Here is a 57671-nt window from a genome sequence, read left to right as displayed (position 1 = left end):
GCAGTTGCAACCCAGCTTTGACAAGGTCAAGGAACGTACTGAGGTAGTAGGCGCCGGCTCTATCACTGGCGCCGGCTACAACGGCTACATGATCGACAAGAAAACCGCCGACGCTTACCACATCACCAGCCTGGAACAGCTGAAAGACCCGAAGATCGCCGGGCTGTTCGGCAAGAACGGCAAGGCTGACCTGATCAGCTGCGACCCGGGTTGGGGCTGTGGCGATGTGGTCGACTATCAGCTCGACAAATTTGGCCTGAAGGCCACCATCAACCCGGTGCGCGGCAAATATGAGGCGTTGATGTTCGAGAACGTCGCCCGTCTCAAGCGCGGCGAACCGGTGTTTTTCTATGCCTGGGCGCCGTCGTGGATGACCAACACCATGGTGCCGGGCAAGGACGTGGTGTGGCTGCCGACACCGTTTGACGCCCTGCCTGGCAATGTACCGAGCACCACTTCGGCGTTGACTCCCGGGGTGGCGGGTTGTGCCGGTGGCGCCGATCCATGCCGCATGGCCATGGCCGCGTGGAACTGGTACGCCATCGGCAACAAGCAATTCATCGCCGCCAACCCGGCCATCAAGTCCCTGGTGGAGCAGATGACGTTCCCCCAGTCGACCTGGAGCTACTGGGAAAAAACCATCAGCCAGGATGGTTCAAGCGAACGCAATATTCGCAAGTTGGCTGACGACTGGATGAGTGAAAACAAGGCGACGATGGATGGGTGGGTGGCCACGGCCAAAAACGCTCAGTAGCGCCAACTACCTTGTGTTGAGCGGGGACGCCCGCTCAACACAAAAATCTCTGTTTGACAGCCTGTAATCAGAAAAAACGACTGTTGCCCCCCAACCAAACCGCGAATTCCCCCACCGCCCTGCCCTAGCATTAGTTCTACTCAGACGATTGGGAGTAACACCATGACCAACAATTACCCGTTGCTGTTCAAGGCCCTGTGCTATGTGGACGGCCATTGGGTGCACAGCGACAGCGGCCACAGCATCGCCGTGCACAACCCCGCCGATCAGACGTTGATCGGTCATGTACCGCTGCTCGATCAGCCGCAGATCGTCGCCGCCGTCGATGCCGCGCACCGTGCTTTCGCCGAGTGGCGCGAGCAAAGCCTGGAGGCACGCGAGAAGATTTTGCGGCGCTGGGCGGCCTTGATTCTTGAGCATCAGGAAGACCTGGCGCGGATTCTAAGCCTGGAGCAAGGCAAGTCCCTGGCCGAGTCCCGTGGCGAAATCGCCTATGCCGCCAGTTTCATTCCCTGGTTCGCCGAAGAGGCCCGGCGCCTGTACGGGCAAAACATTCCCAGCCACATCCCCGGCGCGCACCTGGGCACAGTCAAGGAGCCGGTCGGCGTCTGCGCGTTGCTGACTCCGTGGAATTTCCCCTCGGCCATGATCACCCGCAAAGCGGCCGCCGCCCTGGCCGCCGGTTGTACTGTTGTGATCAAACCAGCCCATGAAACACCTTACTCGGCGTTCGCCTTGGCGCAACTCGCCGAGGAAGCGGGTTTCCCGGCCGGAGTGTTTAACGTGGTGCTGGGTGAACCGCAGATGACCATGCAGACCCTGGTGCAAGACAGCCGCGTGCGTTCGGTGAGTTTCACTGGTTCGACCCGCGTCGGTAAGTTGGTGCTGCAGGCGGCGGCTCAGGATGTGAAAAAGGTTTCGCTGGAACTGGGCGGCAACGCGCCGTTCATTGTCTGCGCCGACGCCGATCTTGAGCTGGCGGTGAAAATCGCGGTAGCGGCCAAGTTCCAGACCTCCGGCCAGGATTGCTGCGCGGCCAACCGCATCATGGTCGAGCGTTCGGTTTACCCGGAATTTCTCAAGTGCTTTGCCGCTGCCGTGCGTGAGTTAAAGGTCGGTCCGGCCATGATCGGCGACCGCGAACAACAGGTCGATGTCGGCCCGTTGATGCACCAGGCCGCCTTCGATGTCACCGCCGAACGTGTCGCCGATGCTTTGCAACAAGGCGCGCAACGGCTGGTCGGCGGCGAGGCCCATGCCCTTGGCGGCTTGTTCTACCAGCCAACGGTACTGGCCGACGTCACACCGCAAATGCGCATCTACCGCGAAGAAAATTTCGCGCCGATTGCCGGGGTAATGCCGTTCGACACCCTCGACCAGGCCGTCGAGATGGCCAACGACACCGAATACGGTCTGGCCGCCTACATTTGTTCCAATCGCCTGGACCTGATTTACCCGCTGATCCGCCGACTCGACCACGCCATGGTTGCTGTCAACGGCGTCAAGTTCACCGGCCATCCGATCCCGTTCGGTGGCATGAAAGCCTCGGGGCTCGGCCGTGAAGGCGGCACCGAGGGCTTCGAAGCCTTTGTCGAAACCAAATACTTTTGCCTGCACCATCAAGGCCAGTTCTAAGGCCAGTTCTCAGGAGACATACCATGAACCAAGAACTCGACTCGCTGTTCGAACAAGACCGTGCGCACTTCATGCACCCTTCGACTCACGCCCATGACCACGCCAGCGGCGCGCTCAAAGGACGCATCATCCAAGGCGGCTCGGGTATCCGCATCCGCGACCACGAAGGCCGTGAACTCATCGACGCCTTCGCCGGCCTGTACTGCGTGAACATCGGCTATGGTCGCACCGAAGTTGCCGACGCGATCTACAAGCAAGCCAAGGAGCTGGCCTATTACCACACCTACATGGGGCACTCGACCGAAGCGATCATCGAGCTTTCGAGCCGCATCATCGACTGGGCGCCTGAAGGCATGAAGAAGGTCTATTACGGCCTCTCCGGTTCCGACGCCAACGAAACCCAGATCAAACTGGTGCGCTACTACAACAACGTATTGGGTCGCCCGCAGAAGAAAAAAATCATCTCCCGCGACCGTGGTTATCACGGTTCGGGGATCATGACCGGCAGCCTGACTGGTCTGCCGAGCTTCCATCAGCATTTCGACCTGCCGGCCGAAGGCATCAAGCATACAGTGTGCCCACACTGGTATCGCAAGGCGCCGACCGGCATGGATCAAGCCGCGTTCGTGCGTTATTGCGCCGACGAACTGGAGAAAATGATCCTCGCCGAAGGCCCCGATACCGTCGCCGCATTCATTGGCGAACCGGTCATGGGCACCGGCGGCATCGTGGTCCCTCCTGCCGGTTACTGGGCAGCGATTCAAGCGGTGCTGAACAAGTACGACGTGTTGCTGATCGCCGACGAAGTGGTCTGCGCCTTCGGTCGCCTGGGTTCGAAGATGGGCAGCCAGCGTTATGGCATGCGTCCGGACCTGATTACCACGGCCAAGGGCCTGACCAGTGCTTATGCGCCGCTGTCAGCAGTGATTGTCGGCGAAAAAGTCTGGGATGTGATCGAAAAAGCTTCAGAATCCCAAGGCGCCATGGGCCATGGCTGGACTTATTCCGGGCATCCGATCTGCGCGGCGGCGGCCTTGGCCAACCTCGATATCCTGGAGCGGGAAAACCTCACGGCCAACGCCGAAAAGGTTGGCGGTTACCTCAACCGCCGGCTGCGCGAAACCCTCGAAGGCCATCCGTTGGTGGGTGAAGTGCGTGGCGACGGCATGCTCGCCGCCGTCGAGTTCATGGCCAATCGTGAACAGCGCACACCATTCGATACGGCCTTGAAGGTCGGTCCGAAAGTCTCGGCAGCCTGCCTGGAGCGCGGCATGATCGCCCGGGCGATGCCCCATGGCGACATCCTCGGCTTCGCCCCGCCACTGATCCTGACCGAGGCCGAGGCGGACTTGATTGTCGATATCACCAAGGGAGCGATTGACCAGGTGGCCGCAGAAGTATTGGGTTAACGCTATCGTTGTGGCGAGGGAGCTTGCTCTCTCGCCACAGGTTAAGTTGATGCCCTGATACTCCCCCGTCCGTAACAGAGTTCTTTGACGATGCACAAGCTCGACCGCTATGACCTGAAAATCCTGCATCTCCTTTCCGAGGATGGGCGTATCACCAAGTCGAACCTGGCCGAGGCGATCAACCTGTCCGTAACGCCCACGTGGGAGCGCGTGCGCAAATTGGAAAGCGCCGGCCTGGTGAAGGGCTATCGCGCGGTGATCGACTGGAACCTGGTGTTCAAGAGCCAGCAACTGCTGGTGGAAATCACTCTGTCCCAACACACGGCACACGGCATGCGCCGCTTCGAACAGCGCATGAACGATGCCGCCGAAGTGGAGTTCTGCTACGCAACCGGAGGCGGCGTGGATTACATCGCAATGATTCGCGCGCCAGACATCGATCAGTACCAGCGCTTTATCGACCAGTTGCTGCTCGAAGGCCTGGGCATCGAACGCTACTTCACCTACATCGTCACCAAGACCATCAAGACCGGCGGGGCGCTGCCGTCGCAGGCGCTGGCCCCTCTACCGACCTCTGACTAACGCCAAGTTTTTACCCATCAAACTCAAATCTGATCCGCGTCGTGATAGAGCTGCGCAAAGCTCACCAGACCGATTAGCTTCTCTATCTGAGCCAGAGACTTTTGCCTGGCTTTCCACACCGGCGTGACGACGAACTCCTTGGGGAGAGTTGATAGATCCTGTTCCAGGACGAAGGCAAAAACCTGAAGCTTGCCATCCTTCACGGCGCAAACAACCTTCCAGAAGCGAGACGGGATCTGAACTCGCTCGGTTCCAGAAAACACTTCATCGTTGTCGGACAAAACCGGCCCTGCAAAAATGCAGTAGCGCTCAGAGTCCGCTTGCGACCCAATAAAGTTCTCTAGCTGTCCCCAAATACCACTCTTGCCGGTCTGGTTGAAATTTCCACGCTGAGGGGAGCAGTTGGTTACGTGGTAGGTATCACCATTAGCCCGCTGAATTTGTTCAAAAGTTTTTCCCCAGCAGACATCTTCTCGACGAACAATGTGCCCCTTATCAAAGGCACCATTGTCCTTGGTGTAAAACCGATCCGGAATCTGAAAACGCTCGTCAACGCGCGGGTCAAGAACCCACTTTTCCATTTCTCCTTTTTTGAGCAGACCTGTAAGTCCGGCCCGTGTGTAGTCATGTCCCGGTTGCGGTTGTATAACTTGCGTGCGGCCATCAACATTCGAGGCCGTGAAGATGGCCAGCTTTCTTTTCCGGTGCAAAACGACACTGAAGTGCTCGTAAGGAATGATTGAATCGCCACTCTTGGTTGGGGCGATCAACGACGGGGCATTGACCTCAGGGAGGGGGGTATCGAGACCGAGAAAATTCAAATCGAAGCCAGTTCTGGTCGAGTAATCAATATCGATAATCGGCTCTTTGTAAGTCTCCGTCGCGACGCTCACATCTGTCATGACTGCAGCAACATTGCCGGCCAGATTTCGCTGCGTCCCCAGCCCCAATCTTGCTGCGAGATCGGCAAATGGCTCACCCAGTTCAAGCACCAATGTCCCCAGCTCCAAACGCCCTCCCCCGGTAACGGACGCATAAACAGGTGTTGAAGCCGGCGCAGGCGCAACTGAAGCAGGTTGCAGAGTAACCTCCTCGCTTCGACGAGAGGCGTGAAACGCGGTGGAAAGGATATCGCCCCCTTCCCGCGAGGCCACCAACTCTGCCAGATAGCCCTGGTTTTCTGGTGCCGCCTGATCAATGTGAGCGCAAATACTACTGACACGTATGCCTTCGTTGGCGGCCCACTCCACAAGCGAATCTTCAATACCATCAAGGCTGTCGACCGAAGAGCCGTCACGTAGCATCGGGCGGCCTGAGGCGTCTTTCTTCGGCACGCCTGAATGGTGCAACGCCACCACCTGAAAACTATCGTTCAGAACCGCCGCACCACTGGAGCCGGGGGCCGTATCACTTCGGTACAAAAGCACGTCCGCCAGACTGTCTTCCATACATTCATTTTCCCGAATGGCCCATTGCCGAGGCGCACCACCAGGATGCTGGACAATTGTGAGCCATTCGCCTTTCACCGCCTTACCGCTGGTTGGCATCAACCGGTGGTAGCCGAAACGCGATAATGGTGTAGCTCCATCGACTGACTTGGGTTCCACTGCAACCAAGGCAAAGTCCAACTCGACGTTGTTAAAAAAATACAGGTCTGGCCGCAAATGAAATCGGTAGGTTGGTTCAGGATCGCCGGCCACGTTCATTCGATAGTTAAACTCTGCCAATGAGGGCGCAGCCTCTTCAGCGCTGCGCAAAACATGCTCATTGGTGAGTAGCAGTCGGGGCGACACCATGAACCCTGTTCCTGAACCCAGAGATCGCCCATCTTGCCCACGAATCAGAATGCGACAAACCGGCATGCCCGCCAGCAGGGCCCGATCAAAAAAAAATTCGTCGACCAGATCGTTCGTCCCCATGATCCGCTCTTGCTCGACTGAGGTTGGCCGAGCACCTCCGGCAGATAGAAAGGCTCGCCTCACTAACAGCTTGAGCGGTAAATCGTGAGCCTCAACCGTTGGTGTAGTGCTCAGTGGTTGGTTGCCGCTGCTCGCCGCCATGGCGGCTCGTTGTGCGCTCAAATCCAGTTGGTGCTGACGAACGATGCCCATTCAATCTCTCCTTTATCTTCCCGGACGCGAGACTAGCGACGCGCTAGCAGTCAAAGGGTAGACGAGGAAGTGTCAGGCCATGAGCAGTTTGATGGGTACTTCGCGAAAGGAAGAACAGGGCAAAATCCAGGCTTGAGCCTCTTGCCCATACACAGATATGGCCAGCCGAAGATCCATCATTGAGGCTGATCAGCGGATTGATCATGCAAAGCCTTAAACCCGCGCTGCAAATCTTCGATCAACGCCGCGACATCTTCCAGGCCGATATGCAACCGCAACACAGGATTCATTGTGCGATCAGCCGCGCTGTTACGGTTTTGGGTATCGGCCAAGGTGATCAGACTTTCAAAACCACCCCAGGAAGCACCCAAACCGAATAGCTGCAGTGCATCAATAAAGCGCTCGACATACGCGTCGTCCGCCTCGCTCAATTCAAAGGACAGCAAGCCGTTGCTGCCGGTGAAATCTCGCTGCCACAAGACGTGGCCAGGATGATCGGTCAAGGCCGGATGGAACACCCGTTTCACCTGCGGTTGCGCTTGCAACCAAAGAGCGACTTCCAAGGCCTGGCGCTCATGCACCTCCAGGCGTGGCGCCAGCGTTCGGGCGCCTCGCAATACCAGATAAGCGTCGTCGGGGCTGACGGTCGCGCCAAAGGCATCGCTCATATTCATCATGGGCTGCCAGGCTGCTTCACAGGTGCAGACACTGCCCATGACCACGTCACTGTGGCCGCTCAGGTACTTGGTCAGCGCCATGATCGAGATGTCCGCACCAAGTGACAGCGGTCGGTACAGGTAGCCAGAGCCCCAGGTATTATCGACAGCCAGCAAAATCCCTCGCGGTTTGCACAGGGCGGCGATGGCCGGCAAGTCGCACAGTTCATACAACAAAGAGCCTGGCACTTCGGTGTAGACCATTTTGGTGTTGGCTTGCAATTGAGCCTGCAAGTCACGGCCGTCCGGGGCGAAATAATTGACCTGAATACCGAAGGGCTGAAGAAACTCTCGTGCCAGACGCCGCACAGGTGCGTATACCGCGTCGGTGATCAGCACATGATCGCCGGGTCGCAGGTAAGCGAGAAACGTCTGCGCGACCGCTGCCAACCCGGTACCGAACAAGCGAGTGCGATACCCCCCCTCCAGCTCGGTGACCAGATCTTCGAGGGCAAACGCCGTTGGATTTCCGCGTGCTCCATAACTCAGCACACGCTCGCTATCACGGCGAGCTCGGGCGTCACGCATTTGCGCCAGGTTGTCGAATAGCACGGTGCTTAAGCGAGTGACCGGCACATTGACTGCGCGGCCGCCGGCACCCTGAGCCCGCGCCGAATGCACCAGGCGCGTACGCACCTGCGAACCCGAACGAGCGGGAGGTTGTAATGGCTTGAAACTGGCGATTTCCTCGTCGCTCATCTGTGCCAGCAAACCGATTTCCCAAGCCAGATACTGACGCGCCGCGTCTTTGTTGCCGGAGTGGCGGTCATGGGTAAAAAACAGAAAATCGATGCATCGATCATTGGATGGCGTGTCCGGGTTTTCCTGCACGGCGAAACCCGCTGCACGCCAGGCCTCGAGCCCACCTTCAAGCAGCTGCACCTGCGCACGCTGGGCGTGAGGTAATTCCTGTGCGGCGAGCGCAGCCAGTTGCGGATCATCGGCCAGTAACACCAGCGGTCGCTGTTCGCCCGCGACGTGTGACGCCAGCAACGAGCGGATCGACCAGCTCGCGCCGACAATGTGCCCCTTGCGATAGGTCATGCTCGGACGAAGGTCGATCAGCGCGACGGCGTTATCTTTCAACGCATCAGACAGTGCCCGTGCAGTGATCGTTGACAACTTTTCATGAGCGAAGACTTCACCCGCGGGTAACGCCAGGCCACTGCTCACGCCACCTTCCAGCACATACGCCTCATGCCCCAATTGGCGCAGCCAACTCGCGACAATCGGCGCCCGCACGCCATCGCTGTCGATCAGCACCAGCCGCGCCTGACGCACGCCGATATACAGATCAGTCGATTGAACCAACTGACCGCCTGGCGTGTGTTGAGCACCAGGTAAACTGCCGGCGGCAAACTCTTCGGCGGTGCGCACGTCGCACAAAAACAGACTGCGCCCGGCGTCTGTGGCCCACTGCTCGACCTTTGCAGCCGTTACCGTTTTCACACCGGCCCGCTCCGCCAGTTGCGCGGCCGCCAGACGTTGCGCCGTTAGTGGTGCAACGGACACCGCATCGGCATAACGACGGCTGCTGCCATGCTCCAGTTGAAAGTCTTCCAGGTACCAGCCTTGGGTTCCGTTTTCCAACGCGTAGATCGGATTCTTCAAACCCAGGTTGATCAGCGTCTGCGCACCGATAATGCTACGGGTTCGACCAGCGCAATTGATCACGATTGGCGTGCTGTCGTCCGGCGCCAGGTCATGGATGCGATAGCCCAGCTCGCCGTTCGGGCAGCACACTGAACCGGGAATGGTCATCTTGCGGTATTCATCGAACGGCCGGCCGTCGAGTACGACCAGTGGCTCGTCACGAGATTGCCAATCGGCCAATTGTTGCGCGGTGACATGCGGTGTATGACTGGCCTCTTCCACCAATTCGCCAAAAGCCTTGGACGGGACATGCACGCCGGCGAACAGTTGATAACCGGCGGCCTGCCAACCATCCGCACCGCCCTCCAGAAGGTGCACGTTGCCATACCCCAACGCATGCAGGCGCCGGGCAGAACGCGAAGCGACATCACCGCCGTTCTGGTCATAGATCACCAGCCGCACCTGGGGATTCGGAGCAAGACGCAGCACCTCCAACTCCAGTCGGCTGTAAGGCAGATTGACCCCGAAAAACAGATGGGCCTCGCCATACTGACCATGCTCGCGCACATCAAACAGGGCAATTTCCTGCCCATCAAACAGCCACTGCTGCAATTGCCCTGGGGTTACGGTCTGGCTCATAGGAGTCCCGCTCGAAAGAAAATTATTGAAGCGCCAGAGAGCGCTCATTGGCCGCCAGTTCGCGGCCCTTCGCGTACGCACGCTGAATGGCTGGACGCGCCTTGAGGCGTTCGCGCCAGGCACTAAAGTTCGATCATGCGTAAGCCTTGATCGACGGCGCCATTTGCGAGGCGTTGTAATTGAGAATGCGTCCGTCGGTCTCAACGCCATAGCGACCGTTGAGGGACTCCAGCGGCAGACCGTAGAGATGGAAATGCAAGGTCGCCTGCTCACCCTCGACGCGAATGCCGTGCAAGTCTTCACCGAGGAACGAGATCGACGTGCCGGGTTGCACGATCACTTCCTTTTCCAGGTGCAAGGTGGTGAACCCGGATTCGCGACCTTCGTCGTCACGGCGGTAAACGTAGTTGATCTCCTGGCCCTCGACGGCGCTGATGATCGCCCAGGTTTCGTGGTTGTGCGGGATCGTACTTTTGCCCGGCAACAGCGAGTTCAGGTACAGCGTTGGCGTATCGCCGTCGTCATTCAAACGGTAGCGAAACGCGGTACTGCCCTGCCCCGGCACCGGCGCCGGGAATTCGTCGAAATTGAACAGATCACGGCGCTCGGCCAGGGCTTCGAGCAGGGCAACTATTTCCACCAGCGCGGCACGGTCGACGCCGCGTTGATTGATGACGCGGATTTTCTTCAGGAAATCCTCGATGACGACGGCACGGTTAACGGTACTCATGAACAGGCTCCTCGGTATTAGACGGACAGGCTGTAGCGACCCAGGTTGGTCAGCAGGTAAGGGTCGTTGGCGACGGCAGGACGCCGCCCCGGATCACCCAATGCATGGCGCAGGAACTCCCGGGTGCGCTCGCTGGTCGGGTGCTGAAAAATCTGAGCGGCGCTGCCGTGCTCAACGATCACGCCGTTTTCGGTGAAATAGACGATGTCGCTGATCTCTTCGGCGAAACGCATCTCGTGGGTGACCAGCACGCAAGTCATCCCCTCTTCGGTCAACTCGCGAATCACCGTCAGCACCTCGCCGACGGTTTCCGGGTCAAGGGCGGACGTCACTTCATCGAACAGAATCAGTTCCGGTCGCATCGCCAGCGCCCGGGCAATTGCCACGCGTTGTTGCTGGCCCCCGGACAGTTGTCCCGGATAGGCATCAGCCTTGTGCTCCATGCGCACTTTGGCCAGCAAGGCACGTGCCTCTTTTTCGGCATCGACCCGGTTGCGCCCCAACACCTTGCGCGGTGCTATCACCAGGTTCTCCAGCACCGACAAATGCGGGAACAGGTTGTACTGCTGGAATACAAAACCCACGCGCTTGCGCAATTCGATGCGCTGGGCTTCCAGGGTCAGGGTGTGAACCTCGGTGGCACCGACACGGATGCTGCCGCGCTGGGGCTGCAACAGCCCGGTGATGCAGCGCAGGATGGTCGACTTGCCAGAGCCCGACGGGCCGATGATCGACACCGCCTGCCCCCGATGCACGTCGAGGTCGATGCCGTTGAGCACCGGGTTACTGGCGAACGACAGGTGCAGATCGCGCAGGCTCACCAGCGGCTCGACGACGGTTTCAATAGAAGGCATAACGTCGCTCCAGGCGTTGGGTGAGACGGGAAATCGGGTAGCAGTAAGCGAAGAAGAGCACCAGCAAGCTCAGGTAAATCACCACGGTGAAACCGGTCATGTTCACGGTGTTGCTGGCGATCTGGGCGGTATCGATTACGTCGTGCACACCGACCAGCGAGGCCAGTGCGGTGCCCATGGTGATTACCGCATACAGGTTCATCCATGGCGGCAACATGCGCTTGAAGCACTGCGGCAGGATGATCGAGCTAAAGATCTGACCCCGAGTAAAAGCCAGCGAGCGTGCCGCCTCCCACTGCGTACTCGGGATCGAAGCGATGGCGCCACGAAAGATCTCCGCAACGTTGGCACTCGCCGGCAAGGCCAGGCCGATCGTCACCTTGACCCAGTCCGGAAACGACACGTGAGCGCTGCCGATTTGGATCTCGAAGGGGAATACATAGGTAGTGAAATAGATCAGTACCAGCCATGGTGCATTGCGGAAGATTTGCACCCAAATCCGTGCCGGCAAGCGCAGCAGACGCAGCGGCGACAGCGCCAGCGCCCCAACCAGCAACCCCAGCAGCGAGCCCAATGCGATCGCGACCAGGCTGATTAGAATGTTCTGACCAAAGCCTGCGACCAGTGCCGGCGACCATTGCAGCAACGCCTTTAACACCGGACTTTGCGGGGGGAACCACAGCAACCAGAGCGCGGCGCAGGCCAACAGCAACAGCTTTCCAACATGCCGACGCGGCCAGGGCATCGGGGCAGTGACGGACGATTCAATGGCCATAACCGGGCATCCTCAGGCGCGCTTCCAGGTAGCGCCCCACACAATTGACGATAAAGCTCAGCAGACCGAAAAAGCTCAGGATCAGGATCATTAGTTCCAGAACGTTATCGCTCTGCGTCCAGATCATGATCGACGCGTAGGTGATGTCGCCGACGGCAATCGCCGAAGCGACGGCAGTCATCTTCACCAGGTCGATCAGGTTGTTGATCAGCGACGGCAAAGCGAAGCGCAGGGCCAGTGGCAACTGCACGCTCCACAACAACTGGAGATTGCTGAATGCCAGCGAACTGGCCGCTTCCATCGTCACTGCCGGCACGGCCTCGATGCCGGCGCGCAAGGCCTCGGCATGGAAAGCGCCCTTGTGCAACGAGATCACGATCACCACCCAGGCGAATGGTGTCAGTGGGTTCGCCGCACCAACGGCTTGAGTGAGTAACATGTTCAATACGAGGAACGCGCAATACAGCTGCACCAGTGTCGGCGTGTTGCGAGTGACTTCGACGAATACCCGCGCTGGTTTCGCCAGCCACGGATTGCCCGACGTCAGCATCGCCGCCAGGCTGATCCCGGCGAGCAAACTGCCGACGATGGTACACAGGCACAACCACACCGTAGTCAACGCGCCCTGCACCAGGGAACCGCGCTGATAGGCATCCAGCAGAAAGTTGTAGTTCAGGCCGATTCCGGCGGCCCAGTGGACGAAAAGCTCCAGCCAATGACTCATGCTTCTCCCCGCAATTGCGTGCAGGCCCGGGCAATGCGACGCCCGGCTTCGCCGACGCTGTCGGTCGCGGTAGCGATGGACAGACGAAACCACGGCGACAGACCATAAGCACTGCCCGCTACCCCGGCCACGCCCTCCTCCAACAAATACGCCACCACATCGGCGTCGCTATCAAGGCGGATGCCGTCCGGACGATATCGCCCCAGCAAACCGGCGCAGCGGACAAATACGAAGAAACCGCCCTGAGGCTCAAGCACGTCAAGACCGTCGACGTTGCGCAAGGTACTCACCAGCAAATTCCGACGCTGCTGATAGGCCGCGACCTGCTCGGGCAAAAATTCCAGTCCGCCATCGAAGGCTGCCAGCGCAGCGGCCTGGCTCACCGAGGACGCTCCGGAAGTGGATTGCGACTGCACGACGGCCATGGCGTCGGTCAGCACTCGTGGGCCGGCACCGAAACCGATGCGCCAGCCGGTCATGGCATACGTTTTGGACACGCCACCCACCAACAGGCAGCGCGCTTGCAAATCCGGCGCAACATTGAGCAAGCTCTGCGCCGGCTGTCCGTCAAAGCGGATGTGTTCATAGAGTTCATCCAGCAGAATCAGCACCTGTGGGTGACGGCGCAGCACCTCGGCGATCGCTTGCAACTCGACTGCGCTATACACCGCCCCACTGGGGTTGCCGGGGCCGTTGAGGATCAGCCAGCGTGTGCGTTCGCCGATGTGTAGCTCAAGCTGTTCTGCCGTGAGCTTGCAACCTTGGGCGAGTCCGCATTCGATAAACACCGGTTCACCACCGTTGAACCGAACACTGTCCGGGAACGATGGCCAATACGGCGTGGGCACCAGCACTTCATCGCCATCGTCAAGGGTCGCGGCAAATGCGTTGAAGATGATCTGTTTAGCACCGTTGGCAATCACAATCGAAGGCAGCGAATAGTCCAGGTGGTTTTCGCGCTGGAGTTTGCGCTGCACGGCAACCCGCAAGGCTTTTACACCCGGCGTCGGCGTGTACTTAGTGGCCCCGCCGGCGATGGCGCCATATGCGGCATGCTTGATGTGTTCCGGGGTGTCGAAATCCGGTTCGCCGGTGGTCAGGTCGAGAATGTCGCGACCGGCCTCGCGCAACTCGGTGGCACGGGACTTAGCGGCGGCGTTGGCCGACAGCGAGACGCGCTGCACGCGCTGGGACAAACGCAGTGTCATGACCGAGCCTCCTGCAATACTTTGCCCGGATTGAGCAGATTGAGCGGATCCAGGGCCTGCTTGATGCGGCGCATCAGATCGAGCTCCACCGCACTTTTGTAGCGCCCGAGCATATCCGGTTTGCGCTGGCCGATACCGTGCTCGGCACTGATCGAACCACCGTGGGCATGGGCGCTGTCATGTACCAGTTGGCTCAACGCCGTGTAATGGGCCATGTGCGCTTCGATCGTCGAATCTTGGGGATGTGCGACGTTGTAATGCAGGTTGCCATCGCCCAGATGGCCGAAGGTGTAATGACGAACACCAGGGAAATGCGCCTGCAACAGCGCATCCGTGTGCGCGACAAAATCCACGATCCGGGAAATCGGCACAGAGATGTCGTGTTTCATGTTGCGGCCGGCACGCTTCTGCGCCTCGCTCATGTTTTCCCGCAGCAACCACAGCGCTTCGCTTTGCGCCAGGCTTTCGGCGATCAATGCATTGGCGAGCAAGCCCTGTTCGAACGCTTCGCCGAGCACCGCTTCAAAGGCTTCGCGGGCGTGATTTTCACTGTGGTTGTCCGATAGTTCCAACAGGGCGAACCAGGGCTGGCTCACGCCGAGAAACGGTTGTGGCCCCTCGGGAACTTGCTCGCGTAACAGCGCCAGACAATCGGCACTGAGCAGTTCAAATGCGGTGAGGCTCGCGCCAAAACCGGCACGGGCATGGGACAGCAATTGCACCGCTTGCGACAGCGAGTCAAAGGCCAGCAACGCGGTGGCTTGCGCCTTGGGCAAAGGGAACAATTTGAGGGTCGCAGCGGTAATAATCCCGAGGGTGCCTTCGCTGCCGATGTACAGGTCTCGCAAGTCGTAGCCGGTGTTGTCCTTGCGCAAACCGCGTAGGCCGTTCCAGATTTCGCCTTCGGCGGTCACCACTTCCAGCCCCAGTGTCAGCTCGCGGGTATTGCCGTAGCGCAATACGGCAGTACCACCGGCGTTGGTACCTAGATTGCCGCCAATGGTGCAGCTGCCTTCGGCGCCCAGGCTCAAGGGAAACAGACGACCAGCCTCACGGGCGACGTCCTGAACGTTTTGCAGAATGCAGCCGGCTTCGACGGTCAGCGTGTCGTTGTCAGTGTCTACCGCTCGTACGCGGTTCAGGCGATCAAGCAAGAGCAAAACGGCACGCCCACTGGCGTCAGGCGTTGCGCCGCCCATCAGGCCGGTGTTGCCACCCTGCACGACTATCGGCGTGTCGCAGGCGACACAGGCACGCACCACTGCCGCGACTTCCTCGACGTTCGCCGGATGCACGGCGGCAACCACCTGCCCCACGTAACGCCCTTGCTTGTCGGTGAGGTAAGGTGCGGCTTCCTCACTGCTCTGCACGTGCCTGGCGCCGAGCAGTTGTTGCAGGGCCACAAACAATGGTCGACTCATGGCTGCACCGCCAGCGGCGCGGTGTTGCGATATTGCTCGTGCAAGTCACGCAAGGCCTTGGACGGCGCCATCCCCGTGCGTTCGCCGAGCTCGATCAGCCAGCCACTGCGGTGCCAGTCACGCACGATGGCATCCAGTTTCGCCTGGGTATCGTGCTCGCCTTTGCGCAACCAGATCACCGAGTTGGACGGGATCAAATCACCTGGCAGCGGGATCTCATAACCTGCCCACTCGGCATCGCTCAACAACGCATGCATGGTCGGACTGACATGCACCGCCGCCACGCAACCATCGCCGCGCAGCGACAACAACGACTCGGACTGACTGCGGAATGCCTTGATCTGTGCGCCGTAGGTTTCCTGCAACGGCTTTATGAAGTTGCTGCCCTGGGACACGCACACCGGCTTGCCCTTGAGGTCGGCCCACTGGGTGATGCCCGAGCCTTTGCGAATCAGCGCCGCGCCGCCCACCTCTTCATAAGGCGTGGGCACGAAATCGAGGATCTCACTGCGCTCTTCAGTGAACTGCATGTTGGCGATCAGGATGTCGACCTTGCCCTGCTGCAGAAACTGCACACGGTTCGGCGCCAGTACCGAGACGGTATTGACCTCCACGCCCAGCGCCTTGGCCACGCCTTTGGCTAATTCAACGTTGTAGCCCAAATGCTCACCGGTCTTCGGGTCGATGGAGCCGAACGGCGGGCCGCTGAGAATCACGCCAACACTGATGGCATGGCGCTGCTCAATCTTGTCCAGCGTGGCATCTGCACGGGCCAGGCTTGCGCCCAATGCAAGAGCGCCGGCCAGGCACAGTGATGTCAGGTTTTTAGTGGAAAAATGACGGTTCATGCGCGACTACCTTGAATAGCCGTCGCGCGATGCGGCGGCGTATTGAATACGACGAGGTGAATCAGGCGCCGTTGGCCTGGAACTGCTTTTGCAGCTCCACTAGCGCAGGTGACGCGGGGGTGATGTGATTGCGGGTCTGGGCTTCGATCAACCAGCCGCTGCGGTGCAGTTCCTTGACGATCGGGTCGAGCTTGGCCTGGATGTCACTTTCACCACGACGCGTCCAGATCACCGACGGCGCCGGGTTAAGCTCTGGACTGATGGCGCGATAGCCTTGCCATTCGGTGTTGTCGGCGATTAACGGATTGATCAGTGTGGCGTCATGTACTGCCGCAACGCAGTTGTTGCCACGCAGTGCTAACAAAGACTCGGACGAACTTTTGAATGCCTTCAACTCAGCGCCCAACTCGGTGAGCGGCTTGACGTAGCTGCTGCCTTGAGAGGTGCACACCGGTTGCCCTTTCAGGTCTTCCCAGCGGGTGATCTTGCTATCCTTGAGTACCGCGGCGGTACCGCCAACCCGGTAAAACGGTGTCGGCACAAAGCCGAGAATCTCGCCGCGCTCCGCCGTCCATTCCATATTGGCGATCAGCAAATCGACCTTACCCTGCTGCAGAAACTGCACGCGGTTGGCCGGCAATACCGGCACCAGTTGCACCTCAGCACCTAACTGCCGACCCAGTTCTTGAGCGAGCTCTACATTCAGACCACGCGGCTTCTGTGTGGCAGGATCGATCCCGCCAAAGGGGCCACCCGACAGCAGCACGCCAACCACAAGCACATGACGCTGCTCGATCTTATCCAGCGTCGCGTCAGCCTGGGCAGCAGTGCTGGCGGCTAGTGAGATCAAGGCACCCAACATCATGGGCAATAACCGTTTTACAGGCGCGCGCTCGAACAACATGGATTTCCCCTCATTAATGATCGGCAAAACCCCGACCTGATGAGTGGGCATCCTGCGTACAGCGCCGAGGTAACGGAAATACAAATATCTAATATCGTTATAACTCTGGTGCTGTCACTTTTTAGATAAACGCTTATAAGCCCACGTTTATTGGCCTATACGAGCTCCCTGAAAAATAAATTTCTCCGAACACATAAAGATATGTAATGTTTATGTTCGCACCCTTAATGTAAAAAGCAGCCGCCATGTCGACCCTCGATCTCGAACTACTGCGCACCTTCATTGCCGTAGTCGATCAGCACAGCTTTGCCGAGGCCGGTGTGCAACTGGCCCGCACACAATCGTCGGTCACTCAGCACATGCAACGCCTGGAGCAACAGGTCGGGGTCAGCCTGTTCGAAAAACGCGGGCGGCAAAAGCAGCTCACGGAAGCCGGGCAGCAGTTGCTACGCCATGCCCGGCAGATGCTTTCGCTCAACGATGACGCGCTGAACTCCTTGCGCGAAAGCAGCTTGAGCGGCGTGCTGCGCATTGGCTCTCCCCATGACATCGCCGACACCATCCTGCCACCAATTCTCAGTCACATCGCGCGTTCGGCGCCACGTTTGCGCCTGGAAATCGACGTCGGCCGAAGCCCGTTTCTCATGGACGACCTGCACCGTGGCAAGGTCGATATGGTGATTTCCACTCGTGAAGACCCCAATCTGGAAGGTTTTGCCTTGCGCACCTCACCGGTGTGGTGGATTTGTTCTGCGCAGTACCTTCACAACCCCGGCGAACCCTTGCCGTTGATCCTGGTGGATGAACCCAGTATCTATCGGCGATACGCTCTTGAGGCTCTCGAACGCGCCAACATTCCCTGGCGCCAGGCTTATCTGGCGTCGAACCTGATTGGTATCAAGGCGGCGACCCGCGCAGGTCTTGGCGTCACTGCCAGAAGCATGGAAATGTTAGGCCCGGATATGCGGGTGCTGGGTGAAAGCGATGGTTTGCCCCGTCTGCCGGATGTCACCTACCACCTTTGGATTCGGCCCAATACTATTAATCCTCTGGTGCGTCGGGCTTATGAGTTAATTCGCAGCAGTCGCGGGCATTAAATGCCGGTTTCGTCAGTGTTTCTGTTGCACGAACTGATTTTGAATCACCGGCTCAGGCTGATTTAACGCTAGCTGGAGGGGGGCCCCATGAGGGGGCGATTACAACAATCAACATCAGGTGCTACCGCTGAGTGAGGCACGTAACGAAACTCAGACGACCATTCCCCTCAAGTACGCATTGATGTTGCTAACTCTGCCCTCGTAACACCGCAATATCCCGCTTGGGGGGGACGCCGAACAGACGGCTGTATTCACGACTGAACTGGGACGGGCTTTCATATCCGACCTTGAAGGCCGCACTGGACACGTCCTGGTGCTCATTGAGCATCAATCGCCTCGCCTCGTTCAGTCGCAGCCATTTTTGGTACTGCAAGGGGCTCATTGCGGTGAGTTGACGGAAGTGGTGGTGAAAGGTCGGAGTGCTCATCTGCACCCGGGCCGCAAGCTCATCGACACGAAGGGCCAAGGTGTAATTCAACTTCAGCCAATCGATGGCTTTGGCGATCCGATAACCTTGGCCGTCGACAGAAGTTATTTGTCGAAGCCGGCCGGCCTGATCACTCTGCAAAAGACGGTAGTGAATCTCGCGTTGGATCAAGGGGGCAAGAACCGGGATGGACTCCGGCTCTTCGAGCAGTGCCAATAACCGCTCGAATGACGCCAACAGTGCCGGGGTCACTGAACCAATTCCTACCCCCTTCGCAACTGATCGATCACGGGTTGGCGGCAGGTCACTTTGTGCTATCAGCTCAGCCAGCATGCGCAGATCGAGTTTCAAAGTCAGCCCCAGGCATGGCTGTTCCGGGCTTGCCGCCAGCACTTCTGAATTGGCAGGCAAGTCCAATGAGGTGATCAGAAATCGCGACGTGTCGTACGGGTAACCCTCGCCACCTACCCATAGCTGTTTCTCACCCCGGGCGACGAGAATGATGCTTGGCTCGACCATGCAGACGACGGGTGGCGATGGATGTTCACGTCTGAAAAAGCCGAGGCCCGTAATGGACGTTCCGTAATCACCTGGTTTAGAGATCTGCGTGCCGATAATCCGTGCAAGCGTTTCTTGTGCAGATGTCTGTTGATGAGCGGTGTCGTGTTTGATCGTCATGTTCGTCTTGTACCTCTTCGCTGAACTCTAACTCGCCAGCACACGAACGTCCTGCAAAAAACAGAGACTCATAGAATCAGGCAAGTAATCCAGCGGAATGCACTACAGGGAGTCTGGACTGGGCCGGAGAATGTTCATCCGACAACCCCATTGAGGAATCTCCCATGACGTCAAGTATCGCTTCGTGATCGACAACGCCACGTTGGCTGATTATGCGCTTGGGTCAAAACCCTCCAGCAAACTACAACTCAATCGAAAGGAATATCCGGTGAAAGGAATTTTGCTTGCCCTAGGGCTGCTCGTTACCTCCTTTTCTTCAGCGGGAGCCGATATGTCGAACGGTGCAGACAACTTCTACACAAGCGACAAAGTGACTGTAGAAAAGGTCACATTCAAAAATCAATACGGTATGAAGGTGGCTGGCAACCTGTTCACCCCGAAAGACCTCAACCCCAAATCCAGGAACGCAGCCATCATCGTCGGCCATCCCATGGGGGCGGTGAAGGAGCAGAGCGCAATACAGGATTCAAACAATGGCTGATCACTTACTACCAGTGCCCCATAAATCATGGGGCGCCGTATTCGCCATGTCGCTCGCTGCCTTCGTGCTGGTGGCATCGGAGTTCATGCCCGTCAGCCTGCTGACACCAATTGCCGCCGACCTGCATATCACCGAAGGACAAGCCGGTCAGGGCATTTCCGTTTCAGGGCTGTTTGCCTTATTCACCTGCCTTGTGATCCCGCTGGTGGCAGCGCGGGTTGATCGTAAACCGCTACTTCTTTCACTGACGCTGTTGATGATCCTTTCCGGAACAGTGGTCGCATTCGCACCGAACTACGGGGTATTCATGATCGGACGCGCACTGATCGGTGTTGCGATTGGTGGTTTCTGGTCACTGTCGGCGGCAACCGCCATGCGCCTTGTGCCTGACGACCAGGTCACACGGGCCATGGCAATCGTAAACGGCGGCAACGCTTTGGCGACTGTGATTGCAGCACCATTGGGCAGTCTTCTCGGCGTGTTGATTGGCTGGCGCGGTGCATTCTTGTGCGTCATCCCAGTCGCGATAGTCGCCTGTGTCTGGCTGTCGTTAAGTCTTCCAGCGATGAAATCGCACGGCGGCTCAGGCACTGGAAACGTCTTCAGGTTGATGAAAAGCATACCAGTCGCTTTAGGCATGGTGGCGGTCAGTGTCTTTTTCATGGGCCAGTTCATGCTGTTTACCTATTTGCGCCCATTCCTTGAAACGGTCACGCACGTCAGTGTCTCCATGCTGTCGATGATGTTGCTCGTTCTGGGCCTGGCGGGCCTTGTCGGAACCTTCCTGATTGAAGCGTTCTTGAAAAAAGGCCTGCATCGAACCCTCATCGTCATCCCTATCTTGATGGCGATAATTGCACTGGCGCTTGTTTCATTCGGTAGCTCGACAGCCACCACGACTGTCTTGCTTGGCCTATGGGGACTGGTTGCGACTGCGGCACCCGTGGGATGGTGGACATGGCTGGCGAGAACGTTGCCAGACGCTGCTGAAGCGGGAGGCGGCTTAATGGTGGCGATCATCCAACTCGCTATCACGTCTGGTGCAACCGTTGGCGGACTGGTCTTTGACTCGAACGGCTATCAAGCGACCTTCGAATTGAGCGCCACTTTGCTGGGCGTGGCGGCCGCTCTAGCCTTCCTGGCTGCACGCGCAGCATCGCGGGAGCCCGTTGCATCGGTAAGCATTGCTTGAAACAACCGCAAGACACGCCCAGGCATGTCTTGGTGTTTCGGTTGAGTATGCGCTCGGAAGTTGGACGCGGATGCGCAGCGCCTGCCAGGCAATGCCTGCGAAGCGAGAGCCAGAACAGGCCCTCGCTGTTTGCAGTCAAACTCAGCGCTTGAGTTTGCGCTTGTTGCGGTATTGGTCGATGACCACCGCGACCACGATGATCAAGCCTTTGATGATGTCCTGGATGTAGGCATCGACCCCGACGAAGGTGAATCCGCTGGCCATCACCCCAAGGATCAGTGCACCGATGACGGTGCCGGTGATGCGCCCCACCCCGCCCGCCAGGCTGGTGCCGCCGATGACCGCGGCGGCAATCGCATCCAGTTCATACGACATGCCCATCCCGGCCTGCCCGGTGGCGGCACGGGCCGAAGCCACCACGCCCGCCAGTCCCGCCAGCAACCCGGCAATGCTGTAGACGATCACCAGATGGCGTTTGACGTTAATGCCGGACGTACGCGCCGCCTGCATGTTGCCGCCGATGGCGTAGGTGTATTTACCGTACTTGGTGTAACGCAGCGCGATATGGAAGATCACCGCCACCACCAGAAAAATGATCACCGGCATCGCGCCGTGACCGATGGCCGTGTAGGAGTCCGATAGCATGCTCACCGGCTGGCCTTCGGTGTAGTAGCGCGCCAGGCCACGGGCCGAGACCATCATGCCCAAGGTGGCAATGAACGGTGGAATCCCGGTGATCGCAATGATGCTGCCGTTGATTGCCCCCGCCAGCAGCCCGACGCCGAGTCCGACAATCACTGGAATCCACACCGGCAAGTCAGTCAGTGACGGGAACACCGCACGGGCGAAGTCCGAGGTCTGGGCCAGGCTGGCGGCAATCATCGCCGACAACGCCAGCACCGAGCCTGAGGAGAGGTCAATGCCAGTGGTGATAATCACCTGGGTCACGCCGATGGCAAGCAGGCCAATGATCGACACTTGCAGGATCATCAGCACCAGGCGTTGAGAGTTCATCAGGAAGCTCTGGTCGCGCACGATCCAGCCGAACACCTCGAACACCAGACCGATACCGATCAGCACCAGGAAAATACTCAGTTCAGTCGGAAAGCGCCGGCGACTCTTGACCGGTGCCGTTGCCGGTTTGTTTTCCAGTATCGCGTTCATAACCACTCACCCTTCTATCGCATCGTCGACGCTGGCCGAGCCAGTGCCGGCATCCATTAGTGAACCGCGGACATGCCCGAGGCCAGTTGCATCACTCGCTCCTGAGTCGCTTCGCTGCGGTCGAGGGTACCCATCAGGTCGCCCTCGTGCATGACCATGACCCGATCACTCATGCCGAGTACTTCCGGCAGCTCCGAGGAAATCATGATCACCGCCATGCCTTCGCTGGCGAGGTAGGAGATAAGCCGGTAGATCTCGGCCTTGGCGCCGACATCGATGCCGCGAGTCGGCTCGTCGAGAATCAGGATTCGTGGATTGGTCATCAGCCAGCGCGCCAGCAAGGCCTTCTGCTGATTACCGCCGGACAGCGTGTCGATGCATTGCTCGAGCGACGGGGTTTTCACCCGCAGCTTCTTGCACATGTCTTCGCACAGGGCGCGCAGGGCTCTTTGCTGGATGAAACCGTGGCCGGCGTAGTGCGGCAGCACCGCCATTTCCATGTTCTCCAGCACTGACAGACACGGGAACAAGCCGCTGAGCTTACGATCCTCGGTCAACAGGGCGAAGCCCTTCTCGATGGCCATGTGCGGATCGGTAATACGCACCACTTCACCGTCGAGGCGAATCTCGCCACCGTCGCTCGGGGTGATGCCAAAGATCGCCTCGGCGACGTTGGTCCGCCCCGATCCCATCAACCCGGCAATGCCGAGGATCTCGCCGGCATGCAGATCGAAGGACACGTCCTTGAAAATGCCATCGAGCTTGAGGTCGCGCACCGACAGCAGCAGCTCGCCGATCGGCGTCTCGCGTACCGGGAACAACTGGCTCAGTTCACGCCCGACCATCATCGAAATCAGGCTGTCGCCGTCCATGCTGTCGGCCCGTTGCAGGCCGATGTAGGCGCCGTCGCGGAACACTGCCACTTCGTCGGCGATGCTGAACACTTCATTCATTTTGTGGGTGATGTAGATGATGCCTTTGCCCTGGCTCTTGAGGTCGGCAATGATCGAAAACAGGTGGGCGACTTCCTTGTCGGTAATGGCCGAGGTCGGTTCGTCCATGATCAGGATGTCGGAATCGTAGGACACCGCCTTGGCAATCTCGACCATCTGCCGTTCGGCGATGCTCAGATTGCCGACCTGTTCTTCCGGATCCAGGTTGATGCGCAGGCGCTCCAACAGCTTCGCCGTGCAACGGTGCATTTCCCGATGGTCGATCATGTGGAAACCGTTGAGCTGCTCACGGCCGATCCAGATGTTCTCGGCGATGCTCATGTGCGGCATCAGGTTGAGCTCTTGATGGATCATCGCGATCCCGGCCTGAAGCGCCGCCAGGGGCGTTTCGAACACCACCGGCTTGCCCCGCAGGCGCAGTTCGCCGGCGTCCGGCTGGTAGATGCCGGCGATGATTTTCATCAAGGTGGATTTGCCCGCGCCGTTCTCGCCCATCAGGGCCAACACGGAACCGGGGCGTACCCGCAGCTGTACGTCGGACAAGGCCACCACTCCGGGGAAACCCTTGCTGACGTTGACGATTTCCAACAGGTACGGCTCATCGACAGGTGTTGCGGTTGGCTGGACACCCATCAACGGGGTGCTCGAAGCAGTCGCTGAAGCGAACATGATCAGGTACTCCATCAGCAAGGTCGCAGTTGCCACCTTGCGTGTTTATTGTTGTTATTGAACGGACGGACTATTTGAACTGGTCAACGTTTTGCAGCGTGATCAAGCGATACGGCACCCACACCGCCGGCTCGACCGGCTCGTTTTTGGCCATTTTCACCGCCGTCTCGATCGAACCGTCTGCCTGCCCCTTGGCGTCCTGGAACACCGAGACGACCAGAGAGCCCTTCTTCACCGCGTTCAAACCGTCAGGCGTACCGTCGACACCGGCGATCAGGATGCTGCCCTTTTCCACGCCGGCCTGTTGCAGGGCCATCGCGGCGCCAATAGCCATCTCGTCGTTGTTGGAGACGACCGCGTCGAACTTGCGGCCCTGGGTCAGCCAGTCGTTGACCAGGGTCATGCCCTTGTCCCTCAACCAGATGCCGGTTTGCTCTTGCTCGATCTTGATGTTCGGGTACTTGGCCAACACCTCTTTGACACCCTTGGTACGGTTGGTGGTGGAGTTGTTCGCCAGGTCGCCCAGCAGGATCACGATGTCACCCTTGCCGCCCATTTTGTCGGCCAGGTATTGCATCTGCATCTGACCGGCTTCCAGATCGTTGGAGGCGACAGTGACCACGCCTTTGGGCAGGTTCAGGTCATCGGGACGGCGGTTGACGTACACCAGCGGAATGCCGGCCTTGACCGCCGATTCGGTGATTTTTTTGGTGGCGGCGGTATCCACAGGGTTGACTACAATGGCGTCGACCTTCTGACTGATGAAGCTTTCTACCTGGCTCAACTGCCTGACCACGTCGCTGCGCGCGTCTTCGAACTGCAGCTTGACGCCATCGGGATAGGACTTGGCTTTGGTGTCCATGGACTCACGCAGGTAGGTCAGCCAGGTGTCATCGAACTGCGACATGCTGACGCCGATCTTCATGTCAGCGAGTGCAGCGCCGCTGGCGAACATCAGGGACAAGGCGAGTGAGGCGAAACGGATCTTGGTCTTCATGAAAAGTCTTTCTCCACATTCTTGTTGGTTTTATGGATAAGGCGTGACGATTTCAGTAAGCGGACAAGCGGGAAAAGAGTTGGAACCGGGTGCGAGGCAGCTCGCTGGAAATGACTTTATTGGAAAATATTTTCCACATCAACTCATTTTAGAATTTTATTCTAATTTTGTTCCATGACTCTCGAACGGGCTCAATTGCACCACTTGATGGCGCTCGAAACTCAGCCGCGCAGCGTCTAGCACACGGGTTGTCGCCAGTGCATCACGGGCCTCCACAGGCAGTGGGCCACCGCTCTGCAATGCGGCTTGCAGCTGTAAATAGAACTGATTCCAGCAACCACGCTCGGAGGGAACTCTTTCGCGCACCTCGCCCTGTTCGAACCAGCCCCAGCGGCGATGCTCTTCCACGCCCCAGCGTTCACCTTCGGATTTCGGTGTGAGCCCGGCGAGCGCCGACGCCTCCTGCCCGTCGAGACCATCGACGCTGTAACAGCCTTGAGTGCCGGTCACACGAAAGCGCGGGCCCGGGGTGTTTTGCAGGCAACTGCCGCCCAGGTGCGAGGTCACGCCGCTGGCATGGGTCAGGGACATAAAGAAGCCGTTGTCGAAAGACTGGCCTTTTTCGAGGTAATCCAGCTCGGCGTAAACCCGGGTGACCGGGCCGAACAGCAGCAGCGCCTGATCCACCAGATGGCTGCCCAGATCGCGCAGGAAACCACCGCCACTGCCGTTGTTCACCGACTGCGGTGAATAGCGCTCGATCCGCGATTCGAAAAGGGTGACCTGGCCCAGCGCTCCGGACTCAATGAGTTTGCGCACCGTGAGAAAGTCCGAGTCCCAGCGCCGGTTCTGGTAGACGCTCAGTTGCACGCCCTGACGCTCGGCCATGGTGATCAGGGTTTGTGCCTGTTGCGCATCAGCGGTGAACGGCTTGTCGCTGACCACCGCCACATTGTGTTCGATAGCGTCGAGCACCAGCGCCGGGCGGCCTTTGAGCGGCGTGGACACTACCAGCACATCGACCCCGATTTCGACCAGTTGACCGATGCTGTCGAAGGCCGGCACACCGGGGTGTTCTGCCGCCAGCAACTGGCGCCGCTCCGTTGAACGGGTAACCACACCAACGAAGGTCGCACCCGGCAAACTGCTGATCAGTGGAGCATGGAAAAACCGGCCGCCATGGCCGTATCCGACAAGTCCGATGCGCATGAAAACATTCTCCTTATAGTTAATTACCGGATATACACGGACCTTGTGGGAGCGGCGGTGCGGCGATCCGACTTGCTCGCGAAGGCAATATGTCAGGTGACATCAATGTTGAATGTGCCGCCGTCTTCGCGAGCAAGTCGGATCGCCGCACCGCCGCTCCCACAGGTTTTGTGTAAGGTCGGTTATTGGCAGAGTTCGCGGGTCACGCGCTCGAGCATCATCCGGTTGGACTCGTCCGGCCGGTCCTCCCAGGCGAACACCGAGACAGTGGCGATGCCATCGAACTTGATCTCGCGCAAGGTGCCGAAGAACGCGTCCCAATTGACCTCGCCCTGACCGATGTCCAGATGCTGGTGCACGGTGGCGGTGACGCCCGGCGGGTTGACGATGTAGCGCAAGCCCGAAGACGCCTTGTGGTTGTAGGTGTCGGCGATGATCAGGTGCGTCAGTTTTGACCCGGCGTACTTGAGCATCGAGGCGATATCACCGACGCCATCGTCATAGAAGAAGGTGTGCGGCGCCGCGTAGAGGTAGTTGATCCAGTCGCGATCCAGTCCGCGAATGATGTCCACCGACTCGTTGTTGCGCTCGCAGAAATCGTAAGGGTGCGCCTGGATGTCGAGTTTGATGCCTTCGCGTTCGAACTCCGGCATCAGTTCATCCATGGAACGCATGAACTGGTTCTCGCACACCAGCGGGTTGTCCGACTGGCCGGTGAACTCGGTGTTGACCAGCTGGCAGTCCATCTCCACGGCAATCTGGATCGCGCGCTTCCAGTTGCGGACGGCGGCCACACGCAGGCCTTCGTCGGCGGCGGCCCAGTGGTACATCGGTAATAAGGACGAGAGTTTGACCCCGGTATCGCTCAGGGCTTTGCGAAACTCCTTGATCCGCGCCTTGTCGACCCGCGGGGCTTTGTAGAACGGCAGGAAATCCTCCCGGGGCGACAACTCGATGTGTTCGTAGCCGAGTTCGGCGACTTTGTCGACCATCTTGCCCAGGGACAGGGTGCGGTACATGTAGGGATCTAGTGCGATGCGCATGTGTTTTGTTCTCCTTCAACAGGGCCTGAGCCCGGACACCAGCCCTGTGGGAGCGGCGGTGCGGCGATCCGACTTGCTCGCGAAGACGGTTACACAGTCAGCAACAATGTTGCCTGACAGACCGCTTTCGCGAGCAAGCCCGCTCCCACATTGGGTACGGATTAACCGTAGAAGTGTGGGCGCTCTGGCAGGCCGACTTTGACGATCTGCCCGCTGTTCTGCGCCTCGATGCACGCATCGGCCGCCACCGCCGCTGCGAAGCCATCCCATGCTGAAGGCCCGCCAACCTGCCCGGCGCGCACGCCGTCAATGAACGCCTGCAACTCGACGTCATACGCGGCGATGAACCGGTCCTTCCAGTCCATCAGAATCGCATTGGACAGCTTCGCGCCACTGCGCAACTGCACCTGGGACGGTTCCGGCAGTTTGGCGATACCGGTCTCCCCCACCACTTCGCACTGGATGTCGTAGCCGTACTGGCAGTTGACGAACACTTCCACATCGATGCGCGTGCCCTTGGCGGTTTCCAGCAGTACGATCTGCGGGTCTTTCAAATGGGCGTGGGCCTTGCTGGTCCTGCGCGGGAACACTACCTGTACCGATACGTAGTCGTCATCGAGCAACCAGCGCAGCACATCCAGCTCATGGATCAAGGTGTCGGTGATCGCCATGTCGGTCTTGTAGTTCTCGCCCACGGTCGGGTTGCGGTGGGCGCAATGCAGCATCAACGGCTCGCCGATCTGGCCGCTGTCGATCACTGATTTCAGCGCCCGATACCCCTCGTCGTACGGACGCATGAAACCGACCTGTACCAGCCGCTTGCCGTGAGCCACTTCGGCTTCGACGATCTTGCGGCAGCCTTCGGCAGTGACCGCCAGCGGTTTCTCGCAGAATACCGGCTTACCGGCAGCAATCGCTGCCAGCACGAACTCTTCGTGGCTCGGCCCCCAGGAGGTAACGAGGATTGCCTCGACTTCCGGTGCATTGATCAGGGCGTGACCGTCGGGATAGACCTCGGCGGTCAGCTTGAGATCGGAAACGACCTTGGCCGCTTGCTGCAAATTGATGTCGGTCACCGCCACGACCTGGCTGTTGAGCAAGGTCTGGCTGCAACGACGGATATGGTCCTGGCCGATGGCTCCGGTGCCGATGACGCCAACCCGCAACGAATTAGAGAGCAAAGACATATAACAACTCCTGTTTATCAGTTTCAGGGCAATCAGTATTGACGGGCCTTGGCCAGTCGTTCGTTCAGGGTCTTGGCCACCGCATCGGTACGGGCACTGGTGGAAACCTGCGCCACACCGACCCGCCACCACGACAGGTATTTGTGAATCATTGTCTTGGGCAATACCTTGATATCGATCAGCGTCGACACCGTCTGCAAGCATGCATCCGCCAGTGCAGCTTTCAGCTCTTCAACGGTGTTCACTTTGTAAGTCTTGCAGCCATAGGCCGCCGCGCTCATGGCGAAATCCACCGGCACGAAGTTGCCGTCAAGCTTGCCGGTTTGCGGGTTGCGGAAGCGGAACTCGGTGCCGAAGCTGTCCATGCCGTGTTCCATCTGCAGGTTGTTGATGCAGCCAAAGGTCATGTTGTCCAGGAGCACCACGTTGATCTTGCGCCGCTCCTGAATCGAGGTCGCCAGCTCCGAGTGCAGCATCATGTAGGAGCCGTCGCCCACCAGCGCATAGACCTCACGATCCGGCTCGGCGAGTTTCACGCCCAGCGCAGCGTTGACCTCGTAACCCATGCAGGAATAGCCGTACTCGACGTGGTAGGTGTTCACGCCCTTGCTGCGCCAGCTGCGCTGCAAGTCGCCGGGCAGGCTGCCGGCGGCGGCGACGATCACCGCGTCATCGGCCAGGGTTTCATTGAGCACACCGAGCACTCGGCTCTGGGTCAGGCAGGAGCCGGTCAGCTCGATGAATTCGCGCAGTACCGCCGGGTCCATGTGGTCGTTGATTTCCGGGACGAAATCCTTGGCCTGGTATTCCACCTGATGGAGGCGATCGACTTCCTCATCCAGTTGCGCCTTGGCCTGACGGGGTTGATCGCCCCAGCTCGAGCGATAATCACCCAGCGCTTTGGCCAGCGCCGACAAACCGGTTCTGGCGTCCGCCAGCAATTGCACGCCGTCGAGTTTCAGGGCATCGCAGGGGCTGATATTGAGGTTGAGGAATTGCACGTCCGGGTGCTGAAACAAGGACTTCGACGCGGTGGTGAAGTCGCTGTAACGGGTGCCAATGCCAATGATCAGATCAGCGTCCTTGGCCAACAAATTCGCTGCCAGGCAACCGGTTTCGCCGATCCCGCCGACGTTCAGCGGATGGCTGGACACCACCGCACTCTTGCCGGCCTGGGTTTCGGCGAAGGGAATATCGAAACGCTCGGCGAATGCCTGCAACGCGGAGTTGGCGCCAGAGTACTTGACCCCGCCGCCGCAAATGATCAGCGGTTTACGCTTGCCTTTGAACAGCGCCAGCGCATCACCCAGCATCGCTTCGGTAGCCGGACGACGTTCGATACGGTGCACGCGTTTTTGCAGGAAGTAATCTGGATAATCGTACGCCTCGGCCTGCACGTCTTGCGGCAAGGCCAGGGTCACGGCGCCGGTTTCCGCAGGATCAGTGAGCACACGCATGGCGTGGATCGCCGCCGTCATCAGCTGCTCGGGACGGTTGATGCGGTCCCAGTATTTGCTGACAGCCTTGAAGGCATCGTTGGTGCTGATGCTCAGGTCGTGGAACTGCTCGATCTGTTGCAACACCGGGTCCGGTTGGCGACAGGCGTATACATCGCCGGGCAACAGCAGCAAGGGAATACGATTGGCTGTCGCGGTGGCGGCAGCGGTCAGCATGTTCGCCGCACCAGGCCCCACGGATGAAGTACAGGCGTAGATCTTGCGCCGCAGATGCTGCTTGGCGAAACCGATGGCGGCGTGGGCCATGCCTTGTTCGTTGCGCCCCTGATGGACGATCAGGTCGCCACTGTCCTGCTCCAGAGCCTGGCCCAGGCCCAGCACGTTGCCGTGGCCGAAGATGGTAAAGATCCCGGCGACGAATTTACTCTGAACGCCATCAACCTCGATGTATTGGTTATCGAGGAATTTCACCAGGGCCTGGGCCGTGGTCAGTCTTGTTGTGGTCATGCTTGCACCTTTTTGTGAATGCAATCCGATCCCTGTGGGAGCGGGCTTGCTCGCGAAGACTGCGGCACATTCAACATTGAAGCCGCCTGACACACCGCTTTCGCGAGCAAGCCCGCTCCCACAGTTGATCTCCATCTGCCCGAAAGTGTTGTCAGGCCAGGGATTTCTGCAGGTGATCCATGCTCGCGCCGATCGCACGCTCGATATCCGCCAGCCCATGCACGCTGTCAGCAAAGGGTTCGAACGACAGATAGCCGCTGTAGCCGCTGCCGAGCAAGGTGTCGATCTGCGCCGCGTTGCCGAGAATGTCGCCATCGCCCACCAGCACCCGGTGACCATCGCGAATGGTCGCCAGTGGCGCTTCGGCATCTTCGACACCAGAGATGTGCACCAGCCCGGTCAGCTCGGGGAAAAACTCCTGCTCGCCGGCCAGGTGATGGTGAAAGGTGTCGTGGACCAACCGGAACACATCCAGACCGCCGATGGACTTGATCGCCTCCACCGCCGTGCGTTTACGGCGCAGCGAGCACTCTTCGAAACCCAGCGGCTCGATGAAACCGAGGATGCCGTGATCGCGCAGGATCGGCGCCAGTTCACTCAGTGCCGTACGCAGCCCGGAAGCACGCTGCGCCTCGGTTCGAGGATCAGCGCGGTCATTCAACGGGCACATGACTAAACCCTGCGCGCCGCAATCACGGGCATAAGCGGCGAGCTTCAGGGCTTGTGCTCGGCGCTCGTCACTCCACACATCAAACGGATACAGCGCGTTTATCGACAGCACGGTGATGCCTTTGGCCGCGCACAACTCACGCACGCGTTCGGGTGCGGTGCCGTCTTCGATCTCGACGCCTTTGAGGTCGTTGCGAATCTCGATGGCGTCGGCCTTGAGGGTCACCGCCAACTCGATGAACGCGGGCAGGGACAAACGTGGGGCGACCATACGGTTCAGGGCGAAACGCAGGGGTTTGCTCATTATTTTTGTTCTCCGCACAAGTGAATTATTTGGCTGTCGGCATACTGAATTCAGGGCCCTTGGCGATACTGTCGGGCCAGCGCTGCATAACGCTTTTGTAGCGGCTGTAGAAGCGGATACCTTCTTCGCCGTAGGCATGGTGGTCGCCGAACAGCGAGCGTTTCCAGCCACCGAACGAATGCCAGGCCATGGGCACCGGAATCGGCACGTTGATGCCGACCATGCCGACCTTGATGGTGCGGGCGAAGGCTCGGGCAATGCCGCCGTCGCTGGTGAAGCAGGACACACCGTTGCCGAACTCATGGGAGTTGATCAAAGCAACGGCGCTGGCGAAGTCAGGGACACGGACGATGCCCAGCACCGGACCGAAGATTTCCTGCTGGTAAATGCTCATCTCGGTCGTGACCTTGTCGAACAGCGTCGCGCCAACAAAGAAGCCATTCTCGGCGCCCGGCACCTTGAAATTACGACCATCGACAATCAGCTGCGCACCTTGAGCCACACCCTGGTCAATGAAGCCTTCGACCTTGGCCTTGTGCTCGGCCGTCACCAACGGCCCCATGTCGGTGTCGCCCTGCAGGCCGTTACCGACCTTGAGCTGATCAATGCGCGGCAGCAGTTTGGCAATCAACCGGTCGCCGACATCGCCCACCGCCACGGCAATCGAGATCGCCATGCAGCGCTCACCGGCCGAGCCGTACGCCGCCCCAATCAAGGCATCAGCGGCTTGATCCAGATCTGCATCGGGCATGACGATCATGTGGTTTTTCGCCCCGCCCAGGGCCTGCACCCGCTTGCCGCGCGAGGTGGCCTGCTGGTGGATGTACTCGGCAATCGGCGTCGAACCGACAAAGGAAATCGCTTCGATGTCCGGGTGTTGCAGCAGCGCATCGACCGCAGCCTTGTCGCCCTGCACCACGTTGAACACTCCATCCGGCAGACCGGCTTCGGTCAGCAACCGCGCCATCAACAAACTCGCGGACGGATCGCGCTCGGACGGCTTGAGGATGAAGCAGTTACCGGTAACCAGCGCCAGCGGGATCATCCACAGCGGTACCATCACCGGGAAGTTGAACGGCGTAACTCCGGCACAAACACCCAGAGGCTGGCGCAGATTCCAGTTGTCGATGCCGCCGCCGATGTTGTCGCTGAATTCGGTTTTCAACAGGTTCGGCGCACCGCAGGCGTATTCGACGATTTCGATGCCACGGGTGACTTCGCCCTTGGCGTCGGAAAACACCTTGCCGTGTTCGCGGCTGATGATTTCTGCCAGTTCATCGTGATGACGGTCGAGCAATTCCTTGAACTTGAACATCACCCGCGAACGGCGCAGGGACGATTGCTCGGACCAGGCTGGAAAGGCTCTCAGGGCCGATGCAACTGCCTCGTCCACGGTCTTCTCGCTGGCCAGCCCGACTCGTGCCTGCACGCTGCCGGTGGCCGGGTTGAAGACATTGCTGAACCGCTCACTGCCGGTGTCTTGTACCTGACCGTCTATGTAATGGCCTACAACCTGGGCGTCGCTCATCGTTATTGTTCTCCGTGCAGATAGTGGAATTCGGACGTTGGAATTCAGAGATCCAGCAGCCAGCTGTGCTGCGGATCGTTATGGAACTGCCAGACGCGTTTCGGACCGGCCATCACGTTCAGGTAATACGACTCGTAGCCGTACGGCACACTGACCGGGTGATAACCCTTGGGCACGACCACCAGGTCGCTGTTTTCCACGGCCATGGCCTGATCGATGCTGCGATCATCGGTGTAGACCCGCTGGAACACGAAGCCCTGGGGCGGGTTGATCTGGTGGTAATAGGTTTCTTCGAGGAAGCTCTGGTGCGGCAGGTCGTCGGTGTCGTGCTTGTGTGGCGGATAGCTCGAGGAGTGCCCGGACGGCGTTCGTACTTCGACCACCAGCAGTGAATGGGCCGGCTCGGTGTCCGGCAGGATGTCGCAGACGTAACGGGTATTGGCGCCCTTGCCGCGCACGCTGCGCTTCATCGTGTCGGGTTTGATCAAGCGTGGGCCGAGGGTTTCGCTGATCGAACCAGGCGCAGCGCACACGGCAATTTGCACATCACTCAGGGCGACCACCTGGGCTTGACTGCCCGACGGCAAGTACGCGGCGAACGGAGACTTGTCTTCGAACACCGACTGCCGATCGCCTATGTTGTCCCAGTCGAACGCGCCCTGCCCCGGCGCTTCACCCTTGATGCTGACCCGACCGCTGAGCAGCACCAGGCACAGTTCTTTATCGCCCGCAGAGACCGGCAAAGATTCGCCCAGGCTCAAGCGGTAGGCGGCGAAGCCGACGTATTCCAGCTCACCGTTGCCCAACTCGACCATGGTGCGGCCGCGGGCGTTGCTTTTGACCAGCAGGCTCATGATGCGACCCTCTCGTCGAGCAACGCACGCAAGGTGTCGTAGCCTTTTTTCGCGTAGACATAACTCGGCGCCACCGCCGGATCCTGCTCGGCTTCGACCACCAGCCAGCCGTGGTAATCGGCGGCCAGCAGCACGTCGAGCAATGAGCCGAAGTCGATATCACCATCGCCGGGCACGGTGAAGGTGCCATTGATGATGCAGTCCGGGAAGCTCCACAGATTGTTGCGCGCCAGCTGCACCACCGGTTTGCGCACGTCCTTGAAATGCACGTGGCAGATGCGTTCGATGTGCTTGCGCAGCACCTGCAAGGGTTCGCCGCCACCCATGTAGCAATGGCCCGAATCGAACAGCAGGCCGACTTCCCTGCCGGTCAACGCCATCAGTTTGTCGATATCCGCCGGGGATTCGACGTAAGCGCCCATGTGGTGGTGATAGGCCAGACGCACGCCCCGGGACAGGGTGAAACGCGCCAGCTGGGTGAGCTTGTCGGCGTATTCCTGCCAGGCCTGTTCGGTGTGGAAGCGCGGGCGCTCCACCAGTGGAATGCATTGCCCCTGGATCGAGTCAGCAACTTCTCCGTAAACCAGCACCTTGGCGCCGTTTTTGGCCAGCAGCTCGACATGACTGCCGATGGCGTCGATTTCCTCGGCCACCGAGCGGCGGGCCAGGCGACTGGAGTACCAACCGGACACCAACGCGAGGTCATAAGGCCGCAGCACGTCACCGACGCCTTTGGCATCCTTGGGAAATTTACCGTTGAGTTCGAAACCTTCGTAACCGATTTCCTTGCCTTCGCCGAGGGCGGTGCTCAATGGCGTCTCGCCACCGAGGGACGGCAAGTCGTCGTTGCTCCAGGAGATCGGGTTGATGCCAATTCGGATAGCGGGCATGGCTGCACCTTTTATTGTTTTACACACATCAGTAAGAACGACACAAAACCCTTGTGGGAGCGAGCCTGCTCGCGATAGCGGTGTATCAGGCGCCTTTAATGTTGACTGTCAGTCAGCTATCGCGAGCAAGCTCGCTCCCACAGGTATTGCGGTGTTTCGTCAGGCGCGGGCCGTGCGCCAGGCATCGATCAGCTCAACGAACGTGTCCTGCACTTGGCGGATCAGCGCCTCATCGTCGATGTCCCCGGCCAACCACGCACGGCTCGGCTCCTGGAAAATCGTCCGGCCCACGGCGAACCCGCGGCAGGTCTGGCTCTTGCTGGCCTGTTGAAAGCCTTCGGCCAATGCTGATGCCGGAGCATTCAAGCCCAGCAGCACCACGCCTCGGCAGTACGGGTCGCGCTCCTGAATCAGTTCGTCGAGTTGCTGCCACTCCTCGGCGCTTTGCGCCTCGATCTTCCACCACGCCGGGTAGATGCCCAGGTTGTAGAGGCGTTTGAGGGCGCGATACAGCACGTCCGGATGGGCCGAGGGGTGATCCTTGGGCGGGATGATTTCCAGCAGCAGTTCATGACCGCTGACCTGGGATGCCTGATACAAACCCTTGATCTGTGCTTCCTGTTCCAGGCGCAGCAACGGTTCGTCATCGGGATGAAATTGCACCAGGCACTTGATGATCTGTTCCTGTGGCCAGGCAACCAAATTGCTGCCGATAGAGCGACCGTGCTCGAAGGCCAATGGCCGTGAACCCTGCACTTCCACCGGCCGCGCCACCCACCAGCCGCGACCGGTGGCGGCGTTCAGTGAGTCCTGGCCGAAACGTTGATCGGCCAGCAGCCCGACATCGGCATCGATACCTTGCTTTTGCAAATCGGCGTCGACCCGCTCCACGGCCTGAATAAAAAGTTGCTTGAGTTCGCTGATGGCGTTGAGGTCACGGCCGCCCTTGTGGGCCAGTTCCACCAGTTGCCCGCGATGGTCGAAGGCAAAGATGAACAGTTGCTTCCACTGTTTGCGCGGCACGCTGACCTGATGCAGGCGCTGCAACACCGCATCCTGGTCCGGACGGGTAATCGGCACCGGGCTGTTGAACAGGTAATCGAGTTCGGCGCGGGTCGGCATCGCCGGGGCGCAGGCATGGCGCGAGACCACCAGACCACCACAGGCATTGGCCAACTGGCAGCAGCGCTCATCGCTGGCATCCTCCAGCCAACCGCTAAGGAAGCCCGACATGAAGGCATCGCCGGCCCCCAGCACGTTGAGCACTTCCACACGCACACCGGGATAAATCGAGCCGTCTTCGAGACGGGCCGGGATCTCTCCATGAATCACTGTGCAGCCTTGCGGGCCGAGCTTGACCACCAGGGTCGCCGCGCTCACTCGCCGGACATTGCGCAGCGCGGTGAGCAAATCCTCGGCGCCACCGGCCATCAGGAACTCTTCTTCAGTGCCGACGATCAGGTCGAAACGCGGAAGGATTTTCTGCACATGCTGGCTGACGTTCTGGTCGGCGACGAAACGGGTTTCACCGTCCGCCTTGCCGGCCAGACCCCAGAGCACCGGGCGGTAGTCGATGTCCAGTACCCGTTTGACGTTGTGCTTCTGTGCATAGTCCAGGGCCTGGATGCTCGCCTTGTACACACCATCGGTGGAGAAATGGGTACCGGTGATCAGCAAGGCTTTACTGGAAGCGATGAAGGCTTCGCTGATGTCTTCGGCCCGCAGCGCCATGTCGGCGCAGTTTTCGCGGTAGAAAACCAAGGGAAAAGTTTCGCGGTCCTTGAGACCCAGCAGGACCATGGCGGTCAGGCGCTCCGGATCGACCTTGATGCCACTGATATCGCAGCCTTCACGGGCCAGGGATTCAACGAGGAAGCGCCCCATATGGTCCTCCCCTACCCGGCTCAGCATCGCCGACTTGAGCCCCAACCGCGCGGTGCCGAAGGCGATGTTGGCGGACGAGCCGCCGAGGTACTTGGCAAAGCTGCTTACATCCTCCAGCCGCGCCCCGACTTGCTGCGCATAGAGGTCGACGCCTAGGCGCCCCAGGCAAATCAGATCCAATTGACGCCCACTGGCAAAACGAGTCTGGCCCATGCTGGCTCCTGTTATTTTTATCAGCCTGCGTTCGGGCGATGACCGCGCCGAACACTCTTGGTGGAGGCAGACTAAAACGATCGGGACCGAACAATCAATAAATATTCCAAATATTTTTTACATGGAATTAATTTTCCAATAAGCTTTGGCACAGGCGTTCCAGATGCAGTGCATCGTTTCAGCAAGCTTCACACTGCTGCAAGCTCAAGATTTTATTCGGGCCTACCCTGTAGACTGCGCACAGCCAACCTATTGTCGGGGGACGAGGTGAAAAATCGTCCCTATAAGAACAAGCCAGAAGGATTTCCTAATGTCCCGCACCGATCAGCCGGCTACGACCGAGAGCACGCCCGAGAGCGACCTTGTCACCCCTCCGATCAATGCCGAGCGCCTGCTGCAGCTGATTACCAATGAATACGAAAGCTTGCCGCGCCAGCTCAAACGCATCGCCAGCTACATGAGCCAGCAAAGCGACCGGATCATGGTCGACCGCATCAGCGACATCGCTCGCGAGTGCGAAGTGCATCCGTCGGCCATCGTGCGGTTTTCCCAGCGTTTCGGCTTCAGCGGCTTCAGCGAAATGCAGGCCCTGTTCCGCGAGGCCTACACCCACAAAACCACGCCGGTGCAGAACTACCAGCAGCGCATTCGCAACATGATTACCAACAAGTCGCAGAAGGCCAGCGGCGGCGACCTGGCACGCGAATGCATCAATGCCACACTGTCGGGCATCGAACGACTGGGGCTGGAACTCGATGACCAGGCCTTCGACAAGGCCGTGGACCTGGTGGTGAATGCGGACAACATCTACGTGGTCGGCGTGCGCCGTTCGTTCGCGGTGGCCGATTACCTGGTCTACAACCTGCAACACACCAACAAGCGCATCCACCTGGTCTCAGGGCTCGGCGGCAGCTACCGCGAGCAGATGCGCAGTGTGCGCGCCAATGACCTGGTGATCGCCATCAGCTTCACGCCGTACGGCAAGGAAACCCAGCACTGCCTGCGCATCGCCCAGCATCATCAGGCGAAAACCCTGATCATCACCGATAGCAATCTCTCGCCCCTGGCCAAGCGCGCCAACACCGTACTGCTGGTCAATGAAGGCAGTTCGTTTGCGTTCCGTTCATTGAGTGCGACCCTGTGCCTGTGCCAGGCGCTGTTTATCGCCGTGGCTTATCGACTGGAATTGAAAGTCGATGAGATTCACGAGCAGGTCGGGTTCGAAGACTGACCGAGACACTGGCCTTACGGCGCCGCGCGCAGCGAAGTACTCCCACGTTTGCACGCGAGCGTTCAGCGGTCGCATGTAAATATTTATTCCATAATTGAAGAATGGGAATTTTTATTCTATAAACAGGCTTCCTGAAAACAAAAAACCAAAGGATCCTGTCATGCGCGAACTCGGAATCGGACTTATCGGCACGGGTTTCATGGGGCGTGCTCATGCCCTGGCCTTTCGCAACGTCAGCGCAGCATTCGAACTGCCCTTCACGCTTCGCCTCGCCGCCCTGGCCGACGCCGATTCCGTCCGTGCCCAGGCATGTGCCACCGCCTGGGGCTTTGAGCAGGCCTATGGCGACTGGCAGCAATTGATCGACGACCCCAAGGTCAACCTGATCGCCATCACCACACCCAACCACCTGCACTACCCGATGGCCATGGCCGCTATTGCGGCTGGCAAGCCGGTGTACTGCGAAAAACCGCTGGCGGTGAGCCTTGAACAGGCCAATGCCATGCACCTGGCGGCCAAGGATGCCGGCGTGGTCACCCGTGTCGGCTACAACTACCAGCACAACCCGATCATCGGTCTGGCGCGGGAGTTGATTCAGAGCGGCAGACTCGGTGAGATCATCAGCTTCCAAGGCGAATTCAGCGAAGACTTCATGGCCGATCCAGCGTCCCCCTGGTCATGGCGCTGTGAGACCGAACATGCCGGTGGCGCGCTGGCGGACCTGGGCAGCCACTTGCTGGGCATGGCGCGCTATCTGCTCGGCAATGTCGAGGCGGTATGCGCCGATTCCCAGACCGTGCACCGCCAGCGCCCGGCCACAACCGGTAGCCAGGAACAACGCACAATTGCCGTCGACGATCAGGTCCATGCATTGCTGCGCTTCGCCAGCGGTGCGCGTGGCACCTTCAGCAGCAGTTGGCTCAAGCACGGCTACAAGAATCATCTGAGTTTCGAGATCAGTGGTACCCAAGGGACCCTGTCATTCGATCAGGAGCGTTTGAATGAGTTACGCCTGTGCCGCGTCGGCCAGGATGGCTTCCAGCGTTTACTGGCCGGGCCGAACCTGCCCGGATATGCAGCGTTCAGTCCAGCGCCGGGGCATCAGTTGGGCTACAACGAGTTGAAGACGCTGGAAGTGCATGAGCTGATCATGGCCTTGGCCGGCCACGGACAAGCCGGCACTGATTTCGAGCAAGCCCTGGAAGTGGAGCGACTGGCGACGGCGATTCGATTGGCGGCGCGGGAACAGCGCTGGGTCAATATCAGCGAGATCTGATCGCGGATAAGGCGGCCAGCCAATCCTGATGCGCTGGCCCCGGTCACAAAGGAAGGGGTCTGTCCTGAACCACCCGTTTCATTACAAGCGTTGAGGTCAGACGTTGCACGTTGGGCAGCGTCGAAAGGCTCTCATCGTAGAGCCTTTGAAACGCAGGCAAATCCTGAGTAATAACGTGCAACAGGTAGTCGGCAATGAACATCACTTTCAGGTCCATAGGTTTCAGCTCTCGCCACGGCATGGTCAGATCCTCGGAATCGACCAGTGCCAGTTAAAAACTGTTACCTATGTGCTTGAACTGTTTTGTTACCTATGTGGGTGAGTCATACCCCCGGCCCGAGCCAATCACGGTTTTAAAAGCAAAAAAAAAACGCCTGAAACCTTGCGGTTCCAGGCGTCTTTGCCTGTTCTTTTGTGGTGTTGAAACAGGCGTCTATGCCTGATCCACCGATGTTGCCCACGACCTGTAAAGTGCATTTACAGTTCGATGCCACAGCTCGTTGGAACTCAAGCCTGTTTTTCGCCAACCGAACTGTTAACCGATTCCAGCTAATGACCGCCGATTACAACGCCCTCCCCGCCGGCCAGAAATACAACGGTATTCGGCTAATAATGCGATCTGTAGCAGCTGCCGAGCCCGCGAGGCTGCGTTCGGCTGCGAAGCAGTCGTGAACCCTGCTGACGCGGCCTGCCTGACGTACCGCAATGACTGACTTTACGACTGCTGCGCAGCCGAACGCAGGCTTCGCCAGCTGCTACATGGATCGCGTTTTGGCTTAACTGATCGGCATCAGGGTGATAGCGCGGGGCCGCTGTATGTCACGGATCAGGCGCACAGCGCCAACCGCCAGCTGGAATGAATGTGCCGAGTGAAGACATGACGGCTTCATTGGCGAAAATATCCGGGGCAAACGGGTCCACCGATGATGGCAGCAGGCATTGGCCGGTTTTGGCGGGGAGCGTTGAGCACTCGATTTTCCACGGGGTTTCTCCGGCGTGATGCCGGCCAAAAGACAGTTCGCAGGCAAACAGGGAAGCAGGGTTTATTGAGCTTTCGGGTTGGCTGAACTTTTCGCGCAAATGAGTGCCCGGTGTCAGCGGTGTGGGGCGGTTGGCGGCGAACAGAAAATAATCCCCGGCCAATAGCAGACAGCCCTGACGCGATGGATCATCCATCGCTTGCAACCATTGGCCACGACAAGCGCCGAGAGAGTCGGGCAAGCGTTCCCATATTTCGTAGTAGCTTTCGTCCAGCGCGGTTTCGATCAGACACTCACTGGTTTCAAAGTGCATGCGACCAATGTCTTCAGCGCCACTGACCGGCTGATAGTCCATTTTGCGATGCCATTGGCAAATGTCGGCGTCGATCCGGGTCACCCCGGCGAAACCTTTCTGTTCACACAACGCCAGATGTTGAGAGTGGCTGAGCTCCTCGAGCGCCAGACTTGGGAGCGGATTGGGGGGGATTCGCAGGTCGGCAAACAGTCGTGGTGTCTGTAGCCAATACACGGCCGTTTCACTGTCCGAACGCCCTGAGCGATGCTGGATCAAACGCCGCTTCCATACGCCAAGATAACGTTGCGCAACTTGATGCATTGATATTCCCTTTGTCATGCGTTGTGTTTGGGCAGTACCGGCAGTCCGAAATGGCGATCGTACAGTTTGTGTATCAGGTCGCCAAACTCGATGTCGTGTTGACGTTCCGAGCAATGTTCACCCCATGGCCACTCCCCAGTGCCGAACATCATTCGCTATGACCTCATGCCTGGAAAAAAGCCCGGGCAACTCGGCCTTGAGAAAGTCCACCCAGGTCCTCACCTTGGCATCCAGAAAACGCCTGGAAGGATAGAGTGCATAGACATTCCGCTCCCTGAGCCGGTGGTCGCCCAGCAAGCGCAACAACGTGCCCTCACGCAGCGACCGGGTTGCGGTGTAGAAAGGCAGCAGACTGATGCCCATCCCGGCCTCCGATGCACTGACCATCGCCTCGGCAACGTTGCTCTGGAAGGTCTTGCCGGGAACCACTGCGTGCTCACCCTGTTCGTCACGGAAGACCCACTCATCACCGTACAACGGGTCGACCATGCGCAGGCAGCAATGTTCATGCAGTTGTTCGGGGTGAGTGGGCAGGCCCCGGCGCGCGATGTACGCAGGCGATGCGCAAGGCATGCTGAAGATGCGCCCTACCGCTTGGGCAACGAATTGTGAATCTGCCAATTCCTGGGCAATGGAGATGACCACATCGTGCCCGTCTTCAAGGGGGTCGGGGTTGCGTTGCGACAAGGTCAACTCAACCACCACGTCCGGATAGAGCTCGCAGTAGCGGGCAATGAGTGGCGTCATAAGCACGCCCAGCCCGGTCAAACAGTGCAGACGCAACCGGCCAACGGGCTCCAGGTGAGCGCCACGCGCTTCTGCGGTGGCCTCGGCCATGTCGTCAAGTATTTGCCGTGCCCGCAACAGGAAGCGTTCACCGGCTTCGGTCAGGCTTAAACGGCGGGTGGTGCGCTGCAGCAGACGAGCCTGCACGTGCTGCTCAAGATCAGCCACCAGCCGAGAGACTTGCGCCGTGGAAAAGTCCAGCGCCTGTGCGGCGGTGGTAAAGCTGCCTGCGTCGGCTACACGCACAAATACCCGCAGGCTGTTAAGCAAGTCCATGAACCCTCCGGCAGCAATGACTGTTGCATCCAGTGTAACGCTGCATCAAGTACAGCCCTCTTTAACCAAACCCATAGAAGAATAGAATTGACCCATCAAAACACCACGGAGAAAAAAAGCATGAAGACCTTGTTGAGCGTACTGTTGGCCCTGACCACAACCGCCGTCATGGCCGCCGAAAGCAACCCGGCCACAACAACTCCATCCCTGGATATCGCGAAGGTCATCTTTGTATCCGATACCTCGACTGCATGCGAAGTCGTACCGGCGACCATGGTTTACATCGACCACCAGGGTCAAACCCACAAGTTGACCTACCAGGTGATGGGCAGTTGTTCGGGCGTTTGAGAGACCGGCAAGCCACATTGTTCAGACCGCTATCCGGGTTGCCTGCAGTGCCAACTCGTGCAAACTGGCCAAACGCTGCATGATGCGTTCGACCACTTCCAGCCTGGCAACCGCACCACTGCGTAACTCCCCCATCGACTGCAACGCGACCTCGGCCTTGTCCAGGCCCAAACGCGTCGAATCGGTAAGCTGTTCAAGGCCCTGACGGGCATCCTGTGCCGACTTTTCCAGACCTGTGGCGATCTGCCGGATCTGCGCACTGGAGTCCGCTGCCTGGCGCGACAGATTGCGTACCTCGTCTGCCACCACAGCAAAACCCCGGCCGTGGTCACCGGCCCGCGCGGCTTCGATCGCGGCATTGAGCGCCAACAGATTGGTCTGCCGGGCGATGTCCTGGATGCTGCCGACAATCGCACCGATGCGTACCGACTGGTTGCCCAGCTCATCGAACACCTGATCCAGGCGCTGCAGATACTGATCAAGATCCCCAAGCACGGCAGCCGAAGACTGCATGCTCACGGCACTCGCCTGTACCCGCTCGCCCGCGCCACGCGCCAGCTGGTCGGCAACGCGCATGTCGTCCTCGGTTTGCTGCACCAGTTGAGTCAAGTGTGCGAGTGCCACCTGTACTTGCGCGCCCGGCCAAACTGGCTCGACCACTGGTAGTGACAGTAGCGGGACCGGCGCGCTGGACATCACGAGATCGGGTTCCCACTGCACGAGCACTTCGACCACCCGCACTGGCTGACGGTGATAAAGCACTGCCGCCACCAACAGCAACACGTCGATGATGCCGGCATACATCAAGTGCATGCCGTTGCCGGCTGCGAGCAGCAAAACTGCTCCGCCAGCGGCAACCAGGGCCAATCGCGCCCAGACTTTATTGCTCATACTCACCCCCGGATCACTCACAGCAACGTCCATGTGTAGCTCAGGATCAGTCGGTTCTCATCGATATCGGTGCGGTAATTGGAGCGCGCCATGGCATTGCGCACCCGGATGCCTAGCCCCGCGAAGGTGCCGCTTTGCACGACGTAACCGAGATCCAGGTCGCGCTCGCGGTCCTTACCTTCAAAGCCCTTGCCGGTGTCGACGTTGTTGCCGGTGATGTAGCGCACGGTGCTGGTCAGGCCCGGCACGCCGAGGGCGGCGAAGTCGTAGTCGTAGCGCGCCTGCCAAGAGCGCTCGTCGGTGGAGGCGAACTCATAGGTCGGCACTTCGTTGCCCAGCGGCGAGATGTTGGCAAATACCCGAGGGAACGCGCTTTCACCGTAGATGCCCTGGTAGCCGATGTAGAAGGTATGGCCGCCGTGCTTGGCCGACAGCAGGGAGAAAAACGCCTGGTTGTCGATGTTGCCCAACAGTTTCTTGCCATCCTCCCTGGCGTCGAAATAGCCGAGGTTGGCGCCCACGATCCAACTGCCCACGGGCTCGCTGTGTTTCAGACCCAGGAAGCCCTGATGGTAGATGTCTTCCAATTGCCCGTACCAGGCGCTGACGCTGGTGCGTTTGTCGTTGAAGACGTAATCGCCGCCGCCATAGTTGAAGGCGTCACTGCTGACCTGGCGCTGAGGCACGTAGCCGAGCATGGCCTGCATCTTCTCGTCGCCGGCCTCATTGCGCAGGTGAGTGGAACTCAGATGGCCGCCTTGCAGTGTCAGGCCACTGATCTCGCCGGAGGTGATGCTCGCCCCCTGGTAACTGGGCGGCAGCAGGCGGATGTCACTGAAAACCAGCACCGGCAAGTTGGGTTGCAGCTCGCCGACGCGCAGTTCGGTTTTCGAGTAGCGAAGCTTCAGCGTGCCTTCCAGGCGGCTGTAGTCATCGGCCGCGCGACCATCGCTGTGCACCGGCAACAGGCCGGTGTTGACCCGGTCCGGGCTGCTGTCGAGCTTGAGCCCGAGCAGGCCGATGACATCGACGCCGACACCGATCGGCCCTTGGGTGTAACCGGACTTGGCGTTGAAGATAAAGCCCTGGGCCCACTCCTCGGCCTTCGACTGCCGGTTAGCGCCGACAATGTCCGAATAGTCCCGGCTGAAGTAGTAATTGCGCGCCTGCAAGGTGGCGGTGGCATCCTCGATAAAACCGCCCTCGGCGGCCATCAGTTGGCTGGAACAACCCAAGGCGACAGCCATGGACAATAGCGTACGAGTTGCATGAATAGTTGGCTTCATTGGTGTGCTCTTATTGTTGTTATGAACGAGGCGTGGCGAATGCAGGTCAGCGCGCCACCTCCCGGGCGCTGTTGGCTGAGGTTGCAGGGATCGATCGGCGCGCACTCGACAACAGATGCGCGGCCATGCCGAAAATCAGCCCCCAGAACGCGGCGGACAAGCCGAACAGCGACATGCCCGAGGCGGTAGTAAGGAACGTCACCAGCGCCGCTTCGCGGTCACTGGGCAGAGCCATGGCGTTGGCCAGGGCACCGGCAATTGCAGCGAACAGGGCCAGGCCCGCCAGGGCGGCGATCAACTCTTTGGGGAAGGCCGCGAACAACGACACCAGGGTCGCACCGAAGATGCCCAGTACCAGGTAACAGAGGCCGCCGACCACGCCGGCGACATAGCGTTTGCCCGGGTCTTCGTGGGCCTCGCGGCCAGTGCAGATGGCGGCAGTGATCGCCGCCAGGTTCAGGCCGTGGCAGCCAAACGGCGCCAACAACGCCGTGCCCAGCGCGCTGCAGGCGATGATCGGGCTGGCCGGTGTGGTGTAACCCGAGGCGCGCAAAACCGCCATGCCCGGCACGAACTGCCCGGTCAGCGCCACCATCACCAGCGGCAAGGCGACGTTCAAGGTTGCCCCAAGGCTGAACTGCGGGGTGATCCACACGGGCGTCGCCAGGCCGATCACCAATGCTTCACTGTGCAATTGGCCGGTGAACATGGCGATGGCACAACCCACCACCAGTACTGCCATCACCGCGTAACGCGGCAGCAGCCGTTTGCACACCAGGTAGGTGGCGAACATTGCCAGCACCAACCCGGGCTTGCCTTGCAATGACACGAACAGGCCAGTGCCGAAACGGAACAGAATCCCCGCCAGCATTGCCGCCGCGATGGCCCCGGGCAGCTTGCTGATAACGCGGTCGAAGGCGCCCGAAATGCCGACCAGGAAGATAATCAAACTGCTCAGCAAATAGGCGCCGACGGCCTCGTTCATCGAGATGCCCGGCAGCAACGCCACCAGCAGGGCCGAGCCTGGTGCCGACCAGGCAATGATGATCGGCACGCGGTAACGCAGGCTCAGGCCGATGCCCAGCAGCGCACTGCCAATGGAGATCGCCCAGACCCAGGACGACAGCAGTTCGCGAGGCAGATGCGCGGTGTCCGCCGCCTGGAAAATGATCACCAGGGGCCCCGCATACGAGATCACCGTGGCAATAAAGCCTGCAACCGCAGCGGACAGCGAAAAGTCACGCATTAAGCCTTTCATCTAACAGCTCCTTGTGGACTCAGGCCTTGGCCGCAGACAGCGGCGCGCTAACGCTGGAGGCGTTTCGCTGGTTGCTGATGGCAAACAGGGTCATGGCGATCGCGGCCACCGCACCCGGCAGGGCGAACGCCATGAAGTTCAGTTGCAGCGGCAAACTGATCCCCAGCAACGCGCCGCCTAACAACGGGCCGACAATGGCACCGTTACGGCCGATCCCCGACGCCCAGCCAAGCCCCGTGGAGCGAATGGCCATGGAGTAGAACTGCGCAGCACAGGCGTAAAGCAGGATTTGCGAACCGATGGTGGTGGCGCCGGCGATAGCGATCAGCAGGTACAACACAGGGGTCGGGCTCTTGAAGCCGAGCAAGGTGATCGACACTGCGGCAATGGCGAAGAACACCGCCAACACCCGTGGCAGGTTGAGCTTGTCGCCCAATACGCCACCGCCCACCGCACCGAAAATCGCGCCGAAGTTCAACACCAGCAGGAAGGACAGGCTTGAGCCCAGGCTATAACCGGCGTTGGCCATGAGTTTCGGCAGCCAGGAACTCAAGGCGTAGACCATCAAGAGGCAGCAGAAAAACGCCAGCCAGAGCATCAGCGTGCGCATGGCGCGGCCTTCGCGAAAGAGCTGCAGCACCGGGGTGCCAGTTCCCTTCACCTCAGTCATGTGCAGGGTGTCGCCGGCCTGTGCGACGTAGTGTGCGTCAACGCGCTGCAGTACGTTGCGCGCCTCCTCGGTGCGCCCCTGACGCAGCATGAAACCCACTGACTCCGGCAGGAAATACATGATCAACGGCAGCAGCAGTAACGGCAGCCCAGCCACGTAAAACACCGCCTGCCAACCAAAGCTGGGAATAAGCACGATACCCAGGCCCGCCGAGAGCATGCCGCCCACCGAGTAACCGCTGAACATGATGGCGACCAGGGTGCTGCGAATTTTCTTCGGCGCGTATTCGTTCATCAGCGCCACCACGTTGGGCATTACCCCGCCGATGCCAAGGCCGGCAATGAACCGGCAGATGCCAAAGGTCGTGGGGCTCGTGGCAAAGCCATTGAGCACGGTGAAGCCGCTGAAGAGCATCACGCAAAGGGTGATGGTTTTCTTGCGCCCGATCTTGTCCGACAGCGGGCCGAAAAACAGCGCACCGAACATCATGCCAAATAGCGCATAACTGCCCAGCGCCCCGGCCTCCAGCGGGCTCAGCCCCCACTCTTTCATCAGCGTCGGCAAGACCACCCCGTAGATCACCAGGTCGTAACCGTCGAAGATGATGATCAGGGCGCACCAGAACAATACCATCCAGTGAAAGCGGTTGAAGCGTGCGTTGTCGATAACCTCGTGTACATCGATTTTTCGCATGGCATGGGTCTCTTGTTGTTATTTTTTATTGTTCGTTTTGGCGTTTCAGCGTGCGGCTGTGGGCGGTGCAGGCAACGGTCCGCCGATGGCGGCCGCATTGTTGCGTGCCATGCACAGCACTGTTACGCAGGATGCAACTCAAGGGTATTGAGACCGCCACAGTGGCAATATCCGCTTTGCGCAGATCGCTATCCGTTTTGTGCAGGGGGTGATATCGGAGTGACCGGCATGAAGATTGATCGATTCATGGTCCAGCCTCCTCGCTCAGGGTTTCGCCAACGGTTCTTTAACCCCTTGCGGAGCGCGCATGTCTGGCGGTGGGGAAAACTGAATCCGCTGCGCTGTTTCGGTGTGCTCTGGCTTGAAAAAGTCTGCTGGCATCGTCGAACCGAGTTTCCAGTCGCTGAAGGTAACCTGATGCCGGGACTGCTGCGGATCATCGCGAAACACCGCGCGCAGCATGCGCGGCAACTTGTCTTGCACACCGATCCAGGCTTGCGTGAACACAGTGTCACTGGTGTATGCAATGACATCGGTGGTGGTATCGCCCACGACCGTGGACTGGCCGAAGTAAAACGCCGCTCGCTGATATGCCGCCTCGAGCGTCGCATCGATGGTCGGTGGCGCGTCCACTTGCGCCACGGCGCAAAGGCGTAGGCCTGTTCGGACACGTGTTGAACGGCCATCCGTATTGCCGGGTGATCGATCCAGACCTGGTCGTGCGCAAGTTCAATGGCGACGAACATGTTCTGCAGGTGACGGGACGAGCTGGATCAATACTTCGGTTGAAGCTATACCGAAAGGGTTCAGAGTGGGGATGGACCACACGCTCGATTAGCGAGTGAGGAGAACTTCGCGGTGTCGAATCAGCTGGTCATACGCAACATGACCCGTGCCGAACTGGACGAGCTCGTCGGTTGGGCTGCCCGTGAGGGTTGGAATCCCGGCCTTCACGATGCCGAGCTGTTCTGGGCTACGGACCCTGCCGCCTTCATCGCGGCGTCCCGGGGCGGCGAGTTGATCGGCGGCGGTGCCATTACCTCCTACAATGGCGAATTCGGTTTCATGGGCTTTTTCATCGTCCGGCCTGAATATCGCGGTCAAGGTCTGGGCAATACCCTCTGGCACGCACGCCGCGAGCGACTCCTCGCCCGCCTGCGCCCAGGCGCGAGCATCGGCATGGACGGCGTCTTCGCGATGCAGGACTACTACGCCAAGGGTGGTTTCGCTTTCTCCCATCGCAACCTGCGTTTTCGTGCCGAGATCACCGAACGTCCGGCGACCTCGCAGGTAGACGACCTGGACATCGTCCCGTTGACCACCTTCCCGTTCGATCAGGTTGTCGATTACGACCGCACCTGCTTCCCCGCCGCGCGCGCAACCTTCCTGAGCGGGTGGATAGCCCAAGCCGATGCACTCGCCGTGGGTTGCCGGCGCGAGGGCAGGCTAAGCGGCTATGGCGTAGCAAGGCGTTGCCTGGAAGGCTACAAGATCGGCCCCTTGTTCGCCGATGACGCCCTGGCAGCCAATGCCCTCTACGCGCGCCTGGCGGAATTTGCGCAGGGTGGCCCGCTGTTTCTCGATGTCCCGGAGAATAACCCCGCCGCCATGGCGCTCGTGCACCAACAGGGCATGATCGAGGTGTTCGGCTGCGCACGCATGTACCTCGGCCCTCCTCCGGCGATCGCGCACGAACGTGTGTTCGGCGTCACGACCTTCGAGCTCGGCTGATGTCCGCTCGCGACCTCATCGGTTATGGCGGCTGCCCACCCCACCCGCAATGGCCCGGTGAGGCGCGCGTCGCGCTCCAGTTCGTACTCAACATCGAAGAGGGTGCGGAATCATGCATCCTCAATGGCGATGCACAGTCGGAGGCCTGGCTTCACGAGCTGCCGGGCCGCCCGCCACGTGTGGGGGAACCGGACTTGAGCGTCGAGGGCATGTACGAATACGGATCGCGCGCAGGTGTGTGGCGCATTCTGCAGCTGTTCAGCGACCGGGGCCTGCCGCTGACCGCCTTCGCCGTCGGCCGGGCACTGGAACTCACCCCGGCGATTGGCCATGCGCTCTGCGCTGCCGGGCATGAGATTGCCGGGCATGGCTACCGTTGGCTGGACTATCGCGACATGCCAGAAGACCAGGAGCGGCGCCATATCCGCCTCACCCTCGACGTGATCCAGCAGATCTGCGGTAAACGCCCCGTAGGTTGGTACACGGGAAGGGTCAGCCAGAACACCCGCCGCCTGTTGCGTGAGGAAGGCGGGTTTCTCTATAGCTCAGACGCCTACAACGATGATCTGCCCTATTGGCTCCCGGGCTCGCCCGCCCACCTGGTGATCCCTTACACACTGGTCAACAACGACGCCCGCTATCTGCTGCCGAACGGTTTCGCCTGCGGTGAAGACTTCTTCCGGCTGCTCAAGGATGCTTTCGACCTGCTGTGGCAGGAGGGCGCGCAACACCCGAAGATGATGAGCGTCGGCCTGCATGGGCGGATCAGTGGCCATCCTGGTCGAGCGATGGCGCTGGCACGCTTTCTCGATTACGTGCAAGGCCACGACGCGGTGTGGATCTGCCGGCGCGAAGAGATTGCCAGGCACTGGATAGCCCGATTCCCCGCCTGATTGGCAAGGGGTCCGGAACGGTCTGAGCCACGCAGGCGTATCAACATTCGGCACACTCGCCCGTGCGCTGGCCCGAGCCGCGCTCGAGGCGTCAACGCAGACTATTCTTGATCTGGGTAACCGACCGGTCACACCGAAGGAGGTCACTCGTTTATGCACTGTGTCCTTTTCGAAATCCGCCGCGGTTCGATCTGATGCATGAACGCCAATCGATCCGCGCCGTCATCGAGTTCCGATGAACTACCGGTCTGGGGCACGGCCCCAGGCACTTTTGTCTGACACCCTGAAACGGAGACGCCAGCATGAGCACCTTGCAACTTCACCCTGCACTGGACAATGGTATTCAACCCGCCGCCGCGAATTTCGCAGGTGGCACCCTGCAATGCCTGTGTGCGACCGACAAGGTCGTGGTCAGGATCGACGCACAAACCATGCATAACCACGCGTGCGGCTGCAGCAAATGCTGGAAACCACAAAACGCGACATTCGCCGTCATCGCCGTGGTGCCTCGAGATAAGGTCAGCGTCATTGCCCACGGCGAAAAGCTGGAGATTGTCGACGAAACCGCCACCATCCAGCGCCACGCCTGCAAGCAGTGTCACGCCCATCTCTTCGGGCGCATCGAGAACAAGGACCATGCGTTTTATGGCCTGGACTTCGTCCACACCGAGCTTTCGCCACAGAGCGGATGGGCTGCGCCGGGATTCGCGGCGTTCGTGTCCTCCATCATCGAAACCGGCACACCGCCAGCGCAAATGAAGGCTATCCGCGAGCGCCTGCGCTCGATCGGCCTGGAACCCTATGACTGCCTGTCCCCGGACTTGATGGACGCACTGGCGACTCATGTCGCCAAACAGAAAGGCCTGCTCCCCGCCGCCTGATTGATCGGTCGCCGCGGTTTCTTTTCCGGACCGCGGCTCCGATTCATCTTTGATGTTGTGCGCCCCACATAATCAGCTGGGCTGTGGTCATTAAGACAACGGATTATTTCAGTTCTGTACCAACGTGGACGAATGCCTGGGCAGGAACACCTCGGCCAGCATGCAGCGAGCGCTACCGCCACCGATGCGCTCGATGGTGTCGATGTTCACCGGCAACGGCGTAGTGTGAGTTTCGATCAAGCGACGCTGGTCGGCGTCCAGTGATTGCCAGGCGGTGCGCGACATCACCAGCAGCGGTTCGCCCGCTGCGTTGTGCACTTGCAGCATATTGCCGGCGAAGGACTCCAGCTGCGCCCAGTTCAAGGCGATGACCTGTTTGCCGCTGGTTTCGAGTCGGTTACGCAGCGCCGCACGTTCGCCCGGCTGAGGCACGGATGCCAGGCAAACCACCGCCAGGCGGGTGCCGACACTCATCATGACGTTGGTGTGATAAATCGGCACGCCTTGGCGGTCCACCGCGTTGAACGCACACAGCTCATAGCCCAGATGACTGACCAACTGATCCAGTGCCCGGGCGTGGGTGCGGGTCGAGTACCCTGCGTAGCAGATCCGCTGTTGCCGATCCAGGACCATGCTGCCGGTGCCCTCCAGGAAAACCTCCTGCTCTTCGAGGCTGGACAGGTCCAGCACCTGCTCGACCCGGTATTCGCCCAGCAACCCGTCGAGTACCCCTTTGTCCCGTTCCAGACGCCGGTTGTGGCCCTGCATCGGGTACAGCACCAGGGTGCCATCCGGGTGGCTGCTCCACCAGTTGTTGGGGAAGATCGAGTCCGGGGTATGCGGCGCTTCGCGATCGTTATGCACCAGGACTTCAACGCCGTGCCGACGCAACGCGGCGACATAGCCATCGAACTCGGCAAGGGCCTTGAGTTGAACGTCTTCCGCAACGGTTGCCGGACGCTGGAAGCGGTTATTCGCCGCCGTGTCCTGGTTGAAGGAGAAACGTGTCGGGCGAATCATTAAAACCGTATTGGTGGTTTGCATGGGCACAGACTCAATGAGGGTCGAGAGAGGCTCATTGTCTGTTTCGAGGCGGAAAAAACCCGGTTGATAACGGCTATTGCGCTGATGAAAACGGCTGAAGATTCAGACTCCTTCAGCCGATTCGGCAAGGACCACAAACCAAATGTGGGAGCGGGCTTGCTCGCGAAAGCGGTGTGTCAGTTGACATTGATGTGGATGACACACCGCTTTCGCGAGCAAGCCCGCTCCCACAGGTTGAATTGCGTTTGATGCCTATTCCATCGTGGTCTTGACCATCGCCAGCTCCGGGTGGCTGACCAGTTTGTCGATGTGCAGATCCGGGTCGTCAAACCAGACTTCGGTCAACACCCGGTAATGCTCCATGTCACGGCAGCGCATGCGCAGGCTGTAGTCGAATGCGCCACTGATCAGGCGACATTCCAGCACCTGAGGGCAGGCACGGACCTTGGCCTCGAAGGCCTTTTGCGCCGCGCGTCCACTCTGGTTCGACAACGCTACCAACACGAGCAACGACAAGCCAGGCGTCAACTTCTTCTCGTCGAGAATCGCGCCATAGCCGCGAATGACCCCAAGCTGTTCCAGCTTGCGTACCCGTTCCAGACACGGCCTGGGGGTCAGGTGTACGCGCTCGGAAAGCTTTTGATAAGTGATGCGCCCTTCGTGGCGCAACACTTCAATGATTGCCTGATCGATACGATCAAGCACGATCGACAGATCGCGGATATCCGCCATGTACGCCTTGCCTCACTTCAAACGACCCGATAGAAATTGCTGCAAACGTTCACTGTTCGGTCGGTCGAGTATCGTAGCATCACCCTGCTCCTCGACCCGGCCCTGATGCAAGAACAACACCTGGCTGGAGACCTGCCGGGCAAAGCCCATTTCGTGGGTCACCATCAACATGGTCCGGCCTTCTTCGGCCAGCGCCTGAATGACCTTCAGGACTTCACCCACCAGTTCCGGGTCGAGCGCCGAGGTTGGCTCGTCGAACAACAGGATTTCCGGTTCCACCGCCAGGGCACGGGCAATCGCCACCCGTTGTTGCTGCCCGCCCGACAGAAACGCCGGGTACTGATCGGCCACCCGTTGCGGCAAGCCGACTTTGTCCAGATACGCCCGTGCGCTTTCTTCAGCAGCCTTGCGACTCATGCCCAGGACCCGACATGGCGCCAGCACGATGTTCTCCAGCACGGTCAGGTGACTCCACAGATTGAAATGCTGGAACACCATCGCCAGTCGCGTACGCAAACGCTGCAATTGCTTTGGATTGGCAACTCGCATGCCGCCAACGCCCTGACGGGTGAGAACTCGCTCGCCATCCAGAGCAATGGCGCCTTCGTCCGCCCGTTCCAGAAAGTTGATGCAGCGCAGCATGGTGCTTTTGCCCGAACCGCTGGCACCGATCATGCTCACCACGTCCCCTGCCCTCGCGTTTAACGAGACGCCCTTGAGCACTTCATTGTCACCAAAACGTTTATACAGATTTTCAACCGTGAGTTTGTACATGCGAAAACTCCTGGAGCGGCACACTGATCGGCGCCACTCTGGATAAAGAATGGAAGTCAGTGGGCCGGGCCCAGGAAGCTCAGCCAGCGTTTCTCAGCCAGGCGGAACGCACCGACCAGCCCGAACGACAGCAGGAGGTACAGCAGACCGGCAATACCGAAGGCCTGAAAGGTCATGAAGGTCGCGGCGTTGGCGTCCCTGGCGATTTTCAGGATGTCCGGAATCGTTGCGGTGAACGCCACCGAAGTCGCGTGCAACATCAGGATCACTTCGTTGCTGTAGTACGGCAGCGCGCGGCGCAGCGCCGAAGGCAGAATCAGTTGCAGATACAGGCGCCAGCCACTGAGGCCATAGGCATGGGCCGCTTCGATTTCACCGTAGGGAATGCTGCGGATCGCTCCGGCGAAAATTTCCACGGTGTAGGCGCAGGTGTTGAGGGTGAACGCCAGCAAGGTGCAATTCATGGCATCGCGGAAAAACGCTTCGAGCAATGGCTGTGAACGGACCACTGCAATGCCGTAGATCCCGCTGTAGCAAATCAGCAACTGGATATACAACGGCGTGCCGCGAAAAATGTAGGTAAACAGCTGAACCGGCCAACGCAAAACACCCCAGCGCGAGACACGCAAGATCGCCAGGGGCAACGACAGGAAAAACCCCATGGCAATACTCGCCACCAACAACCACAGGGTCATGGCCAACCCGGTGAGGGTCTCGCCGTCGCTGAACAGAAAGGGTTTCCAGTATTCGGCAATCAACTCGATCATCGCGCCATCCCCCGTACACCCTGGTTGTAGCGCCGTTCCAGCACGCGCAAAACGTAGTTCGAAGCACTGGTGATCAGCAGGTAAAGCGCTGCCGCCAGCAACAGGAAATCAAGCATGTTGAACGTGCTTTTGCCGGCCTCCTGCGCGACTTTGACCAGGTCCGACAAACCGATGATCGATACCAGCGCCGTAGCCTTGAGCAGCACCAGCCAGTTGTTTCCGAGGCTCGGCAAGGCGAAACGCATCATTTGCGGGAACACCACGAAACGAAAGCGCTGCCAACGGTTCAGGCCAAAGCACGCGGCGGCTTCCTGTTGACCGCGAGGCACACTGAGAATCGCTCCACGAAAGGTCTCGGTGAAATACGCCCCGTAGATAAAACCAAGGGTGATGATGCCGGCCACGAATGGGTCGATTTCCATGTAGGGCCAGCCCATGGCCTCGGTCAGGGCGCTGAGCCAGCCTTGCAGGCTGTAGAAAATCAGCAGCATCAATACCAGGTCGGGCACGCCACGGATCAGCGTCGTGTAAAAGGTTGCCGGTATATTCAGCAGTTTCAGGGGCGACAGCTTGGCCGCCGCGCCGAGCAGCCCCAGCGCCATGCTCACCAAAAGCGCGAGTGCCGACAGTTTGAGGGTGACCCAGGTGCCGTGCAGCAACAAAGGGCCATAGCCTTGCAGGGCCGAAAGATCGAGCCCCGGAATATTCAGGAAGGAGTTCACGCCAGTCACCTGCTTGAGGCGCCCCGGGCGATGTTTTTCAGCGACCGGGGCGCGGGGATCAGTTGTTGTAGAGGTCCAGATCACCGAAGTGTTTCTGCTGGATCTGCGCGTAGATGCCCTTGTCGTGCAGGGCCTTGATGGCGGCATTGAGCATGCCTTTGAGCTCTTCGTTGTCCTTGCGCACACCAATGGCGATCTCTGACGGCACCAACGGGTCACTGATGCCTTCGCTGTTTTGGAATTCGGCCCCTTGTGGCGAGGTCAGGAAGCTCATCTGTGCTTGCAGCTTGTCCTGGATCGACGCATCGAGACGGCCAAATACCAGGTCGGCATAGACCTGATCCTGATTCTGATAGGCCCGCAGTTTCACCCCGCCCGGCGCCAGTTTGGCCTTGGCGTAGGTTTCCTGAATCGTGCCCTGCATGTAACCGATGGTTTTGCCGCGCAGCGACTCGGCGGTAGGCAGCAGTCCGGAGTTTTTGCGGGTAACGATGGCGGTCGGTCCGGCGTACAGGCGATCGGTAAAGTCGATCTGTTTTTTACGCGCGTCGGTAACGGTCATCGAAGATTCGATGGCATCGAACTTGCCGGCCTTGAGCCCCGGAATCAGCCCGTCGAAGTCATTGCTGACCCACACACAGGTGAGCTTCAGCTCGGCACATATTGCATTGCCCAGATCCACGCCGAAGCCCTGAACCCCGCCATCGGCCGTGGTGGATTCAAAAGGTGGATAGCTTGGGTTGACGCCAAATCGCAGCTCCTTCCATTCCTTGGCACTGGCACCCGTGGTGCAGCAGAGCAACGCGAGTGCCGGCAAAGTCAGCCATTTGATGTTCATCTTCTAGAGTCCCGGATTATTTTGATTTATCGCGATCCGGCGCCTGCGTCGGACCACATTTTTTTGACAGGGGCAGAGAGTCGATGCGGTCTTCACCGCAGCCGTTTTTGTTGTTGTATTCGACTGGAAGCAGCCAGTCGTCGGAGTTGCACTCCATCTCAAACAGCGATCAACAAGCGCTTGAAACGGACCGCCAGAATGCCAATTGCCGGGAGGGTGCTGGTGTCGTATCCCTACGCTCAAACAGCGTGCCTGTGCTGAACGACGGACTTTTACAGCCGATTCTGTCGTCTGCTCCAAGTCACTGTTTCTCCACTTGATGGGAGCGGAACAGGAAATGCGAATGTCTTTGTGGCGTTCTTTATTTGCATAACGATGCTTCGTGAAGCACATCGCGCTTGAGCCGTGCGAGCGAGGTGCGACTGGTAAGTGTCACTCGGCCGATTCCGCTGTGCGCCCTCTGTTTTTCGACTTCTCTCGCTGTGTCCAGGGTCAGTATTGGCCGAAATCTTCTCGCCATTGCCTCGACAATAGGTCCGTTGCAAACACATGGACCGCCTCCTGAGTCTCAGCCGCCAAAGCGCAAGGTCGTCCAGACCGGCACACAAAAAAAAGCCCAAAGGAACCCAATATGACCCGTTACATTGACGTCAATGATCTGAGCCGTCTCGTCCAGGAAAAAGGCTTGCCTCGGTGCCTGACCGAAATGGCCGAGTACATCCGTCAAGACTACGTACGCTGGCCGGATTTCGAAAAATGCGCGCGCCTGGCGAACCACTCGCCGGAGGGTGTCATCGAGCTGATGCCCGTGTCTGATGCCTCGCTCTACGCCTTCAAGTATGTCAACGGACATCCAAAAAACACCCACAATGGCATGCTGACGGTCATGGCGTTTGGTGCACTGGGAGACGTCGATACCGGCAAGCCTGTTTTACTGAGTGAAATGACGCTGACTACCGCCATTCGCACCGCTGCCACCTCTGCGCTCGCGGCCCGCTACCTCGCCCGACCGGACAGTCGCCGAATGGCACTTATCGGCAACGGCTCACAGAGCGAATTCCAGGCCCTGGCATTTCATACCTTGCTGGGTATTACTGAAATCAGCCTCTACGACATCGATCCTGCGGCAACGGCGAAGCTGGTAGCCAACCTGCGGGCCTATCCCGCCTTACAGGTGACTGTCGCCAAAACCGTCGCTGAAGCCGTACGTGGCGCCGATATCGTGACCACGGTCACGGCCGACAAGGCCTACGCAACGATTTTAACGCCTGAGATGATCGAGCCCGGGATGCACCTCAACGCAGTGGGCGGCGATTGCCCCGGCAAGACTGAACTACACCGGGACATCGTGGAGCGTGCGCGAGTCATGGTTGAGTACGAGCCTCAAAGCCGAATTGAAGGGGAAATTCAGCAGATGCCCGCCGACTCTCCGGTTATCGAATTCTGGAAAGTCATCACTGGTCAGACCCCAGGTCGCCAGCATGCCGAGGAAGTCACCTTGTTCGACTCGGTCGGCTTCGCCATCGAGGACTACTCCGCCTTGCGCTATGTGCTGGATGTTGCAAGAACGCTCAACATTGGCAGCGACATCCAGCTGGTGCCAGAGCTGCAGGATCCCAAGAACCTGTTCTCGCTGCTGCTGCCTTCAGCAAACGACGATGTAAGGCTTCGAGCCTAATACCACTCGTACTTCTAAGTGTTCACCTGGCGGCCCCTTCGGCTTCCCCCCCCCAACGCAGGGGGGGCAGCAAAAACCCAGCGTCGTTATTTTCAACTCATGACAATCCGTTGCGCCCTTCACGTTCGCGAACAGGTGAGCCTATGAAAATAATAATAATGCTGTGTGTCATTGCATCGCTGACCGCCATGCTGGTAACCATCACCCCGATCAAGGAAGTCTGGCTGCAATCGCGTTATCTGGCCGACGATCCGTGCAAGTCTTATCCATACACCTGCTTCAGGCCTGCGGTGAGTTTCGCCTCGCTGCACTGACCGCTCTCAGCCGCGACCGACACCTGACCGGGCGCGAAACTGCGCCGGTGTGACCCCGTGGGCCGTCTTGAAGGCGGCTGTCAGGTGACTTTGTGAACTGAAACCACACTCCAGCGCTACATGCAGGATGGGCAGGTCGGTTTGCATGAGCAGTTCACGCGAGTGCTCGAGCCGCAGGTGCATCACATACCGGTGGGGGGCAATGCCCATGGCATTGTCGAACAGCCGGCGAAAATGCGCCGGGCTGACCCCGGCCCGGGTCGCCAACTGGTTGATCGACAAGTCTTCGGCCAGGTGTTCGCGCATGTAAGCCACCACCGATTGCAGACGCGCCAACTGAATATGCGGCGGGTTGATCGAGCCCGGGGTCTGCATGCGTAGCGCACGGCACACCTGTTCGAGCATCACGGCCGCCAGCCGCGCCATGAACCCCTGGTCGGCCTTGTTTCCCAAATTCAGCTCATCGAGCAACTGCCGGGCCGCCGCACTGACCAGGGCGTCGCTGAAGGCCAGCGGTGCCTGGGTCCTGGCACAGCATTCCAGCAACCGGCCAAACACACCGTCACAGCGCTCGGGAATGTAGAACACCGCGAAGTCCACGCTGCCCGAGTAGCGCCAAT

50 protein-coding genes and 4 pseudogenes (2 of these 54 only partly in view) are annotated in these 57671 nt (G+C 59.4%); 15 read left to right on the top strand and 39 right to left on the bottom strand.

The features are described 5' to 3' along the window. From proX to ACEN8Z_RS16350, 4 genes are all read left to right on the top strand, one after another. Positions 1 to 754 carry the 3' portion of a glycine betaine/L-proline ABC transporter substrate-binding protein ProX gene (gene proX, locus ACEN8Z_RS16365; protein WP_495594876.1) on the top strand. It extends 281 nt beyond the left edge of the window, so only the last 754 of its 1035 coding nucleotides appear in the window; its start codon lies beyond the left edge, outside the window; its stop codon occupies positions 752 to 754. 162 nt (positions 755 to 916) lie between these two features. After that, positions 917 to 2389: an NAD-dependent succinate-semialdehyde dehydrogenase gene (locus tag ACEN8Z_RS16360; RefSeq protein ID WP_495594875.1), complete on the top strand. Its 1473-nt coding sequence runs from the start codon at positions 917 to 919 to the stop codon at positions 2387 to 2389. A gap of 23 nt (positions 2390 to 2412) precedes the next feature. After that, a complete protein-coding gene (locus ACEN8Z_RS16355) occupies positions 2413 to 3798 on the top strand; it encodes an aspartate aminotransferase family protein (RefSeq protein WP_495594874.1) in 1386 nt (461 codons plus the stop codon). A gap of 90 nt (positions 3799 to 3888) precedes the next feature. Next, positions 3889 to 4380: an Lrp/AsnC family transcriptional regulator gene (locus ACEN8Z_RS16350; RefSeq protein WP_495594873.1), complete on the top strand. Its 492-nt coding sequence runs from the start codon at positions 3889 to 3891 to the stop codon at positions 4378 to 4380. A 23-nt stretch (positions 4381 to 4403) separates the two neighbouring features. Here the strand turns inward: ACEN8Z_RS16350 and ACEN8Z_RS16345 are convergent, their stop codons facing one another. From ACEN8Z_RS16345 to ACEN8Z_RS16295, 11 genes and pseudogenes are all read right to left on the bottom strand, one after another. Continuing rightward, the gene (locus ACEN8Z_RS16345) at positions 4404 to 6491 is read right to left on the bottom strand and encodes a DNA/RNA non-specific endonuclease (RefSeq protein WP_495594872.1); all 2088 of its coding nucleotides are present in this window, start codon (positions 6489 to 6491) and stop codon (positions 4404 to 4406) included. A gap of 176 nt (positions 6492 to 6667) precedes the next feature. Then, entirely contained in the window at positions 6668 to 9439 is a 2772-nt protein-coding gene (gene metC, locus ACEN8Z_RS16340; RefSeq protein WP_495594871.1) for a cystathionine beta-lyase, read from the bottom strand. A 22-nt stretch (positions 9440 to 9461) separates the two neighbouring features. Next, a pseudogene (locus tag ACEN8Z_RS16335) lies at positions 9462 to 9560 on the bottom strand (thiol:disulfide oxidoreductase); the annotation flags it as partial. 12 nt (positions 9561 to 9572) lie between these two features. Beyond that, a complete protein-coding gene (locus ACEN8Z_RS16330) occupies positions 9573 to 10169 on the bottom strand; it encodes a cysteine dioxygenase family protein (RefSeq protein WP_008001687.1) in 597 nt (198 codons plus the stop codon). 17 nt (positions 10170 to 10186) lie between these two features. Then, positions 10187 to 11023, bottom strand: a complete 837-nt coding sequence (locus ACEN8Z_RS16325; RefSeq protein ID WP_495594870.1) for an amino acid ABC transporter ATP-binding protein — start codon at positions 11021 to 11023, stop codon at positions 10187 to 10189. Then, a complete protein-coding gene (locus ACEN8Z_RS16320) occupies positions 11010 to 11798 on the bottom strand; it encodes an amino acid ABC transporter permease (protein ID WP_495594869.1) in 789 nt (262 codons plus the stop codon). The genes ACEN8Z_RS16325 and ACEN8Z_RS16320 overlap by 14 nt, the downstream gene beginning before the upstream one ends. Continuing rightward, entirely contained in the window at positions 11788 to 12522 is a 735-nt protein-coding gene (locus tag ACEN8Z_RS16315) for an amino acid ABC transporter permease (protein ID WP_495594868.1), read from the bottom strand. Before ACEN8Z_RS16315 ends, ACEN8Z_RS16320 begins: the two co-directional genes overlap by 11 nt. Beyond that, positions 12519 to 13730 (bottom strand): aminotransferase class I/II-fold pyridoxal phosphate-dependent enzyme, encoded by a 1212-nt coding sequence (locus ACEN8Z_RS16310; protein ID WP_495594867.1) that lies wholly within the window; start codon positions 13728 to 13730, stop codon positions 12519 to 12521. Before ACEN8Z_RS16310 ends, ACEN8Z_RS16315 begins: the two co-directional genes overlap by 4 nt. Then, positions 13727 to 15151 (bottom strand): FAD-binding oxidoreductase, encoded by a 1425-nt coding sequence (locus ACEN8Z_RS16305; protein WP_495594866.1) that lies wholly within the window; start codon positions 15149 to 15151, stop codon positions 13727 to 13729. Before ACEN8Z_RS16305 ends, ACEN8Z_RS16310 begins: the two co-directional genes overlap by 4 nt. Beyond that, positions 15148 to 15999, bottom strand: a complete 852-nt coding sequence (locus tag ACEN8Z_RS16300) for a transporter substrate-binding domain-containing protein (protein WP_495594865.1) — start codon at positions 15997 to 15999, stop codon at positions 15148 to 15150. Before ACEN8Z_RS16300 ends, ACEN8Z_RS16305 begins: the two co-directional genes overlap by 4 nt. 61 nt (positions 16000 to 16060) lie before the next feature. Then, positions 16061 to 16903 (bottom strand): transporter substrate-binding domain-containing protein, encoded by an 843-nt coding sequence (locus ACEN8Z_RS16295; protein WP_495598140.1) that lies wholly within the window; start codon positions 16901 to 16903, stop codon positions 16061 to 16063. A 245-nt stretch (positions 16904 to 17148) separates the two neighbouring features. Here ACEN8Z_RS16295 and ACEN8Z_RS16290 point away from each other — a divergent pair, with 245 nt between their 5' ends. After that, the gene (locus ACEN8Z_RS16290) at positions 17149 to 18000 is read left to right on the top strand and encodes a LysR substrate-binding domain-containing protein (protein ID WP_008001698.1); all 852 of its coding nucleotides are present in this window, start codon (positions 17149 to 17151) and stop codon (positions 17998 to 18000) included. Positions 18001 to 18187: 187 nt separating this feature from the next. Here the strand turns inward: ACEN8Z_RS16290 and ACEN8Z_RS16285 are convergent, their stop codons facing one another. Then, positions 18188 to 19105: an AraC family transcriptional regulator gene (locus tag ACEN8Z_RS16285; RefSeq protein WP_495594864.1), complete on the bottom strand. Its 918-nt coding sequence runs from the start codon at positions 19103 to 19105 to the stop codon at positions 18188 to 18190. 268 nt (positions 19106 to 19373) lie between these two features. On the opposite strand from ACEN8Z_RS16285, the pseudogene ACEN8Z_RS16280 reads away from it, so the two are divergent. Both ACEN8Z_RS16280 and ACEN8Z_RS16275 read left to right on the top strand, forming a co-directional pair. Further along, positions 19374 to 19622 (top strand): annotated as a pseudogene (locus ACEN8Z_RS16280) (alpha/beta hydrolase); the annotation flags it as partial. Positions 19623 to 19638: 16 nt separating this feature from the next. Then, positions 19639 to 20838 (top strand): MFS transporter, encoded by a 1200-nt coding sequence (locus ACEN8Z_RS16275; RefSeq protein WP_495594863.1) that lies wholly within the window; start codon positions 19639 to 19641, stop codon positions 20836 to 20838. 141 nt (positions 20839 to 20979) lie between these two features. Here the strand turns inward: ACEN8Z_RS16275 and ACEN8Z_RS16270 are convergent, their stop codons facing one another. The 12 genes from ACEN8Z_RS16270 to ACEN8Z_RS16215 all read right to left on the bottom strand — a co-directional run bounded on the left by ACEN8Z_RS16270 (position 20980) and on the right by ACEN8Z_RS16215 (position 36366). Next, positions 20980 to 22002, bottom strand: a complete 1023-nt coding sequence (locus tag ACEN8Z_RS16270; RefSeq protein WP_007986627.1) for an ABC transporter permease — start codon at positions 22000 to 22002, stop codon at positions 20980 to 20982. A 56-nt stretch (positions 22003 to 22058) separates the two neighbouring features. After that, positions 22059 to 23624 carry a sugar ABC transporter ATP-binding protein gene (locus tag ACEN8Z_RS16265; protein WP_495594862.1) on the bottom strand — a complete coding sequence of 522 codons (1566 nt, stop codon included), beginning with the start codon at positions 23622 to 23624 and terminating at the stop codon, positions 22059 to 22061. 70 nt (positions 23625 to 23694) lie between these two features. Beyond that, positions 23695 to 24621 carry a sugar ABC transporter substrate-binding protein gene (locus ACEN8Z_RS16260; RefSeq protein WP_007994285.1) on the bottom strand — a complete coding sequence of 309 codons (927 nt, stop codon included), beginning with the start codon at positions 24619 to 24621 and terminating at the stop codon, positions 23695 to 23697. Between the two features lie 156 nt (positions 24622 to 24777). Further along, positions 24778 to 25830: a Gfo/Idh/MocA family protein gene (locus ACEN8Z_RS16255; protein WP_495594861.1), complete on the bottom strand. Its 1053-nt coding sequence runs from the start codon at positions 25828 to 25830 to the stop codon at positions 24778 to 24780. 182 nt (positions 25831 to 26012) lie between these two features. Next, positions 26013 to 26873 carry a sugar phosphate isomerase/epimerase family protein gene (locus ACEN8Z_RS16250; RefSeq protein ID WP_495594860.1) on the bottom strand — a complete coding sequence of 287 codons (861 nt, stop codon included), beginning with the start codon at positions 26871 to 26873 and terminating at the stop codon, positions 26013 to 26015. A gap of 161 nt (positions 26874 to 27034) precedes the next feature. After that, positions 27035 to 28060 (bottom strand): bifunctional inositol 2-dehydrogenase/D-chiro-inositol 1-dehydrogenase, encoded by a 1026-nt coding sequence (iolG, locus tag ACEN8Z_RS16245; protein ID WP_495594859.1) that lies wholly within the window; start codon positions 28058 to 28060, stop codon positions 27035 to 27037. A gap of 32 nt (positions 28061 to 28092) precedes the next feature. Next, positions 28093 to 30024, bottom strand: coding sequence for a 3D-(3,5/4)-trihydroxycyclohexane-1,2-dione acylhydrolase (decyclizing) (gene iolD, locus ACEN8Z_RS16240; protein WP_495594858.1), 1932 nt, complete (start codon positions 30022 to 30024; stop codon positions 28093 to 28095). A 151-nt stretch (positions 30025 to 30175) separates the two neighbouring features. Beyond that, positions 30176 to 30997 (bottom strand): TIM barrel protein, encoded by an 822-nt coding sequence (locus ACEN8Z_RS16235; RefSeq protein ID WP_495594857.1) that lies wholly within the window; start codon positions 30995 to 30997, stop codon positions 30176 to 30178. 25 nt (positions 30998 to 31022) lie between these two features. Then, complete coding sequence (locus ACEN8Z_RS16230; RefSeq protein WP_495594856.1) at positions 31023 to 32525, bottom strand: CoA-acylating methylmalonate-semialdehyde dehydrogenase; 1503 nt, start codon at positions 32523 to 32525, stop codon at positions 31023 to 31025. Between the two features lie 44 nt (positions 32526 to 32569). After that, complete coding sequence (gene iolB, locus ACEN8Z_RS16225) at positions 32570 to 33379, bottom strand: 5-deoxy-glucuronate isomerase (RefSeq protein ID WP_495594855.1); 810 nt, start codon at positions 33377 to 33379, stop codon at positions 32570 to 32572. Then, positions 33376 to 34269, bottom strand: a complete 894-nt coding sequence (gene iolE, locus ACEN8Z_RS16220; RefSeq protein WP_495594854.1) for a myo-inosose-2 dehydratase — start codon at positions 34267 to 34269, stop codon at positions 33376 to 33378. Before iolE ends, iolB begins: the two co-directional genes overlap by 4 nt. A gap of 159 nt (positions 34270 to 34428) precedes the next feature. Further along, positions 34429 to 36366, bottom strand: coding sequence for a bifunctional 5-dehydro-2-deoxygluconokinase/5-dehydro-2-deoxyphosphogluconate aldolase (locus tag ACEN8Z_RS16215; RefSeq protein ID WP_495594853.1), 1938 nt, complete (start codon positions 36364 to 36366; stop codon positions 34429 to 34431). Between the two features lie 310 nt (positions 36367 to 36676). Here ACEN8Z_RS16215 and ACEN8Z_RS16210 point away from each other — a divergent pair, with 310 nt between their 5' ends. Further along, positions 36677 to 37597: a MurR/RpiR family transcriptional regulator gene (locus ACEN8Z_RS16210; protein WP_008004519.1), complete on the top strand. Its 921-nt coding sequence runs from the start codon at positions 36677 to 36679 to the stop codon at positions 37595 to 37597. Between the two features lie 160 nt (positions 37598 to 37757). Next, on the top strand, positions 37758 to 38873 hold the full coding sequence (locus ACEN8Z_RS16205; RefSeq protein WP_495594852.1) for a Gfo/Idh/MocA family protein: 1116 nt from the start codon (positions 37758 to 37760) through the stop codon (positions 38871 to 38873). Between the two features lie 43 nt (positions 38874 to 38916). Here ACEN8Z_RS16205 and ACEN8Z_RS16200 read toward each other — a convergent pair. The 3 genes and pseudogenes from ACEN8Z_RS16200 to ACEN8Z_RS16190 form a co-directional block, all read right to left on the bottom strand. Continuing rightward, a pseudogene (locus tag ACEN8Z_RS16200) lies at positions 38917 to 39063 on the bottom strand (Lrp/AsnC ligand binding domain-containing protein); the annotation flags it as partial. 629 nt (positions 39064 to 39692) lie between these two features. Then, positions 39693 to 40469: a hypothetical protein gene (locus ACEN8Z_RS16195; protein ID WP_495594851.1), complete on the bottom strand. Its 777-nt coding sequence runs from the start codon at positions 40467 to 40469 to the stop codon at positions 39693 to 39695. A gap of 117 nt (positions 40470 to 40586) precedes the next feature. Continuing rightward, positions 40587 to 41531, bottom strand: a complete 945-nt coding sequence (locus ACEN8Z_RS16190; RefSeq protein ID WP_495594850.1) for a LysR family transcriptional regulator — start codon at positions 41529 to 41531, stop codon at positions 40587 to 40589. Positions 41532 to 41651: 120 nt separating this feature from the next. On the opposite strand from ACEN8Z_RS16190, the gene ACEN8Z_RS16185 reads away from it, so the two are divergent. Next, positions 41652 to 41879, top strand: coding sequence for a DUF2790 domain-containing protein (locus ACEN8Z_RS16185; RefSeq protein WP_116263752.1), 228 nt, complete (start codon positions 41652 to 41654; stop codon positions 41877 to 41879). Positions 41880 to 41900: 21 nt separating this feature from the next. Here ACEN8Z_RS16185 and ACEN8Z_RS16180 read toward each other — a convergent pair. The 5 genes and pseudogenes from ACEN8Z_RS16180 to ACEN8Z_RS16160 form a co-directional block, all read right to left on the bottom strand. Next, a pseudogene (locus ACEN8Z_RS16180) lies at positions 41901 to 42302 on the bottom strand (methyl-accepting chemotaxis protein); the annotation flags it as partial. A 485-nt stretch (positions 42303 to 42787) separates the two neighbouring features. Continuing rightward, positions 42788 to 44056 (bottom strand): OprD family porin, encoded by a 1269-nt coding sequence (locus ACEN8Z_RS16175; RefSeq protein ID WP_495594849.1) that lies wholly within the window; start codon positions 44054 to 44056, stop codon positions 42788 to 42790. Positions 44057 to 44102: 46 nt separating this feature from the next. Next, entirely contained in the window at positions 44103 to 45314 is a 1212-nt protein-coding gene (locus tag ACEN8Z_RS16170) for a benzoate/H(+) symporter BenE family transporter (protein ID WP_495594848.1), read from the bottom strand. Positions 45315 to 45333: 19 nt separating this feature from the next. Further along, entirely contained in the window at positions 45334 to 46677 is a 1344-nt protein-coding gene (locus tag ACEN8Z_RS16165; protein WP_495594847.1) for an MFS transporter, read from the bottom strand. Positions 46678 to 46941: 264 nt separating this feature from the next. Then, the gene (locus ACEN8Z_RS16160) at positions 46942 to 47310 is read right to left on the bottom strand and encodes a DUF2092 domain-containing protein (RefSeq protein WP_495594846.1); all 369 of its coding nucleotides are present in this window, start codon (positions 47308 to 47310) and stop codon (positions 46942 to 46944) included. A gap of 225 nt (positions 47311 to 47535) precedes the next feature. Between ACEN8Z_RS16160 and ACEN8Z_RS16155 the strand changes: the two genes are divergently transcribed. The 3 genes from ACEN8Z_RS16155 to gfa all read left to right on the top strand — a co-directional run bounded on the left by ACEN8Z_RS16155 (position 47536) and on the right by gfa (position 50182). Then, positions 47536 to 48408 (top strand): GNAT family N-acetyltransferase, encoded by an 873-nt coding sequence (locus ACEN8Z_RS16155; protein ID WP_495594845.1) that lies wholly within the window; start codon positions 47536 to 47538, stop codon positions 48406 to 48408. Further along, entirely contained in the window at positions 48408 to 49301 is an 894-nt protein-coding gene (gene puuE, locus ACEN8Z_RS16150; RefSeq protein ID WP_495594844.1) for an allantoinase PuuE, read from the top strand. Before ACEN8Z_RS16155 ends, puuE begins: the two co-directional genes overlap by 1 nt. 302 nt (positions 49302 to 49603) lie before the next feature. Further along, positions 49604 to 50182 carry an S-(hydroxymethyl)glutathione synthase gene (gene gfa / locus ACEN8Z_RS16145; protein WP_495594843.1) on the top strand — a complete coding sequence of 193 codons (579 nt, stop codon included), beginning with the start codon at positions 49604 to 49606 and terminating at the stop codon, positions 50180 to 50182. Positions 50183 to 50290: 108 nt separating this feature from the next. Here gfa and ctlX read toward each other — a convergent pair whose 3' ends face one another. The 6 genes from ctlX to ACEN8Z_RS16115 all read right to left on the bottom strand — a co-directional run bounded on the left by ctlX (position 50291) and on the right by ACEN8Z_RS16115 (position 55059). Then, the gene (gene ctlX / locus ACEN8Z_RS16140; protein WP_495594842.1) at positions 50291 to 51226 is read right to left on the bottom strand and encodes a citrulline utilization hydrolase CtlX; all 936 of its coding nucleotides are present in this window, start codon (positions 51224 to 51226) and stop codon (positions 50291 to 50293) included. 252 nt (positions 51227 to 51478) lie between these two features. Continuing rightward, positions 51479 to 51958 (bottom strand): Lrp/AsnC family transcriptional regulator, encoded by a 480-nt coding sequence (locus ACEN8Z_RS16135; RefSeq protein ID WP_007974731.1) that lies wholly within the window; start codon positions 51956 to 51958, stop codon positions 51479 to 51481. Positions 51959 to 51970: 12 nt separating this feature from the next. After that, positions 51971 to 52732 carry an ABC transporter ATP-binding protein gene (locus ACEN8Z_RS16130; protein WP_007986657.1) on the bottom strand — a complete coding sequence of 254 codons (762 nt, stop codon included), beginning with the start codon at positions 52730 to 52732 and terminating at the stop codon, positions 51971 to 51973. 56 nt (positions 52733 to 52788) lie between these two features. After that, positions 52789 to 53499: an ABC transporter permease gene (locus ACEN8Z_RS16125; protein WP_007997303.1), complete on the bottom strand. Its 711-nt coding sequence runs from the start codon at positions 53497 to 53499 to the stop codon at positions 52789 to 52791. Beyond that, positions 53496 to 54221, bottom strand: a complete 726-nt coding sequence (locus tag ACEN8Z_RS16120; protein WP_495594841.1) for an ABC transporter permease — start codon at positions 54219 to 54221, stop codon at positions 53496 to 53498. Before ACEN8Z_RS16120 ends, ACEN8Z_RS16125 begins: the two co-directional genes overlap by 4 nt. A 58-nt stretch (positions 54222 to 54279) precedes the next feature. Continuing rightward, the gene (locus ACEN8Z_RS16115; RefSeq protein ID WP_495594840.1) at positions 54280 to 55059 is read right to left on the bottom strand and encodes a transporter substrate-binding domain-containing protein; all 780 of its coding nucleotides are present in this window, start codon (positions 55057 to 55059) and stop codon (positions 54280 to 54282) included. Between the two features lie 631 nt (positions 55060 to 55690). On the opposite strand from ACEN8Z_RS16115, the gene ocd reads away from it, so the two are divergent. Together ocd and ACEN8Z_RS16105 are read left to right on the top strand one after the other, a co-directional pair. Next, positions 55691 to 56737, top strand: a complete 1047-nt coding sequence (gene ocd, locus ACEN8Z_RS16110) for an ornithine cyclodeaminase (RefSeq protein WP_495594839.1) — start codon at positions 55691 to 55693, stop codon at positions 56735 to 56737. Positions 56738 to 56880: 143 nt separating this feature from the next. After that, the gene (locus tag ACEN8Z_RS16105; RefSeq protein WP_495594838.1) at positions 56881 to 57051 is read left to right on the top strand and encodes a hypothetical protein; all 171 of its coding nucleotides are present in this window, start codon (positions 56881 to 56883) and stop codon (positions 57049 to 57051) included. Positions 57052 to 57057: 6 nt separating this feature from the next. Here the strand turns inward: ACEN8Z_RS16105 and ACEN8Z_RS16100 are convergent, their stop codons facing one another. Continuing rightward, positions 57058 to 57671, bottom strand: the 3' portion of a protein-coding gene (locus ACEN8Z_RS16100; protein ID WP_495594837.1) for a helix-turn-helix domain-containing protein. It continues 250 nt past the right edge of the window; the window shows 614 of its 864 coding nt (coding positions 251–864); its start codon lies beyond the right edge, outside the window; its stop codon occupies positions 57058 to 57060.

This window comes from Pseudomonas sp. Pseusp10 (assembly GCF_059492225.1).
This window is presented reverse-complemented; position numbering and strand designations above follow the sequence as displayed.

Coding starts and splice junctions, on each gene's coding strand:
- ACEN8Z_RS16195 (WP_495594851.1), bottom strand. CDS start 40,469: ATGCATCAAGTTGCGCAACGTTATCTTGGCGTATGGAAGCGGCGTTTG.
- ACEN8Z_RS16350 (WP_495594873.1), top strand. CDS start 3,889: ATGCACAAGCTCGACCGCTATGACCTGAAAATCCTGCATCTCCTTTCC.
- ACEN8Z_RS16285 (WP_495594864.1), bottom strand. CDS start 19,105: ATGACGATCAAACACGACACCGCTCATCAACAGACATCTGCACAAGAA.
- ACEN8Z_RS16125 (WP_007997303.1), bottom strand. CDS start 53,499: ATGATCGAGTTGATTGCCGAATACTGGAAACCCTTTCTGTTCAGCGAC.
- ACEN8Z_RS16250 (WP_495594860.1), bottom strand. CDS start 26,873: ATGCGCATCGCACTAGATCCCTACATGTACCGCACCCTGTCCCTGGGC.
- ACEN8Z_RS16255 (WP_495594861.1), bottom strand. CDS start 25,830: ATGCGCATCGGACTTGTCGGATACGGCCATGGCGGCCGGTTTTTCCAT.
- ACEN8Z_RS16165 (WP_495594847.1), bottom strand. CDS start 46,677: ATGCGAAAAATCGATGTACACGAGGTTATCGACAACGCACGCTTCAAC.
- ACEN8Z_RS16260 (WP_007994285.1), bottom strand. CDS start 24,621: ATGAAGACCAAGATCCGTTTCGCCTCACTCGCCTTGTCCCTGATGTTC.
- gfa (WP_495594843.1), top strand. CDS start 49,604: ATGAGCACCTTGCAACTTCACCCTGCACTGGACAATGGTATTCAACCC.
- ACEN8Z_RS16235 (WP_495594857.1), bottom strand. CDS start 30,997: ATGAGCAAACCCCTGCGTTTCGCCCTGAACCGTATGGTCGCCCCACGT.
- iolB (WP_495594855.1), bottom strand. CDS start 33,379: ATGAGCCTGCTGGTCAAAAGCAACGCCCGCGGCCGCACCATGGTCGAG.
- ACEN8Z_RS16135 (WP_007974731.1), bottom strand. CDS start 51,958: ATGGCGGATATCCGCGATCTGTCGATCGTGCTTGATCGTATCGATCAG.
- ACEN8Z_RS16355 (WP_495594874.1), top strand. CDS start 2,413: ATGAACCAAGAACTCGACTCGCTGTTCGAACAAGACCGTGCGCACTTC.
- ACEN8Z_RS16310 (WP_495594867.1), bottom strand. CDS start 13,730: ATGACACTGCGTTTGTCCCAGCGCGTGCAGCGCGTCTCGCTGTCGGCC.
- ACEN8Z_RS16290 (WP_008001698.1), top strand. CDS start 17,149: ATGTCGACCCTCGATCTCGAACTACTGCGCACCTTCATTGCCGTAGTC.
- ACEN8Z_RS16170 (WP_495594848.1), bottom strand. CDS start 45,314: ATGAAAGGCTTAATGCGTGACTTTTCGCTGTCCGCTGCGGTTGCAGGC.
- iolG (WP_495594859.1), bottom strand. CDS start 28,060: ATGTCTTTGCTCTCTAATTCGTTGCGGGTTGGCGTCATCGGCACCGGA.
- ACEN8Z_RS16295 (WP_495598140.1), bottom strand. CDS start 16,903: ATGTTGTTCGAGCGCGCGCCTGTAAAACGGTTATTGCCCATGATGTTG.
- ACEN8Z_RS16315 (WP_495594868.1), bottom strand. CDS start 12,522: ATGAGTCATTGGCTGGAGCTTTTCGTCCACTGGGCCGCCGGAATCGGC.
- metC (WP_495594871.1), bottom strand. CDS start 9,439: ATGAGCCAGACCGTAACCCCAGGGCAATTGCAGCAGTGGCTGTTTGAT.
- ACEN8Z_RS16105 (WP_495594838.1), top strand. CDS start 56,881: ATGAAAATAATAATAATGCTGTGTGTCATTGCATCGCTGACCGCCATG.
- ACEN8Z_RS16345 (WP_495594872.1), bottom strand. CDS start 6,491: ATGGGCATCGTTCGTCAGCACCAACTGGATTTGAGCGCACAACGAGCC.
- ACEN8Z_RS16175 (WP_495594849.1), bottom strand. CDS start 44,056: ATGAAGCCAACTATTCATGCAACTCGTACGCTATTGTCCATGGCTGTC.
- ACEN8Z_RS16360 (WP_495594875.1), top strand. CDS start 917: ATGACCAACAATTACCCGTTGCTGTTCAAGGCCCTGTGCTATGTGGAC.
- ACEN8Z_RS16275 (WP_495594863.1), top strand. CDS start 19,639: ATGGCTGATCACTTACTACCAGTGCCCCATAAATCATGGGGCGCCGTA.
- ACEN8Z_RS16330 (WP_008001687.1), bottom strand. CDS start 10,169: ATGAGTACCGTTAACCGTGCCGTCGTCATCGAGGATTTCCTGAAGAAA.
- ACEN8Z_RS16300 (WP_495594865.1), bottom strand. CDS start 15,999: ATGAACCGTCATTTTTCCACTAAAAACCTGACATCACTGTGCCTGGCC.
- ACEN8Z_RS16230 (WP_495594856.1), bottom strand. CDS start 32,525: ATGAGCGACGCCCAGGTTGTAGGCCATTACATAGACGGTCAGGTACAA.
- ACEN8Z_RS16320 (WP_495594869.1), bottom strand. CDS start 11,798: ATGGCCATTGAATCGTCCGTCACTGCCCCGATGCCCTGGCCGCGTCGG.
- ACEN8Z_RS16115 (WP_495594840.1), bottom strand. CDS start 55,059: ATGAACATCAAATGGCTGACTTTGCCGGCACTCGCGTTGCTCTGCTGC.
- ACEN8Z_RS16270 (WP_007986627.1), bottom strand. CDS start 22,002: ATGAACGCGATACTGGAAAACAAACCGGCAACGGCACCGGTCAAGAGT.
- ACEN8Z_RS16305 (WP_495594866.1), bottom strand. CDS start 15,151: ATGAGTCGACCATTGTTTGTGGCCCTGCAACAACTGCTCGGCGCCAGG.
- iolE (WP_495594854.1), bottom strand. CDS start 34,269: ATGCCCGCTATCCGAATTGGCATCAACCCGATCTCCTGGAGCAACGAC.
- ACEN8Z_RS16130 (WP_007986657.1), bottom strand. CDS start 52,732: ATGTACAAACTCACGGTTGAAAATCTGTATAAACGTTTTGGTGACAAT.
- ACEN8Z_RS16215 (WP_495594853.1), bottom strand. CDS start 36,366: ATGGGCCAGACTCGTTTTGCCAGTGGGCGTCAATTGGATCTGATTTGC.
- ACEN8Z_RS16190 (WP_495594850.1), bottom strand. CDS start 41,531: ATGGACTTGCTTAACAGCCTGCGGGTATTTGTGCGTGTAGCCGACGCA.
- ACEN8Z_RS16325 (WP_495594870.1), bottom strand. CDS start 11,023: ATGCCTTCTATTGAAACCGTCGTCGAGCCGCTGGTGAGCCTGCGCGAT.
- ACEN8Z_RS16265 (WP_495594862.1), bottom strand. CDS start 23,624: ATGTTCGCTTCAGCGACTGCTTCGAGCACCCCGTTGATGGGTGTCCAG.
- ocd (WP_495594839.1), top strand. CDS start 55,691: ATGACCCGTTACATTGACGTCAATGATCTGAGCCGTCTCGTCCAGGAA.
- puuE (WP_495594844.1), top strand. CDS start 48,408: ATGTCCGCTCGCGACCTCATCGGTTATGGCGGCTGCCCACCCCACCCG.
- ACEN8Z_RS16205 (WP_495594852.1), top strand. CDS start 37,758: ATGCGCGAACTCGGAATCGGACTTATCGGCACGGGTTTCATGGGGCGT.
- ACEN8Z_RS16210 (WP_008004519.1), top strand. CDS start 36,677: ATGTCCCGCACCGATCAGCCGGCTACGACCGAGAGCACGCCCGAGAGC.
- ACEN8Z_RS16185 (WP_116263752.1), top strand. CDS start 41,652: ATGAAGACCTTGTTGAGCGTACTGTTGGCCCTGACCACAACCGCCGTC.
- iolD (WP_495594858.1), bottom strand. CDS start 30,024: ATGACCACAACAAGACTGACCACGGCCCAGGCCCTGGTGAAATTCCTC.
- ctlX (WP_495594842.1), bottom strand. CDS start 51,226: ATGCAAACCACCAATACGGTTTTAATGATTCGCCCGACACGTTTCTCC.